Below are 57,671 nucleotides of genomic sequence, written 5' to 3'. Positions count from 1 at the left end.
GGATCGCTTCGAGCGGTGGCGGCACGATCATTTCCAACGACGGTGAAGTCACCATCAACAATCCGAAGGCCGTCGAGGCGCTGACGCGGGCGCGCGACTGGATCGGCACCATTTCGCCGCAGGGCGTGTTGAACTACGACGAGGAGGCGTCGCGTGCGATCTTTGAAAGTGGCAACGCCGTCTTCCACCGCAACTGGCCCTATGTCTGGGGAACCTCCCAGGCGGAAGGCGCCGGCCTCGTCGGCAAGGTCGGCGTGATGGCGCTGCCGGTGGGTGCAGCCGGCGAGGGCTCCAGCGGCGCGCTCGGCACGGCCTATCTCGGCGTCTCGAAGTACTCGAAGAAGCAGGACATCGCTGCGGACCTTCTGCGCTATATGGTTGGCCTTGAGGACCAGAAGATGCGGGCGATTGAAGGTGGCTATAATCCGACTGTCGCGGCCCTTTACGAGGACAAGGATGTGCTGGCGAAGATCCCGTTCCTTGCCATGGCAAAGTCTGCCTTCGAGGAGTCCGTGGCACGTCCCTCGGCCGTCACGGGCAAGAACTACAACCGTGTTTCGCGGACCTTCTACCGCGCCGTCCACGAGATCATTTCGGGCGCCGATGACGTTGCGGGAACGGTCGAGCAGATGGCCCGTCGCATCGAACGCGACGTGAAGGCGACCGACTGACATCGAAGGTCCCGGCGGGCATGGTCGTCTGCCGGGATCAATCTCCACAATGCAGGAATCTCGAGTGACCGTTCGCCTGTTCGAAACGCCCGAAGCAATCGGAAATCATGCCGCAAGCCATCTTCTGGCGGGCCTGGGCGCAGCCAGGGCCGCGGGCAGGCCTTATCTCCTCGGATGTCCGACAGGGCGCACGCCGCGACCCGTCTATGCGGCACTCGCCGAAGCACTGCGGAGAGAGCCCCTGGACCTCTCGCATCTCGTGCTTGTGATGATGGACGAATATGCGAGCGAAGATGGCGGCGGACGGCTTCGTCTTGCCGATCCGTCCGCGCATTTTTCCTGCCGCGGCTTCGCTGAGCGGGAGATCGTCGCGCCGATAAATGCGGTCCTGCCGCAAGTGTTCCGGATTCGGTCGGAGAACGTCTGGTTTCCCGACGTGGACGAACCGGCCTCCTATGACAAGCGAATAGCGGACGCCGGCGGCATCGATTGCTTTCTGGTCGCCTCCGGATCCGGCGACGGCCATGTCGCTTTTAATCCGCCGGGCAGCGGACTTAGCAGCCTCACGCGCATTGTGACGTTGGCCGAGCAGACGCGGATCGACAATCTGAAGACCTTCCCTGCCTTCGAAAACCTCGACGCCGTGCCGCGGCATGGCGTCAGCGTTGGGCTGCAGACGATCCGGTCGGCTCGCCATTGCATGCTTTTGCTCTGGGGGAGGGAAAAACGCGAAGCGTTTCGGCGGGTCACCAGTGCCGCCGGCTTCGATGCGGATTGGCCCGCAAGCATCGTGCTGGCCGCAGCAAGCCACGACATCCTCGCGGACCATGCCGCGGCCGACAATCGGAGATAGAGCATATGGCGTCCGTTACGTTGAAAAACGTCAGCAAGAGTTTCGGCGTCTATGACATCATCCGCAATGTCGACCTGGAGATCGGCGACGGTGAATTCGTGGTTTTCGTGGGCCCCTCGGGCTGCGGAAAATCCACCCTCCTGCGATTGATCGCGGGCCTCGTGCCGGTTTCGGACGGCGCCGTGCTGATCGGCGGCGATGAAGTGACGGATGTCCCGGCCTCGAAGCGCGGCATTTCCTTCGTCTTCCAGTCCTACGCGCTCTATCCGCACATGAATGTCTCGCGCAACATCAGCTTCGCCCTGGAGACGGCACGGATCGGCAAGGCGGAGATCATGCGCAGGGTCGAGGCGGTCGCCGGCATGCTGAAGATCGGTCATCTCCTGGAGCGCAAGCCGCGCCAGCTTTCCGGCGGCCAGCGCCAGCGCGTTGCGATCGGCCGCGCGCTCGTCGCCGATCCGGAAGTCTTCCTCTTCGACGAACCACTGTCCAACCTTGATGCGGACCTGCGCACCGAGATGCGTTTCGAAATCGCCAAGCTGCATGCCGAGGTCAAGGCGACGATGATCTACGTGACCCATGACCAGACCGAGGCAATGACACTCGCCGATCGGATCGTCGTCTTGAATCACGGCAAGGTCGAACAGGTAGGCACACCTCGCGAACTCTACGATCGCCCCGCGACCCGCTTCGTCGCCGGCTTTCTCGGGAGCCCGAAGATGAATTTCGCGCCGACTTTGCTGACCGATGGCCGGCTGGCGGGGCCAGGCGGGTTTTCCTACACGCCTGGCTTGGCCACGGGCACCACGGTGAGCGAGATCGGGCTGCGGCCGGAAGCGTTGACGCTGTCGGCCCAACCGGGCTCCGATACGATCGAGAGCACCTTCGAGAGAGCGGAAGACCTCGGCCATGAGTTCCTCTGCTATGTCCGCATCGGCGAGGGGCTGATCTGGACCGTTCGAGGCTCTGGCGCGCCACCTGCGTTCTTGCCGGGACAGACCGTCCATGTTGGCTGGCGCGCGGGCAATCTCTACCTCTTCGACAGGGATGGCCAGCGGCTCGACCACAGGCCAGCCGACCGGGTGGCGGAGGAGGTTGCATGACGCCGACGGACCGCGCCCGACGCGCCGAAACGCGCGTAGCATGGCTCTTCGTGGCCCCGCTTGTCGTCATCTTGCTGGCGGTCGCCATCTGGCCGCTGGGCCGCACGGTGTTCTTCGCCTTTACCGATGCCTATCTCGACAATCCCAGCAGCTATGAATTTGTCGGTTTCGCGAACTTCGTGACCGTCTGGGAGGACGCGACCTTCTGGCGGGCCGTCCGCAACACGCTCGTGTTCACCGTCGTCTCCGTGGGCATCGAGACGATGTTGGGGCTCGCGATCGCCCTGTTGCTGCATCGTGCGTTCTTCGGCCGCGGGTTGGTGCGGGCGGCGATCCTCATTCCCTGGGCCATGCCCATGGTCGTTTCGACGCGCATATGGGACTGGATGCTCAACGACCAGTTCGGCCTCATCAACAAGGTGCTCGTCGAACTCGGCATCATCGCCAAGGGCATTGCCTGGACGGCAGACCCGTCCCTGCTTCTCGGCGTGGTGATCTTCATCGACGTCTGGGTGACGACGCCTTTCATGGTGCTGCTCATTCTCGCCGGCCTCCAGCTCATACCCGAGGAACTCTACGAGGCGGCAGAGGTGTCGGGCGTGCCGCACTGGAAGCGTTTCTGGTCGATCACGCTGCCGCTCGTGGCGCCCGCCATAGGCGTTGCCATGCTCTTCCGCACGCTCGATGCACTGCGCATGTTCGACCTGAGTTATGTGCTGGCTGCCAACAATGCCAACACGATGACCATGTCGATCTATGCACGCGACCAACTCATCGGCTTTCAGGATCTCGGTGTCGGCTCGGCTGCCTCGACCTGGGTCTTCCTGATCATCGGCCTCATCGCCATCGTCATCGTCGGCTTGCTTCGGCTCGACCGGCCACATCACTAGGGGGCGATCATGGCCATGCGACATTCGAACGCAACCTATCGGCTGATCCGTCGCCTTAAATCCGTTGGTCTCTACATGGCCGTTGCCGTGGTTATGGTCTATGTTCTCTTTCCCTACTACTGGGCGATCGTGACCTCGACGAGATCCGCGCAGGAGATCTACAGCTTCAGCCTGCTGCCGTCCCTCAACCTGACCAACTATGTGCAGCTCTTCTCGAACGCCGTGTTCATCGGCGCGCTGGTGAACTCCATCGTTGTCGCGCTTGCCAGCACCATGATTGCGCTCGCCATCGGCATTCTCGCGGCCTACGGCTTCGGCCGGCTGCATTTCGCGGCCGGGCGCTATCTGCTGATTGCGGTTCTGATGATCTCCGTCTTTCCTCAGGTCGTGGTGCTTTCGGGCATGTTCGAGGTGATCGGCTGGCTGAGGCTCTACAACAGCCCGGGCGCGCTCGTCGTTTCCTATCTCATCCTGACCTTGCCCTTCACGACCTGGATCCTGACCAGCTTCATCCGGGATCTGCCGGTGGAACTCGAGGAAGCGGCGTTGATCGACGGTTGCTCGCGGCTGCGCATCCTGACCCATGTGCTGCTGCCGCTGATGTGGCCGGCCATCGCCAGCACCGGCCTGCTCGCCTTCATCTTGTCGTGGAACGAGTTCCTTTTCGCGCTGACCTTTATCCTGACCGACGAGAACCGGACCGTCCCGGTGGCGATCGGCCTGCTGACGGGCAGCAGCCGATACGAGGTGCCATACGGGCTGCTGATGGCTGCCTCGGTAACGGTGACATTGCCGCTGCTTGTTCTCGTTCTCATCTTCCAGAGGAAGATCGTGGCAGGCCTCACGACCGGGGCCGTCAAAGGGTAGGCGACGTGATCCATCTCTATGGTGCCTGCCGCATACATGCCTTCGACGGCGCTACGGATCGCTTTAAAGGCATCGGTCTCAAGCTCGCGCTTGGTCGCCATTGCAAATCTTCGATAGGCACCGGCGAGCCGCCGATGGTTTCGGAGCTGAAGGCGTAGACGTCCGATCGAGGAAGCGCGCTCGACTCTCTTGAGCTCATCAGACGCACGTAATGTCGCCGTCACGCTCGCGTCACGCGACACGGCGACGAGACCGCGATATGTTGCGCGGTCATTTCAAACCATAGCATTGCCGGTCATAGCGCGCGCTCGCTTTAATAGGTGTTGCCAGCGCCGACCGGCTTCACGCACGGAGTGGAATTTCATGCGCCGTTACCTATTCAATATCTATACAGCCGGCGTCGTCAGCCGCGACGAAGTTGGCCGGAAGTATCCGTCGGACGGACCTGCAGTTGCCTATGGCCAACGCATAGTGGACGAGCTGGCCAAGGACGACGACTATCGCGACGCGGTCCTCGATGTGGTCACGATGTCGGGGCGTTTGGTTGCGCGGCTGATTTCGCGCGAAGTGCCGTTGATGCATCAACTGCAGCAGCCCGCGCGCCAGATTTCATTGCATTGAGCCCTTCGCTCGCCATGTCTCAAAGGGCTGTTTCACCCGAATTGTCGAACGAGCGCAGGCGAGGGATATTCGAGCGTGCCGCCTCGTATCGGCACACCGAATATCCCAACGGCTGCCACCGTGCGCCAGGTTCTAAGTGCAGATCGGGACGATCGCCATACCCCAAACGAGTGATTTTGGACGATCACGGTGTGCCAAATCGTCCATGGTTCACATCGCGGGTAGACCTAGACGGCTGATCGGCCCGTCGTGCTCCTTTCGCTTGGCGGGCAAGCGTCAGCGCGGTCTACGCGGGGTCCCGTTTGAGACTATTGTCGATTGCCTGGGATCCGCAGGCGTCGTCGCCCGTCTCGGCAATTGGTATCGGTGGGGACGGGCAATTCGTCGTCGCAACAAATGCGCTTCTGCGATGTCGTCTGCAACTGGAGTAGTCCGCTCCTCTGCACGCGCATCCACCACAAACGCAGACATATCGCGGCAGTTATCCTTTGCGGCTTCGTCGCTCGATGTTGGCGGTCACCGCGGCCGCCTCTCTGCCGATTTCCCGAAGCAGGCCGGTGACCGGATTATGGAAGCCGACGAGATAGAGGCCGAGCTCGGCGGACTGCCGGGTGACGCCGCTCTTGCCGGGTCGCAAGTGCGCAGGCAGGAATTTTTCCAAACTCGGCCGGTAGCCTGTGGCGAGGATGACACTGTCGAACTCTGCCTCTCCGCCGGAAACAAAGATGGCGCCGCGCTCGGTGAAACGCTGGATGGCGGGTGCCACCCTGATGTTGCCGGACTTGATCGCCGCCACCGTGCCGACATCGATGACCGGGATGCGCCCGGCGGCGACCTGCTCGAGGATGCCCTGCTTTGGCCTGACGATGCCGTATTCTTCGGACCTGCCCAGGGCAAGGTCGAGGATGATCGGGAACAGCCTGTCGTTCACCGCTCGCGGCAGTAGCCGGGTGGCCATTGCAATCATCTGGATCGGTATGCCGAAGAGCTGGCGCGGCACGATGTGGACGCCGTTGCGTACCGACAGGGTTGGATGGGCACCACGCTCGGCAAGGTCGAGCGCGATTTCAGCGCCGGTGTTGCCCATGCCGACAACCAGCACTGATTGGCCGGTGAAGGGGAGGGCATCGGTATACTCAGCGCTGTGCAACCGCCTGCCGTTGAAGGTTTCGATCCCGGGCGGGTCGGCAACGAAGGGCTCAGCATTGTTGCCGCTGGCGATGACGACATGGCGCGCGGACACGGTCTTCGTTCCGGTCTCGACCAAGTAGTTGCCATTCTCGCGGCGGATGGAGGTGACCGTCTCGCCGAAGTGCGGTCGCAGCTCGAAACGTTCGGCGTAGGCGTCGAGATACTCGACCATCTTCTCGCGCGGCACGTAGCGCGGATAGTCCTTCGGGAATGGCATATGCGGCAACGAGGAGAACGCTTTGACCGTATGCAGATGCAGGCGTCGGTAATGGCGTCGCCAGGCCGGCGCGATCTCCCGCGCCTTCTCAAGGATGATGAACTCGAGCCCCGCCCGTGTCAGGCAGGCGCCGACCGCGAGGCCAGCCGGCCCGGCGCCGACGATCACGACATTGGTATCCACGCGACGATCGCTCCCGTCAACGGAGAATATTTCGGCAAAGGCTGGGGAGCAAGTGGCAGGCCGCCGCCTTCGGAGCCTTCCGCCCATGCACCCGGTCGTGAGCCGTCAGCAGACCCCAGAGAGCAGCGGCAAAGCTCCGACTGCGGACAGGCGCATGCCCTCGGTGAGGGATTGAGCTCACAAGGGATTGGCGCAAAAGCCAATACGGAAGATCGCAAAGACTGCCCATGCTGCCTCATTCAGCTCAGTTGCAGACAATATTCTTGTGAAAAATCGTTCCTTGGGGCACAATTTATAAACGCAACTGAAGTGCGGCGCTCCCTGAAATCCGGCCGTCACGCGCCGCGGAATGGTTCGCGCGGGAGAGGCTGCGTCAATGGGCCAGGGGTTCTTCCTACTGTTTGCTACGGGGGCGGTGGTTACTGCCCTGACAGTCGTCCTGGCACGGAACCCTGTTCATAGCGCGTTGGCGCTCATGGCGTGTTTCCTGCAAATTTCGGCAATCTTCGTCCTGCTTGAAGCACCGCTGCTCGCAGTGGTGCAGATCTTCGTTTATGTCGGCGCCATCATGGTCCTCTTCCTGTTCGTGATCATGATGATCGATGTGCGCGAAGCGGTATTGCAGCGGTTTGTGCCGGGGCGAAACCTGCCCGCCCTGACCCTGCTCTTCCTGCTTGGGATCGAGATGCTTGCACTGCTGCTCTGGAGCGGCCGCTTTTCCGCGGTTGCGCCGAGCGCGCAGCACGGCGGCGATCAAGTCAGGCAACTCAGCACGACACTTTTCGCCGACTATCTCCTGCCGTTCGAAGTCGCTTCGATCATTCTTCTGGCAGCACTCGTCGGTGCCATCGTCCTGGCTCGCAAGGAGACCAGGTGATGGTTCCGCTCTGGTGGTACTTATCGCTCGCCGTGGTCCTCTTCGGGATCGGATCCGCAGGTGTGCTGCTCAGGCGCAATATCCTGGTCGTGCTGATGTCGCTGGAGTTGATGCTCAACTCGGTCAACATCAATTTCATTGCCTTTGGGCGGTATTACGATGATTTTCGCGGGCAGATTTTCGCGATCTTCGTCATCGCCATCACCGCGGCGGAGGTTGCCGTCGCCCTCGGCATTCTGGTCGCCCTCGTGAGGAACAAGCCCACCCTCAAGATCGACGACGTGACGACGATGAAAGGATAGCGGCTTGGATCCGGTGCTATCAATCCGGCCGCTACTTGCCGTCGCCGTCGCAGGGCTGGCGGCAGTTGCAGTTCTCCTTTTGAACAAGCACGACAGAATTCGGGATGCCGTTTCGCCGCTCGCCGCGGTCGTCATGTTCGCGATCGTCATCTCGATGGCACCCACGGTGCTTTCGGGCGGTACTCTCGATCTGCGCCTGTTCGAGATCCTGCCGGGCATCGCCTTCGCTTTCCGTGTCGATGCGCTCGGCATGGTGTTTGCCACCGTGTCGTCGCTCCTGTGGATCGTCGCAGCGGTCTATTCCATCGGCTACATGCGGCACCTGAACGAGCACGCGCAGACCCGTTTCTTCGCCTGCTTCGCCACCAGTCTCGCCGCCGCGGTCGGCGGCGCCTTCGCAGCCAATCTGTTCACGCTGGTGATCTTCTACGAGGTGCTGAGCCTCGTGACCTATCCGCTCGTCTACCACCACGAGGACGAAGAGGCCTGGGCAGGCAGCCGAAAGTATCTTGTCTACCTGATGGGCGCATCGAAGAGCGTGCTTCTCGCCGCGTTGGCGCTGACCTACCAGATTGCCGGATCGCTCGATTTTGTACCGGGAGGGCTGCTGGCAAGGGTGGATGCCTCCGCGCCGCTGCTGACGATCATCTATTTCTGCTACCTTTTCGGCTTCGCCAAGGCCGCCGTGATGCCGATGCACGCCTGGCTACCTGCCGCAATGGTTGCGCCGACGCCGGTGAGCGCGCTCTTGCATGCCGTGGCGGTGGTCAAGATGGGCGTGTTTTGCGTGTTGCGGTTGGTGTTTGATGTCTTCGGCGTGGAGCTGGTCGCAAGGCTGGGGCTCGGCATCGCTACGGCTTATCTCGTCTCCTTCACCATCCTTATGGCGTCGATCTACGCTCTGACGCGGGACGACCTGAAGGCGCGGCTCGCCTATTCGACGGTGAGTCAGCTCTCCTACGTGGTGCTGGGCGCGGTGCTTCTGTCTCCCGTCGCGATGATCGGCGGCATCATTCATATTGCCGTGCACGCCTTTTCCAAGATCACGCTCTTCTTCTGCGCCGGGTCGATCTACTGCGCCTCGGGAAAACGCAACATCAGCGACATGGCCGGCATCGGCAGACGGCTGCCGTGGACGATGGGTGCATTTTTCGTTGCCTCGCTCAGCATGATCGGCGTGCCGCCAACCGCGGGTTTCGTCAGCAAATGGTACCTGACGCTTGGCTCGGTCGAAGCGGGCGAGATGGCCTTCCTGGTCGTCCTGCTGGCAAGCTCCGTCCTGAACGCCGCCTACTTCCTGCCGGTGAGCTATACCGCCTTCTTCGGAGCAGAGGCGCCGGGAGGGGTTAAGCCTGTCCGGGAAATTCCGCTGGTAACGATCCCGCTGGTCGCGACCGCTGCCCTGTCGGTGCTGATGGGCATCTTCCCCGGCTATTTCATCGCCTTGGCGGAAGGAGTTGTCAGATGATCAGGCACATCGTCGATTTCTTTGGCGACGAGGGCTACGCGCGGTCTCGCCGCCGGTTGCTCTATCTCGTGCTCGTTTTGATCGTCGCCGCAGATTTCCTGGTTCCGCGCGAACACGCCGAATATCTGTGGGACCGCTTGCCCGGCTGGTCGGCCGTCTACGGCTTCGGCTCCTGCGTGCTCATCATTTTCGTTTCCAAGTTCCTCGGCCACCAGGTCGGCCTCATGCGGCGCGAGGACTATTATGATTGACTTCGTCCATCCCGCCCTCCTGTTCATTCTCGGCGCCGCGCCGATCCCGTTCCTGAAGGGACCGATCCGCAAGACCTACGTGGTGCTGATCCCGGTTTTGGCGATCGTCGCGGTGCTCACATTGGAGCCCGGCAACTATGGTGCGGGGCACTTCATCGGGCAGGAAATCCTGTTCGCGAAGGTCGATAGGCTCAGCATCGTCTTTGCCACCGTTTTCACCATCATGGCGCTGATCGGTATGGTCTACGCCTTGCACCTGCCGCGAGCCGGCCAGCATGTGGCGGCCTTCGTGTATGTCGGCAGCGCGTTGGGGGTGGTGTTTGCCGGCGACTATCTGACCCTCTACCTCTTCTGGGAGGGCATGGCGTTTGCCTCGGCCTATCTGGTCTTCGCGCAAGGGGGCGAACGGGCGATCCGCGCGGCGTTCCGATATCTGATGGTGCATATCACGGGCGGCGTCGCTTTGCTCGGCGGCATCGTCCTCCACGGGCTCGCCGCAGGCTCGCTGCTCTTCGGGCCGATCGCGGGCGGCGTTGCCTCAGGAACAATGGATACGGGCGGCTATATGATCCTTGCGGGCTTTTTGCTGAATGCCGCGGTCCCGCCGCTGAACGCCTGGCTGACGGACGCCTACCCCGAGGCGACCGTCACCGGGGCGGTGTTCATGAGCGCCTTCACCACCAAGACGGCCGTGTACGTGCTGGCGCGCGCCTTCCCCGGGACCGAGCTTCTCGTCTGGCTCGGTGCTGTGATGGCGCTCTACGGCGTCATCTACGCGGTGCTTGAGAACGACTGTCGGCGACTGCTTGCCTATCACATCGTCAGCCAGGTGGGTTACATGGTGGCTGGCATCGGCATCGGCACGGAAATGGCGGTGAACGGAGCCACCAGCCACGCCTTCGCTCACATCCTCTACAAGGCGCTTCTCTTCATGGGGGCAGGGGCGGTGATCGAGGTCACCGGGCGGCGTAAACTCACCGAGCTCGGCGGACTTTACAAAACCATGCCGCTGACGGTTGCTCTCTACATGGTCGGCGCCTTCGCGATCTCGGCCTTTCCGTTCTTCTCGGGTTTTGTCACCAAGTCGATGGTGATAGCTGCCGCCGGACAGGACCATCGGGCGCTCGTGGTTCTGGTACTCACGATGGCGTCGGCAGGCACGTTCCTGCACACCGGCCTCAAGCTGCCGTACTACATGTTCTTTGGGGCCGATCGAAAGCTGGAGGCGCGGGAGCCGCCCCGCAACATGCTGGTCGCCATGGGTATGGCGGCACTGCTGTGCATCGCGATTGGCGTGTTCCCGGGACCGCTCTATGCGCTCCTTCCCTATCCGGTCGCCTTCGAACCCTATACAGGCGCGCATGTCACCGAGAGCCTTGGTTTGCTGATGTTTACTGCACTGGGCTTCGTTCTGTTCCTGAAAGCGCTCGATCCGGAAAATACAATCAGCATCGACACGGACTGGTTCTACCGCAAGGGCGCGCGGGCCTTCCTGTGGCTCGCCGAGAAACCGCTGGCGCGCTACGAAAAGGCGGTGAGCAATGTGTCCGACACAGTGGCGCTGCCGCTGCTGCACGGGACGGCGCGCGCAGGATTGCGGGTCGATCTCCATGGCATCGACGCCGCCGTCAATGGCTTCGCCCGCACCATCCTTGTTGCCGGCGGCGCGCTGCGTCGGCTGCAGACCGGCGTCATCACGCATTATGCGCTGGCGATGATCGCAGGCGTGATCGCGGCGATCGCCGTTTCTGCCGTCGTGTGGCAGTAGGGGGTGTGATGGCGTTCCCACTGCTCAGCCTGATCGTCTTCGTACCTGCCGCCGGGGCAGCGTTCCTGATGTTCCTGCGCAGCGACGATTGGGTGCGATGGGCAGCGTTCGGCTTCACCTTGCTCGACCTGGCGCTCGCCATTGCGATGCTTTCCGGTTTCGATGCCGGGACCTCGGAGATGCAGTTCGTCGAGAAGCAGCCGTGGGTGCCGACGCTTGGTATTACATTTGCGCTCGGCGTCGACGGGATCAGCGCACTTTTTGTGTTCCTGACCGCACTGCTGGGCTGGATCTCGGTACTCGCCTCATGGATCGCCATCGACCGCAAGGTGAAGCAGTTCATGGTCAGCCTGCTCGCCATGCAGACCCTGATGCTGGGTGTATTTACGGCGCTCGACCTGTTTCTGTTCTATGTCTGCTGGGAGGCGATGCTGATACCGATGTATCTGATCATCGGGGTCTGGGGCGGCGACGGCCGCGTCTATGCGGCGTTCAAGTTCTTCCTCTACACCCTAGCGGGCAGCCTCCTGTTCCTGATCGGCGTTATCGTTCTTTACTTCGAGGGTGGCAGGACCTTCGACATCCTCGCCTTGATGGCACTCGACCTGCCGTTCGACATTCAGTCCTGGCTGTTTTTTGCCTTCCTCGTCGCGTTCGCGGTCAAGGTGCCGATGGTCCCGCTCCATACCTGGTTGCCGGACGCTCATGTGCAGGCTCCGACGGCGGGCAGCATCATCCTTGCCGGTGTACTCCTTAAGATGGGGGCCTATGGCTTCCTGAGGTTCTCGCTGCCAATGCTGCCGGAGGCCTCGGTTTACTACTCGACCCTGATGATGGCGCTTTCCGCACTCGCGATCGTCTATGGCGGCCTGCTGGCACTGGCGCAGGACGACCTGAAGAAGCTGGTAGCCTATTCCAGTATCAGCCATATGGGTTTCGTGACGCTTGGGATTTTTGCCCTGAACCCGCTCGGGCTCCAGGGCAGCATTCTGCAGATGTTCAATCATGGCGTGACGACAGGCGCCCTGTTTCTGTTCGTTGGCCTGATCTACGAGCGCACCCACACCCGCAGCATCGCCGACTATGGCGGCTTGATGAAGGTCGCGCCGGTCTACACCGGGTTCCTGGCGCTGTTCGTGCTGTCGTCGATGGCGTTGCCGGGAACGAACGCGTTCGTCGGCGAGTTGCTGGTGTTGTCGGGTGGCTTTGCGGCCAACCTCGCCCTCGGCGCAGTCGCCGTGTTGGGCGCGTTGCTGAGCGCGGCCTATCTGCTTGGCATGTACCGGAAAGTGGCGCTTGGTCCGGCGACCGTCGGTGCGCGGTTCAAGGTTCGTGATGTCAACGGCCGCGAGATGGCCGCGATCCTGCCACTCGCCGTCTTCGTGTTCTGGGTCGGGCTCTACCCCAAGCCCTTTCTTGCCATCATCGACAGCTCGGTCACGCATCTTCTGCAGCAGGTCCACGATAGGGGTAACGGCCCATGACTGCAGCGGCGCTCCTTCCGTCGATCCTCGCAAGCCTGCCCGAGATCATCGTGATTGTAGGGGCCTGCATCCTTTTGATCGCCGGACAGTTCGCACCGAAGGGACAGGACGCCGTCCTCGTCTGGGCTTCGGTCGCTGTGGTGCTGCTTGCCGTTCTGGCAACATTCACAGTCTCAGATGGAACGCAGCCGGCCTATACGGGCATGTTCGTCGCCGACCCCTTCTCCATCTTCTTCAAGTCACTGTTCTACCTATCGATCCTGCTCACGTTCCTGCTCTCGCGGAACTATGCCGACATCGAAGGGATCGGCGGCAGCGAATACTACGTCCTGCTGCTCCTTGCGCTTGCCGGTATGATGATCATGGCGTCTGCGACCGATCTCCTGTCGATCTATGTCGGTCTCGAACTGATGGTGCTCTGTACCTACGTGCTGACCGGCTTCCTCAGGCGCGAACAGCGCTCAAACGAGGCGGCGCTAAAATACGTGATCCTCGGCGCGGTCTCGACCGGGATTTTCCTTTACGGCGTCTCGCTGGTCTACGGCCTTACCGGCACGACCCAACTGGATCGGATGGCGGCGGCAGTCACCGGTGATCCGCTCGATCCGGGCTTGCTGCTTGCGGTGGTCTTCATCGTTGCCGGACTGGTCTTCAAGATCGGCGCAGTGCCGTTCCACATGTGGGTGCCGGATGTCTACGAGGGTGCACCGACGACGATTACCGCCTTCATGTCCGTCGGCCCCAAGGCGGCGGGCTTCGCGGTGATCCTGCGCGTGTTCCTCAACCCGTTGGTCGCAAGCTCCAACGTCTGGATCATCTTGGCCGTTATCGCGGTGGTGACGATGGCGCTCGGCAGTTTCGTGGCGCTGGTGCAGGATAACTTCAAGCGCCTGCTCGCCTATTCCAGCATCGCCCATGCTGGCTTTGCCATTTTGGGCATCGTGGCCGGCGGTGCCGATGGGATCGCCAGCGTGATGCTCTACCTTCTGATCTACACCTTCATGAATCTCGGCATCTTCGGCGCCGTCATCATGATGCGAAACGGTAATTTCTCAGGCGAGATTATCGAGGACTATGCCGGTTTCGCCAAGCTGCATCCGGGGCTGGCGCTGTTGATGTTGCTCTATCTGTTTTCGCTGGCGGGCATACCGCCAACGGCCGGCTTTTTTGCCAAGTTCTACGTGCTGGTCGCGCTCGTCGAGCGCGGTTTCGTGCTCCTGGCCGTGATCGCAGTGCTCTTGAGCGCCGTCGCCGCCTATTTTTACATCCGCATCGTCATGGTGATGTTCATGCGCGAACCGGATCGGGCGTTCGAGCCGGCACTGACGCCCATGGTCGGCGCTGCTCTCGTCGTCACGGCCGCCGGAACGGTTGGCATCGGTCTGTTTCCCGCGTGGTTTCTCAAGCTCGCCCAACAGTCGGCCTTCGGCGGCTGAGCGATCGGATTTGCATTGGCCTATCCAACGGAATAAACTAGCGGTTTAGGAAAGGAATGCCCTTCGTCGCTTCCCGGGGCGACCGCGTTACCGGCCCGAAGGAGCCGATCGCGGCTTAGGCAACGTCCCCAATGGGTGACCGGGCTGCTCAATATGTCTGCAGCGGAATTCCTCCCGGTTCTTTTCATGATCGCCGGAATTACTCTGGTGGTCGGGGCGACGCTTTTTGTTTCCTCGCTGTTGCGACCGTCCAATCCTTATCGGGAAAAGAACATGCCCTATGAATGCGGCATGGACCCCGCGGGCGAGGCGGCCGGGGGGCGCTTCAGAGTGCAGTTCTTCATTCTCGCAATCCTCCTGGTCGTCTTCGATGTCGAGGCGATGTTTCTCTTTCCTTGGGCGGTCGTTCTCAAAGAGATCGGCTTCGTGGCCTATCTCGAAATGTTCGTCTTCATCGTGCTGCTTCTCGTGGGTTTCGCCTACGCCTGGCTGAAGGGAGCGTTGGAATGGGAGGAGTAGGAAACACGATCCAGGACAGCGTGCTGTTCACCACGGCCGAGAGCGTCATAAACTGGAGCCGACGGTCGGCCTTGTGGCCCGAAACCTTCGGTATCGCCTGCTGCGCCATTGAAATGATCTCGGCTGGCTGCGCGCGCTACGACCTCGACCGGTTCGGCGTGGTTTTCCGCCCTTCGCCGCGGCAGTCCGACGTGATGATCATTGCCGGCACCGTCACCCGGAAATTCGCGCCCGTCGTGCGCCGGCTTTACGACCAGATGCCAGAGCCGCGCTGGGTGATTGCCATGGGCACCTGCGCCATTTCGGGCGGGGTCTACAACACCTATGCGGTGGTGCAAGGGTCTGAAACCTTCGTGCCGGTCGACGTGCACGTGCCTGGCTGTCCGCCACGGCCCGAGGCACTGATGCATGGCTTCCTGCTGCTGCAAGAAAAGATAAAGAGGTCGCGCGCGCTGGCCGGGACACCGCTCGATCGGGCTGCGGCATCATGAGTATCGAGCCGTCTCTCAATCGCGCTCCGATCCTGGAGCGCTTCGGCAAAACGATCGAGGATCTCGGCACTGCGCATGGCATCGATGTCTTTGTCGCTCCGCCCGAGACGATCGTCGAGTTCTGCCGGTTCCTGAAAGACCATTCCGAACTCAGGTTCAGTTTTCTTTCGGACATTTGCGGCGTTGACCACTATCCCGAAACGCCGCGCTTCGAGGCGGTGTACCATCTCTATTCACTGCCCAACCGGTGGCGGATCCGCATCAAGTGCCGGCTTGGCGATCCGCCCGAGATATCCTCGGTCACCGGGGTCTGGCGCACCGCAAACTGGCACGAGCGCGAGGCCTGGGACATGTATGGCATCCGGTTTTTGGGGCATCCCGATTTACGGCGGATCTACATGTGGGAGGGCTTCGAGGGCTTTCCCCAGCGCAAGGATTTCCCGCTCAGGGGTTACAGGGACAAGCTGAACCCGTTTGGTGCCGAAGGTCCGCCGCCGACGCAGCCTGACCTTGCGACCCGCGACATACCATAGGGGAGGAGAAGGAAGGTGCACGGTGTTCCGTTGGGCCGATCTGCAATCCTCATGAGCCACGGAGGCCGATCGACGCCGGAGAGTTGAGATGACCGAAGTCACCGAGCTTACGAGGCCGGAAGGCGAAGCGCTCAATAGCAAGGAAGTGCTTCTCAATCTCGGGCCGCAGCATCCCAGCACCCATGGGGTCCTTCGGCTCGTCCTCCAATTGGACGGCGAATTTGTCGAGCGGGTGGATCCGCACATCGGCTACCTGCATCGCGGCACCGAAAAACTGGCGGAAAGCTTCACCTATACGCAGATCTTCCCGCTGACCGACCGGCTCGACTATCTCTGCCCGCCGTCGAACAACCTGGCCTTCGCGATCGCGGTGGAGAAGCTGCTTGGCATCGGGGCCCCGATCCGGGCGCAATATATCCGCGTGATGATGGCAGAACTTGCGCGCATCTCCGGTCATCTCCTGATCACCGGCGCGCTGCCGATGGATCTCGGCGCCATGACCGCGCTGCTCTACGTGATGCGCGAACGCGAAATGATCATGGATCTGCTGGAAATGATCACCGGCGCGCGCATGCACACCTCCTTCTGCCGGGTCGGTGGGGTGCGCGAAGACCTGCCTGACGGGTTCTTCCCGAAGATCAGGGAGTTCTGCGAGATCTTCCCGAACCGGATCCGAGACTACGAGCGGCTGCTCGAGAACAACCGGGTGTTCCTCAAACGCACCCAGGGGATTGGTGTGATCTCGGCCGAAGACGCCATTGATCTCGGCCTCAGCGGCCCGAACCTGCGGGCTTCCGCCGTCGACTGGGACATCCGCCGTGACGAGCCCTACGAGATTTACGACCGGCTCGATTTCAATGTCGTCACCCGCACCGAGGGCGATTGTTATGCCCGCTGGCGATGCCGCGTCGACGAGATGCGTGAAAGCATCCGGATCATCGAACAATGCATCGACCAGATGCCCGAAGGGCCGTTCCAGGTCGACATGCCGACGATCGCCTTCCCCGTCGACAAGGAGCGCGTGCATTGCTCGATGGAGGCGTTGATCCAGCATTTCGACCTGTCGGCCTATGGTTTCAGCGTGCCGAAGGGCGAGGTCTATTCGGCAATCGAGGCACCCAAGGGCGAACTGGGCTTCTACATCATCAGCGACGGATCGCCGAAACCGTTCCGCATGAAGGTCAGGGCACCCTCGTTCGTCAACCTCCAGGCGATCTTCGGGGTGACGAACGCCCGCTATCTGGCGGACATGATCGCCGTGCTCGGCAGCCTCGATCCCGTGATGGCGGAGGTGGACAAGTAACGGAGACAGTGACGTGGTGACGATGCGCGAAAAGATCGAACAGGCGGCGGCGCGATATCCCGACCAGCGCTCGGCAATCATGCCCGCGCTTCTGATTGCGCAGCGCGTGCATGGCCATCTGCCGGGGCCGGTACTGGAGGAGGTTGCCGAAATCCTTGGCGTCGAACGGATCTGGGTCTATGAACTGGCAACCTTCTACACGCTCTTCCATACCGAGCCTGTGGGCAGGTTCCATCTGCAGCTCTGCGACAATGTCTCGTGCATGCTGCGGCGATCCGAAGATCTGCTGATGCACCTGGAGAGCGCCCTTGGGATCAAGAAGGGCGGCACGACCGAGGACGGCCTGTTCACGCTCTCGACCGTCGAATGCCTCGGCGCCTGTGAGATGGCCCCAGTCATGCAAGTTGGCGATGACTATTACGGCAATCTCGACATCGGGCGTATCGATGCGCTCCTTGCCCGGCTGCACGCCCTGGCGCCGCACGGGACCGGCGCCGATCCCTTTGCCGCCGAACGACCCGGGGAAGAGCGCCATGTATGAACCGGTTCTTCTGAAGAACGTGAACATGCCGGATGGACATCTCCTCTCCACCTATGAGGCCGGTGGCGGTTACCGAGGGCTTGCCAAGGCTCTCAAGGAATTCACGCCCGACGAGATCGTCGAGCTCGTCAAGCGGTCGAACCTGCGCGGCCGCGGCGGCGCCGGGTTTCCGACCGGTATGAAGTGGAGTTTCGTGCCGAAACGGGCCGACAGGCCGAAATATCTCTGCTGCAACGCCGACGAAGGAGAGCCCGGCACCTTCAAGGACCGTATCGTCATGGAGCGTGATCCGCATCAACTGATCGAAGGCATGGCGATCAGTGCCTATGCAATCGGGGCCGAGGTCGCCTATGTCTACATTCGTGGAGAGTATGTGCTGGCGATCCGACGGCTGGAGCAGGCGATCGCCGAGGCCAAGGCCAAAGGGTATCTGGGAACGGGCATACTGGGCTCGGATTTCAATTTCGTGGTCCATGTCCATTGCGGTGCTGGCGCCTATATCTGTGGCGAAGAGACTGCGATGCTCGACTCGCTCGAAGGCAAGAGGGCGCAGCCGCGCCTGAAACCGCCATTCCCGGCGGTAGCGGGGCTTTACGCCAGTCCGACCGTCATCAACAATGTCGAGACGCTCGTCTGCGTCCCGCATATCGTGGCGCGAGGCGCCGATTGGTTTCGCGGTATCGGACCCGAAAAGAGTCCCGGCCCGAAGCTCTATTGCGTCAGCGGGCAGGTGCGCAAACCTGGGCTCTATGAGCTTCCAATGGGAATCCCGCTTCGAGAACTGGTCGAGGACCACGCCGGCGGGCCGCAGCCGGACCGAAAGATCAAGGCCGTCATCCCGGGGGGCGTTTCGGCGCCAGTGATCCCGGAGCAGGGGCTGGACGTCGGGATGGATTTCGACTCTCTGGCCGCAGTCGGCTCGATGCTCGGCTCGGCCGGGGTGATCGTCGTCGACGACACGACCTGCATGGTCAAGATCGCTACCCGTATCATCGAGTTCTTTCACCATGAGTCCTGCGGCAAGTGCACGCCCTGCCGGGAGGGCTTGAACTGGGTGGTGAAGGTGCTGCGCCGGATCGAGGCGGGCGCGGGCGCGCCTGGCGACATGGAGCAGCTGGACATGCTCTGCAAGGGCATATTCGGCAATACGTTTTGTGCTTTGGGTGATGGCGCGGCGATGGGCCTGCGGGCCTCTCTGGCGCATTTCCGCGAGGAATTCGTCGCCCATATCGAGGAGCGGAGGTGTCCGTTCCACTAGAGCGGGATGAGGAAAAGTGTATGCGGTTTTCCGCCTGTATCCCGCCCTAACTTATGAGAACCGGTCACGTTTACGCGGGCGAGTAAGTCATGGTTGGCGTTACGATCAATGGGCAATCAGTGGAAGTCGAGGCCGGTTCGACCGTGTTGCAGGTCGCCCAGCGGTTGGGCATCGAGATTCCGACCTTCTGCTACCTGAAGCGCCTGCCGCCGCTTGCGTCCTGTCGGATGTGCCTCGTCGAGATCGAGGGGCTGCGGCGGCTACAGCCGTCCTGCGCCACCGCGGTCACCGACGGCATGGTCGTGCGGACGGACACGCCGCTGATCGATGAAACGCGTTCGTCCATGCTCGACATGTTGCTTGCCAATCATCCGCTCGACTGTCCGATCTGCGACAAGGGCGGCGAATGCGAGCTTCAGGACATGGTGATGGCCTATGGTCCGGGGAAGAGCCATTTTCGGGATCCCAAACGCGTCTTTCATTCTCGCGACATTCGCCTGAGCCCGGTGGTGATCATGAACGTCAACCGCTGCATCCAGTGCCAGCGCTGCGTGCGAATGTGCGAGGAGGTTGTCGGCGCGGTCGCGCTCGGCACTGTCGAGAAAGGCATGGATACCGCCGTCACCGGCTTCGAGGGCAGTCTTGCCAGCTGTGACCAGTGCGGCAATTGCATCGAAGTGTGTCCGGTCGGAGCGCTGATGAGCTTTCCCTATCGCTACAAGGCCCGGCCCTGGGATCTCGCCGAAACCGATACTGTCTGCCCGCATTGCGGCACCGGATGTCAGCTGACCGTCGGGGCGCGCAAGGGCGAGTTCATGCGTGTCCGCTCCAAGGAAGAGCACGGCGTCAACCGCGAAACGCTGTGCGCGCGCGGTCGGTTCGGTCTCGACTTCATCGAGGGGAACGACCGGATCAAACGACCGATGATCCGCCGCGATGGCACTCTGGTACCGGTTTCCTGGGACGAAGCAGGAGACCATCTGCGCGGGCGGTTGGCTGCGGTCGAAAGCAAGGCGGCTGGCGGTGTCGTCTCGCCGCGCCTGCCCAATGAAGTCGTCTATCAGTTCCAGAAGCTCATGCGCACGGCCTTTCGGACCAACAACATCGACTGCTCGTCGCGCTGGTCGACGCCCTTCGACATGCTCGCCCCGCTGATGGCGAACTACACCCGCGCACCACTGAAAGAGGTGCTTGGCGTCGGTTGCGTGCTTGTCATCGGTGGCAACGTGACGGAGGAAAATCCGGTTACCGAATATCTGCTGCGCGATGCCGCCAGGCGGCGCGGCACTGGATTGCTCATGCTCTCGACGCGACCGTCCCGTCTCGACGCCGATGCCAAGGCTGTGGTCCGTGTACCGCCCGGCGGAGAGCCCGCGAGCCTTGCGGCCGTGGTTGCCGGGCTTGTGGCGGCAGCCGGCGAGAAACTGTCGGATAATGCCCTGGCCGAGATCGCAGTGGCAATCGGCGGTGCGGCGGCCCGCAATGGCAGCGGCGGACCAGATCGTCTGGCCGCCATGCTCATCGAAGGCGACACTGTCACCGTCCTTGTCGGTGTCGACCTCCTGAGATCGTCCGAAGCGCGGATGGCGCTGCAGCAGCTCGACACCCTCTTGCAACTGCTCCGCCTCCTCGGCAAGTCCCCAGCATTGCAGGTCCTCTTCGATCGCGCCAACCAGATGGGCGCCTGGGATATGGGGGCTCTGGCAGGCGCCTTACCGGGGCCGCAGCCGGTCGCCGACGACGCGGTGCGCAGCGCTCTTGCCCGGAACTGGGGCGCTGAAATCCCCCATGAGCCGGGTGCCGATCTCGAGGCGATGCTGGATCTGTGCGTCGCTGGGAAAATGGGCGCGCTCTACCTTGTCGGAATCGACCCCGTGACCTCCTATCCGGACAGGGAGTTCGTGACGGGGGCCCTTGGCGCCACTGATCTGCTGATCGTCCAGGACAGTTTCCTTACCGAGACGGCCGCATTCGCCGAGGTCGTCTTGCCTGCGGCGGGCTACGGTGAAGAGGCCGGCAGCTTTACCAACAACGAGGGACGCATCCAGCAGGTCCGCAAGTTCCGGGAACCCGTCTTCGAGGCCCGGAGCAATCTCGCCATCTTCGATTTTGTCGCAGCACAGCGCGGCCGAACCTTGCAGCCTTCGACGCAAGTGGAGATCTTCGATGAGATCGCCCGGCTGCTTCCGGCCTACCAGGCGTTGACCTGGCCCGGACTTGGCGTCGATGGTGCCTTCACCAGGGCGAGCTCGACGCCACCCTTGGGCCCGTTCTTTGCGCAGCCTGCTTTTTTCCAGGCGCGCGACGGGCTCATGCTCGTCACTGGCAACTGCCTGTTCCACAATGGCTATCTTTCGGAACGCTCGGAGATCCTGAACACGATCGCCAACGGTCCCTATGTGGCGATGAACGCCGAGGATGCGGCCCAGCTTGGCCTTAAGGACGGCGATCAGGTGGTCGTTCAATCAACCCGCGGTGAGCTGCAGGCGCAGCTCAAGGTCGAAAGGCCGTTTCCCAAGGGTCTTGTCTTTGTTCCAGAAAACTATCGGTCCCTTCGCCTCAACAGCTTGATGAGGCGAGGCGAATACCCGTGTCCGGTCGAGGTTCACCAGGCAGAAACAGCGTACGAAATCGCGAGCGCGAACCGGGTCTGGCGAGGACCATGAGGTCGCGAGGCGTCTGCAAGGTAGAGTGTCCTCACCCGTGGGCGCGAAGCCTCAGTGGTAGCCGGCCCCGGCAATGTACTCGTGCAGGTGACGTTCCGTGCGCTGCGCCTCGTCGAGCCGGTGCTTGACCACGTCGCCGATGCTGACGACGCCGACAATGGCCTCCTCCTCGATGACCAGCACATGACGTGTCCGTCTCTGGGTCATGATCGACATCACCAGGGGCAGCCCATCGACAGCCGAACAGATCGCCACGTTGCGGTTCATAATTTCGGCAACCGGCATCAGCGCCGCCTCGGGGCCGTACTCCGCAAGCGCATTGCAGCAGTCCCGTTCCGAGAGCGTGCCCAGATACGTTCCGGGCGCGTGGCTGACGACCACGAAGCCGATGTTGTTGTCACGAAAGAGCCGCAGGATCTCCACCATCGTCTGGTCGGGAGCGACTGCGATCACTCCGGCACCCTTGTCCTTCACGATTTCACCGACGAGCATCTGAGCCTCCTATCTGCGCGCGCCGGTTTCTTCGCTGCTCCTCACGTTCGCCGGATATTGCGCCACCAGTTGTATCCGTGCGGTTCGCTCGTTTCGACCAGCACGTCCTCTTCCGTATTCAGGCGTGCGGTGACGACGCCACCGCCGGTCATTGCTTTTCCAGGTTTGCCAAGCAGATCGTCGCGTCCAATCACCAGGTCGCGTGACGAAAAACTCGAGAATTCATACTGCTGGCCAAGGGCGATGGCGTCCGCCGGGCAGGCGTCCTCACACAGGCCGCAAAACAGGCACCGTGCCGTGTCGATCTCGAATTTTGCCGGGTGACGCTTGCCGTTTTCGTCCTCATAGGGAACGACTTCGATGCAATCGCAGGGGCAGATGCGAGCGCAAAGCTCGCACGCGACACACTTGATTTCGCCCTCTTCGTCGCGTTTGAGGAAATGATGCCCGCGATAGCGCGAGTAGGGGAGCCATTTCTCCTTGTCCGGATACTGCATGGTCACGGGCCTGGAGAACATGTAGCCAAAGGTCAGCGTAAAGGCGCTCGCCAGATCGGCAAAAAGCGCCCAGCCGATCCATGTTCCAAGCCTGTCCTGCACGCGTGACATCACCGCGCCGCTCTACAGTGCCCTTGTGCTGGTTCGGGCGCACCGAGGCGCTGTAGCCCTTTCATTCGCGGCCTATTTCCCGGGGCCGAACCCAGGAGGCCTGCAGTGGAGCCGCTGTGGCTCCTAGGAAAAAACAATACCGGTAACGATTATGTTCGCCATGGAAAGAGGAAGCAAGACCTTCCATCCAATCGCCATCAGTTGGTCATAACGGTAGCGCGGCAGGGTGAAGCGAAACCACATGAAGACATAGATAAAAAATGCCACCTTGAGAGCGAACCAAAGCAGCGGTGGCAGCGGAATGAGCACGCCGTTCCATCCGCCGAAGAAGAGGATCACCGACAGGACCGATACGAGCAGCACGATGACATACTCGCTGACCATGAAAAACGCGAAACGGATGCCGCTGTATTCCGTGTGGAAGCCGGCGCCGAGATCCCCTTCAGCCTCCGCCAGGTCGAAGGGAATGCGCTGCGCTTCGGCCAATCCGGCAACGAAGAATACCAGGAACCCGACCGGCTGATAGACGATGTTCCAGACGTCGCTTTGGGCGCGCACGATATCCACCAGGCTCATCGACTGCGCCAGCATGACAACACCGACGACAGCGAACCCCATGGGGATTTCGTAGCTGATCATCTGCGCACACGTCCTGAGGCTACCCAGAACCGCGTATTTGCTGTTGGCGGCCCAGCCTCCGAAGATGACCCCGTAGACCTCCAGGCCAATCACCGCGAAGACAAACAGCAGGGCCACGTTCAGATTTGAAACGTAGAGGGTGATTTCGGCATTGAGCACGGAGACTGTTTCGCCGAAGGGGATGGCGACGAACACGACGAAGGGCGGAGCGAGCGCGAGGATTGGCGCCAGCTTGAACAGGAAGCGGTCGGCCTCTGCGGGGATGTGGTCCTCTTTCGTCAGGAGTTTGATACCGTCCGCCACGGGCTGCAGCAGCCCGTGCCACCCCACGCGCATGGGGCCCATCCGCTGCTGCATGTGGCCCGCAAGCTTACGCTCGAGCCAGGTCAACGGCAAAGGCAGCAGAAGCAGCATTGCGATCAGCAATGCGATCTTGATGGCGATGAGACCAAGAGCAAAGAGAAGTTCCATGTTCCGCGCCCACCTGGTCAGCAGACTGATACGCGACTGGAGTTAGTCCAACTTACCCTTCGAGGGCGTCGGCCACTTCTGGCTTTCTCCATCTTCTCACGAAAGGGCGGCCGTGGACAAGCTACCGCTTCCGGTTCTGGGCTACGGCGATCCGCCCGCGCCCGTTCTCAAGCGCGGGTCAATCCTCAGGCAACCCGGCAGCGATCATCAGGGCGACGAGGCGTTCGGTGGCGTCGAGATAAAGCGGACTGGTATTTTCGGTGGGCGGCGGCAGATTGCGCGCTGTCGAACCCGGCCTCAGCTTCATGGCTTGCGCCAGGGCCGCCTTGGCTTCGTCGGGTCGGCCCAACTGCTGATAGGCCGCCGCCAGCAGGAAATGCGTTCGTCCGCTGGCCGGTGTGATCGCGATCGATCGCTTAAGCCAGGGCAATGCTTCTTCGGCCCGGCCCATCAACAAGTGGACCCAACCTGCGCCGATCGCCCATGTCCAGCGGGCGACCTGGGGCGTATCGAAGCGGTCGGCTTGCTCGAACGTTGCAAGGGCCTCGTCGAAACGCCCCAGGAAGACCTGGGAAAGCCCGGCGAGATAGAGCACCGTTCCGTTCCATGGATCGAGGGTGAGCACCTTGCCACAGGCCACCAGGCTTTCGACGAAGCGGTTGGTCGCCGACAGGTACCGGCAGTGCATTTCGAGCACCGGGATGTAATTCGGTTGCGCGCGCAAGGCGCGCTCCAGAATCTCGCCGACGCGGCGCTCGACCGTTTCGCGCTCCGCAGCCGGAAACCAGGTCATCTGAATCCCGCGCAGCTGAAATGCCGCGAGCGCTACTTGCAGGTCGACATTTTCCGGGTCGGCGGCGAGCGCTTGTTCGAGCATCGCCTGCGCGGCGCGAAAGCGCTCTGGCGTCGTCTGGTTGATCGAGGCCGTTGCTTGCTCGATGGCCGCCTTGGTGCTGCCCGCCGGCAAGCCGTCGGCCGAGCGCTCCCCAGCGTTCAAAAGCACGTTGATGCGCAGCGCCAGTGCATGGCCCATGCCGGCGGTCAGGCGCGTCTGCTGGAGTTGCTCGTCGGCGCCGGTCAGCGCGATCGACACCGCGCTGGTCCACTTGACCGCGCCGGTCGCCGGTTCGGTCATGCGCGCCCGTAAATTCCACGCTGTTTCGGTTCTCTCCAGTTCGCTGCTCACGACAAGATCGGCCGACCCCGTTGCGCCGCCAGGCGGGATGACGACCCGGATCGTCTCGATTTTCGCCAGGCCGTCGGTCAGGTCGCGGTTGACGCCTGCCGCCATCCGCAAAGCCGGAGGATCGTTGCCTGCAGCGGTCATGGGGATCACGGCGACCGTTGGAAGCGAACCCGTCACGACACGGGGAAGCCGCGTCGCAGCGGCCGCCAAGGCCGACAGGGCGAGCCCGGCCACAGCCACAAGTGCGGCGCGGCGGCGCATCTTGACGTCGAGCCAGTGCCCAGCCGGTCCACTTCGCGCTTCAGGATCTATTGGCGAGGGAGGCTGTTGCGGAACGGGCGCGTCCGGCGCTGTCGACACCTCGGCCTCGAACAGGTAACCGCGCCCCGAGACCGCTCGGATCAATTGCCGACTGTCGTCGCCAAGGGCCGCGCGAACTTCCCGAACGCACTGGAACAGGCTGTCTTCGCCGACATGGACGTTGGGCCAGATCGCCGCCATCAGCTCGTGCTTGCCGATGACCCTGCCCGGGTTGGCGGCAAGCAGCTGCAGCAAATCGAAAGCCTTGGGCCTGAGCTTGATTGTTTCGCCGCCGGGCCCGCGCAGTTCGGACCGCTGCGGATCGAGTTCATATCCAACAAATCTGAGCACCGGGCCTCCGCCTCCCGCGATGATATCCCCGGAACCCCGGCGTTCTGCCAAGAACAAGAAGATTGGTAATTAAGCCATTCGTTTTCCTGCGGGAAAGGCGGAATTCAACAAAATTTCAGAATTTCCCCGACGCCCTTTCAGGACTTCCCCCGGCCCGCACTGACATACGGCGCAAGAACACAACGAACACGGTCGCGGGGGGACACGATTCCCGGCAAGCGCGGAAAGGGCAGGGGCCCGGATGCGCTGCGGGAATGTGACCCCTGGTCCAGGCGGAGGAAACCGATGTCTTCACGAGTGCCTTTGGCTGCGGCGCAGAATGCGCGTTGGCGAGCCTCGCCCGGTAGCGGCGATTTTAACACCGGTGCCGAAGCATGCGGAGCATTCTCGTGAACACTGACAAGAACGACCACGCGCGCGTCAACCGGTCCGCGCTGCGTGCGCCCGCATCGGGTGTCATCCTCGCCTCTTTGGCAGCGAGCCTTGCGAATTCCGTTGCACCACTGGCGCTGATCGTCGCGTCCGGGCCCGCGCTGGCGGACAGCATCGGCCTGAACGGTGGCGGCGGCGGAAATGCAGGGAACTACATGACACCGGGCGGTGGGGGCGGTGCGGGTGCAGCCGGCGACGGCTCGGCGACCGGCTCGGGCGGAGGTGGAGGCGATACAGGCGGCTCGGGCAATCGCGGCGGGCCGGGGGGCGCGTCGGACAGTGGCGGCGGCGGCGGTGGCGGTTACGGACTTGGCGCCGGCGGCGGCGGCGGCGGCGCGGGTGGCAGAGGCCTCACGCTGTCCACCGACCTGGTCAACAATGCGACAATCAAGGGCGGCAATGGGGGCAGTGGCGGCCATGGGTCGGCCAATGGGACACCCACCTACAGCTATGCGGGTGGCGGAGGTGGCGGCGGCGGCGGGTCAGGCATTATCGTCACGACAGGAGCCAACCTTGCCAATTCAGGCGTGATATCGGGCGGCAATGGCGGTGGCGGGGGATCTGCCGCGGCGGCGGTCAGCGCCCCCAACACCGCCAACGGTGTGGGCGGCAATGGCGGCAACGGCATCACCGCCACCGCCTCCAGCGGACTGACAATCACCAATTCCGGTACGATCCAGGGCGGCGGCGGCGGAACGGACTTCCAGAACTTCCAGCCTTTTCGCCCGCAAGCGGGCGGCTACGGCATCATCGGCCAAAACCTGACCATCACGAACAGTGGAACGATTGCCGGCGGTGCCCGCGGCGGTGCGGGCGGCCTGTCCGGTAGTCGCTCATCCGCCATCGTCATCACCGGCGGGACGAACAACATCACGGCTCTCGCCAGCAGCAACATCGGCGTGATTGAGCTCAATGGCGGCGCAACGACGCTTGCCGGGACGTTCAACGACGCAGTCCAGGTGAACGGCGGCGCCACGCTCGCCCTGGGCGCGGCCGGCGACGTGACCGGTATCACGAATCTGAACAACGCCGGTGGCACGATCACTGTCGGCGACGGCAACACGCTTTCGGCCGGGACAATCGCCAACTACTGGGGAGGAAGGATCTCCCTGGGCGTGGGTTCGGTCCTCTTTGGCACGGGCAACACGTTGAACAACGATGCCATTATCGATGTCGGCACCGGCGGTGTCGTCATGGACAACGGCGACATCAACAACAACGCCGCCGGCATCATCAATTTCAATGGCCCGGGCGGTACGGCGCAACTTTCGCCTGGAACCAATAACGTCAACAACAGCGGCCAGATCAACGTTGTCGGCGGCGACGTCGATGTGCGGATGAGCAACATCACCAACCAAGGCAGTGGCCGGGTGTCGCTCACCGGAGGCGACATGTTCGGCGTGTCTACGCTCACGAACTCCGGAACGGCGACGCTGAACATTGCTGCGGGCCGGAAGCTCAGCCTGCAGGCCCTTGCCTTCAATGGCGGCACAATCTCGGGCGCCGGCACGATCGAGGCTACGAATGCATTTAACCTCTGGGGCAATGGTACTGTCGGCGCGACACTCGCCGGTGCGGCAAATCTGACGAGAGGCGGTCCGGGGACGACAATCCTCACGGGCAACCACACCTATACCGGCGGCACCACGGTCCATGCCGGCGAACTGCAACTCGGCACTGCGGGCACTGCGGGCTCGATCCGGGGCCAGGTCAACGTGAACGGCGCTGGTACGTTCACGCTCACCAATGCCGACACCACCGGTGTTACCGGTATCACGAACGCCGGAAAAACATATCTTTACAACGCCTCAAGCGCAGCCGGTGCCACAATCGCCAACACCGGCGAACTCTATTTCTACAACACCAGCAGTGCTGGCAGCGCTGTCGTGACCAACAGCAATTTCCTCGAATTCCACGACACGAGCACGGCTGGCAACAGCAGTATCACCAACAACAGCGACTTTCTTTTCTACGACAACAGCCGCGCTGGAACGGCCACCATCGCCAACAACAACGGCGGTTTTCTGAATTTCCACAACGCGAGTTCCGCAGACAGCGCCCGCATCACCAACGATGCCATGCTATCCTTCTACGACAGCAGCACGGCCGGCAGCGCGGAGATAACCAACAATCGCGATCTTACCTTTTATGATGCAAGCGGGGCCGGAAGCGCCAGGATCACGAACAACGACACGCTGACGTTCCGCTCGACTGCCACGGCCGGCAGCGCCAGGATCATCAACAACGCCAACCTGGCATTCCTCCACAACAGCAATGCCGGCAATGCCGAGATCGCCAATGGCGCCGCGGGCATCGTCGATTTCTCGGGCTCGACGGGCTCCGCGGGCAACAAAAAACTCACCGCCGGCTCGATCGCCGGCGGTGGCTCCTATCTGCTTGGTGACAACGAGTTGACTGTCGGTTCGAACGACCTCTCGACCGAAGTCAGCGGGACAATCGGCGGCAACGGCGGCTCGCTGGTCAAGGCTGGCACCGGTACGCTGACCCTCACTGGAGAAAACACCTATAGCGGCGGAACCACGGTTTCGGGCGGGACGCTCCGGATTGGCAATGGCGGCGCGACTGGTTCGATCCTCGGCAATGTCGTCAACGACGGCGCGCTCGCCTTCAACCGCAGCGACGCGGTTACCTTCTCCGGCGCCATCTCGGGCGGCGGCGCGGTCAGGCAGATCGGTTCAGGCACCACCATTCTGACGGGCGCCAACAGCTATAGCGGCGGCACGACGATTTCGGGCGGGGTCTTGCAACTCGGCAATGGCGGTGCGAGCGGCTCGATCCTGGGCGACGTCGTCAACGACGGCGCACTCGCCTTCAACCGCTCTGATGCAGTCACCTTCGCCGGCGCCATCTCGGGCAGCGGCGCGGTCAGGCAGATCGGTTCGGGCACCACGATCCTGACGGGCAGCAACAGCTACACCGGCGGCACGACGATTTCAGGCGGCACGCTGCAACTCGGTAACGGCGGCGCGAGCGGCTCGATCCTGGGCGATGTCGTCAACGACGGCGTGCTCGCCTTCAACCGCTCCGACGCGCTCACTTTCTCTGGCGCTGTCTCGGGCAGCGGCTCTGTCCGGCAGATCGGTTCAGGCACCACGATCCTGACGGGCAGCAACACCCATACCGGCGGCACGACGATTTCGGGCGGCACGCTGCAACTCGGCAATGGCGGCGCGAGCGGCTCGATGCTGGGCGATGTCGTCAACGACGGCGTACTCGCCTTCAACCGCTCTGACGCCGTGACCTTCTCCGGCGCCATCTCGGGCAACGGCGCGGTCAGGCAGGTCGGTTCGGGCACCACCATTCTCACCGGCAGCAATAGCTATACCGGCGACACCACGGTCTCCGGCGGCCAGTTGCGGTTCGGCGGCGGTAGCAACACCCTCAGTGGCAAGCTGATCGTGACCGGCGGCACGCTGGCGATCCAGACGCCGGCGACCCTGAACGTCGCTCAGGCCGCGACCTTTGCCGACAACACTGCGCTCTCCATCGTCGCAGGAACGAGCAGCCCCGCGCTGTCGGCCGATAGTCTCACGATCGGCAACGGCGTCGGCTTCAACATCGGCGGCATCAATGATGCGAGCCAGCTCGACAAGGTTCTGATCGACACCCGATCCGGCATCACGGGCGACTTCGCCAGCGTCAGTGTGGGCGGCTTCAGCGGCGCGGTGGACTATCTCACCATGTCCACGCGCAAATCGACCGACAACCTGCAATATCTTGCCAGCTATGGCCTGAGCTGGACTGCCGGCAACAATCTCGCCCATGGCACTTTCACGCTGAGCAATACCACCGACAGCTTCACGGTGGGCGCAGCACTCGCTGACCAGACGGCGAACCCAGCGACAGGCTGGAACGGCACGTCGCTGACCAAGGCCGGCATGGGCACGCTGACACTGACCGGCGACAATACCTATAGTGGCGGGACGACGATTTCGGGCGGCGTCTTGCAGCTCGGTAGCGGCGGTACGAGCGGCTCGATTCTGGGCGATGTCGTCAACGACGGCGTACTCGCGTTCAACCGCTCTGACGCGGTCACTTTCTCCGGCGCGATCTCAGGCAGCGGCGCGGTCCGGCAGATCGGTTCAGGCACCACGATCCTGACGGGCAGCAACACCCATGCCGGTGGCACGACGGTCGCCGACGGCACGCTCCAGATCGGCAATGGCGGCGCGTCGGGCTCGATCAGCGGCAATGTCGCCAACGACGGCGTGCTCGCCTTCAACCGCGCCGACACGCTCACCTTCTCCGGCGCCGTCTCGGGTAGCGGCGCGGTGCGGCAGATCGGTACGGGCACCACGATCCTGACGGGCAGCAACAGCTTTACCGGCGGAACGACGGTCGCGGCCGGCACCCTCCAGATCGGCAATGGCGGCGCGTCGGGCTCGATCAGCGGCAATGTCGCCAACGACGGCGTACTCGCCTTCAACCGCAGCGATGCGCTCACTTTCTCCGGCGCGATCTCGGGCGGCGGGTCTGTCAGGCAGATCGGTACCGGTACGACGATCCTCACGGGCAGCAACAGCTATACCGGCGGTACGACGGTCACGGACGGCACCTTGCAGCTCGGCAATGGCGGTGCGTCGGGCTCGATCACCGGCAACGTCGTCAACAACGGCGCGCTTGCCTTCAACCGCTCCGACACGTTCACTTTCGCCGGCGCGATCTCGGGCAGCGGCGCGGTACGGCAGATCGGATCCGGTACGACGATCCTGACCGGCAGCAATGCCTATATGGGCGATACCAGCGTGTCCGGCGGGCGCTTGCAGTTCGGCGACGGCAGCGCAGGCGTTGGCAACAGCCTGGGCGGAAACCTGACCGTGACTGGCGGCACGCTGGCTATCCAGACGCCAGCGACCCTGACCGTCGAACGGGCTGTCACCCTCGGCGACAACACAGCGCTCTCCGTCGTCGCCGGCCCGACCAGCCCCACGTTGACCGCCAACCGCGTCACGATCGGCAATGGCGTCGCCCTCAGCATCGGCGGCATCAACGATGCGAGCCAGCTCGACAAGGTGCTGATCGACACGCGCTCTGGAATTGTCGGCGACTTCGCCAGCGTTACCGTAGGCGGCTTCAGCGGCACGGTCGACTATCTGACCGTGTCGGCCCGCAAGTCGGCCGACAGCCTGCAGTACCTCGCAAGCTATGGCCTGAGCTGGACCGCGGGCAACAATCTCGCTCATGGCAGCTTCACCCTGACCGATGCCACCGACAGCTTCACGGTGGGTGCCGCACTTGCCGACCAGGTGGCGAACTCTGCGACCGGCTGGAACGGCACGTCACTGACCAAGACCGGCGCGGGCACGCTCACCCTCACTGGCGACAACACCTACAGTGGCGGCACCACGATCGTCGGTGGCGTGCTGTCGGTGTCACGTGACGCCAATCTCGGCGCAGCGACGGGCGGTCTGACCTTGAACGGCGGCACGCTTGCGAGCACCGCGAGCTTCGACACCGCCCGGTCGATCACGCTGATGCAAGCCGGGCGCTTCGACATCGCTGCCGCAACCGAAGTCGGCCTGACGGGCGCAACGTCGGGCAGCGGCGATCTGATCAAGCAGGGGGCCGGCACGCTGCGGCTCGACAACGGCGCCAACGCCTACGGCAACACGCTGGTTGCCGCCGGCACGCTGATCGGCAATGCCAGCTCGATCTCGGGCAATATCGGCAATGCCGGCACGGTCGTCTTCGATCAGGCGGCCGACGCCGCTTTTGCCGGTGATGCAACGGCGCTCAACGGCTCGGGCGGCCGGATGATCAAGCGCGGTGCAGGCACCCTCAGCCTGAACGGCCTGTCGGCGCTCAATTGGACGGTCGAGGCCGGAAGGCTCGTCACTGCAGCCGAGCGCTTCGGCGGCAATACACACCTCGCCTCCGGCGGCTCCCTGAAGTTCGATCAAGCGCGCAACGCCAGCTATGCCGGCGTGATTTCGGGCAGCGGCAGCTTCGCCAAGGCTGGCGCTGGACGTCTCACTCTGACCGGCAATTCCTCCGCCTTCTCCGGAACGACCACGGTCGAAAGCGGCACGCTCGCCGTCAACGGTTCACTTGGCGGCACCGTCGATGTGCTGGCCGGCGGTCGCCTGCAAGGCGCCGGATCGGTGCGCAGCGTGAAGGTTTCGGGCACGGTCGCGCCGGGCAACTCGATCGGCACACTGAACGTCGCCGGAAACGTCGCCCTGGCGGCAGGCTCCATCTACGAGGTCGAGGTGAACGCGGCCGGCCAGTCGGACAAGATCGTGGCCAGCGGCACAGCGACCATCGCCGGCAGCTCGGTCAATGTGCTGGCCGAAACGGGCAGCTATGCACCGCAAACACAGTACACGATCCTGACCGCGAATGGCGGGCGCAGCGGCACCTTCAGCGGCGTGACCTCGAACTTCGCCTTCCTCGATCCCTCGCTCAGCTACGACGCCAACAACGCCTATCTGAAGCTGACCCGCAACAACATCGACTTCTCCAGCATCGGTCTGACGCCGAACCAGATCGCCACCGGCGACGGGGTCGAGAGCCTTGGGAGAGGCAATTCGGTCTACAACGCCGTCGTGAACCTGTCGGCACCGCAGGCACAAAACGCCTTCGACCAGCTCTCGGGCGAGATCCACGCTTCGGTGAAATCGACGCTGATCGAGGATAGCCGCTTTACCCGCAATGCCATAAACGACCGCCTTCGCGCCGCTTTCGAAAGCACCGGCGCTTCGAAAGGCCCGGTCACGACCTATGTCGACGGCGCGCCGGTCGCGGCTGCCGCGACAACGGATCGTCTGGCGTTCTGGAGCCAGGGCTTCGGCTCCTGGGGGCACACCGATGGCGACGGCAACGCCGCGCGCTTCAACCGCTCGACGGGTGGCTTCTTTGCTGGCGTGGACGTCCCGGCGTTCGACAACTGGCGCTTCGGCGCGATCGCCGGCTACAGCCACACCAGTTTTGACGTGAAGGACCGCTACTCCTCCGGTTCGAGCGAAAACTATCACGCCGGGCTCTATGGCGGCACGCGTTGGGGCGATCTTACCTTCCGGGCCGGTGCCGCCTACAGCTGGCATGACGTCTCGGCCTCGCGGAACGTCAATATCCCCGGGCTCCGCAACTCTCTGAAGAGCGACTACGACGCAGGCACGGCGCAGGTCTTCGGCGAACTCGGTTACGGCTTCGCCATGGGCGCGGCCCAGTTCGAGCCCTTCGCCAACCTCGCTCACGTGAGCGTTCATACGGGTGACTTCACAGAGAATGGCGGGGCGGCCGCGCTCAGCAGCGAGGGCGACACGACGGATACCACCTTGACGACGCTGGGTCTGCGCGCCTCGACCACCTTCGACCTCGACGGTACGGCCGTGACGGTCAAGGGCATGGCAGGCTGGCGTCACGCCTTCGGCGATGTGCTGCCGCTCTCGGCGATGCGTTTTGCCGGCGGCGACACCTTCTCGATCGCCGGGGTTCCGATCGCGCGCAATGTGGCGGTGGTTGAAGCCGGCCTCGACTACGTCCTCTCGCCAAACGCGACGCTCGGCGTGACCTATGCGGGCCAGTTCGGCTCAGACGTCTCCGATCAGTCCGCGCGCATCAATCTCAACGTCAAGTTCTGAAGGCCTTGCATGACAAGCAGCACTATCCGGTTCCTTGGGCTCTCTTCCGCAGTGCTCGCGATTGCGGTGGGCATGGCGCTATATCTTGTCCCTGAGTTCGCGTCTTCGACCCCGACCCGGGCCACACAGATCCGTGACAGCCACGACGATCCTCGGCCGCAGCGTTTCCAGGTGGCCGAGATGCAGGCGGGTGGCCAAACAACCGGTGCAGAAACGGGGTCGTCCTTGCCGGGCGGCGCATCGTCGCTGAACGAAACCTATAAGGACTGGCGCGTCGCCTGCGCGCAGGATGGAAGCGTCAAGCGCTGCGCGCTGTCTCAGGTCCAGGCGCAGCAGAACGGACAGCGCGTGCTCGCAATCGAGCTGGAGGCACCATCCGGAGATACTGTGTCGGGCACGCTGGTTCTGCCGTTTGGTCTGGCGCTCGAACCCGGCGTCACCTTCCAGATCGACGACAGGCCGGCGATGGAGCCGGTGCGCTTCCGCACTTGCGTCCCGGTTGGGTGCCTCGTTCCCGTGATCTTCGACGCGCCAATTCTGGCCGCGCTGCGCGCCGGCGCAGCGCTCAAGGTCAAGGCCGTCGCTGATGGCGGGGCAGCGGCTCCGTTCTCAATCTCCTTGCTAGGATTCGGCACAGCGCTTGATCGAGTGGCGATGCTCGCACGTTAGGATTGGCCGAACCTGCAACGCGTGATTTCTCGGAGACGAAAATCGGCGGTCTCGGGCCGATCCGCATCAAGGCGACCTGTTGATTGCGGTACAAAACCGCTCGGTGATCCTGCGGGTATGGGCGGCTGACGGCGAGCGCTGGCGAACGCAACACTGCGTATTGGTCCCGCACCGACGGTCAGCTCCGGCTCCTGGCAAGGATACCGGCGAGCACCGTGATTTCGTGTTCAAGCGCTTCGGTCGTTATTCCGATGAACCGGCCCTCGAGGCTGAGAGAGAGCACGCCATGAATAGCTGCAAAGAACGTCCGGGCACGGATAGCCACCTCGTCGCAAGAAGCGTCCGGCATTTGGCGCGACAGCGGCGTCGCAATGAGGCCGATCAGGAAGGCATGCTCGGCGAGATGCCACTCCGGAACGGACACGCCCTCCGGCATCCTATGTTCGAAAAGGGCGGACCACAGGTTGCGCTCCGCCAGTGCAAAGCGCAGGTATGCCAGAGACAGGCTGAGGAAAGTCTCCTCGATGTTCGTTGACGGCGAAATCGCCGCGTTGAGCGCGGTCTCCAACCGTTTCAGCGTGCCGGAATTGACGTGCAGTATCAGCCCGTCGAGGTCGTCGAAGACGGTGTAGAGCCCGCCAAGGGCCGAGCCGGCGCGCTCGGCGATATCGCGCGCGCGCAAGTTCTTCAGCCCCTGTTCCCGAATGAGTTCGGTGCCGGCGACGATCAGTCTGGCCTTCAGGTCTTCCTTCTTCGTTTGACGCTTTGCTGCCACGGTGACCTCATTTGTGAACGGCGTTCATTTTTATATTGAACATCGTTCATCTTTGTGCGAAAAGATTATTGAACATTGTTCATACATGGAGGTGAGGAAATGTTCAAACAAATCGTGACGCTGCTCAGGGGCCGTGCCCACACGGCGGAGGAGGCCTTCGGCGACCGCCACGCGCTCCCCATTCTTGCCCAGCAGATCCGTGATGCCGCACGCGGCGTCGAGGCTGCCCGCAGATCGGTTGCTCTGGCGATCGCGCAAAATCGCCTGGAAAAGGAAAATGCCGAAAGGCTTTCCGCCCGCATCGGCGATCTCGAGGAACGTGCCATCGCAGCCCTTGAAAAGGGCAGGGAGGATCTGGCAGCCGAGGCCGCCGCCTCGATCGCCCGGCTGGAGACGGAATTGCAGAATGCACGTCAGGTCCAGGCGGAGTTTACACAAGGAATAGAGCGGCTGAGGCAAGCCGTCCGCGAGAGCGAAACCCGCCTGGCCGCGCTTCGCCGCGGCGAACGCCTGGCTGAGGCACGCGACCGGACGCGGCGCCTTTCACGGGACGTGCCCGGGAACGATCTCGCAACACTTGGCGATGCCGAGGCAACGCTCGCCCGGCTCGAGACACGCCAGCGGGAGGCCGAGCTGACAGCCGAGGCGCTGATCGAGCTCGAGCATCGGCCCGATCCGTCGGCGCTGGCGCAGAAGCTGGCCGCAGCCGGTTGTGGCCGGCCTCTCGTGACAAGTGCCGATGACGTGCTCGCGCGTCTGCGCACCAAGGCAAACCCTGCATCCTGAAACCTCTGTTTCTCGAAGGAAACGACGATGAATGACAGCTTGATGAAACACTCCTCCGCCTGGACCTCATTTTCCTATGTCAGCTTCGGCGTGGCCGCCTTCATGGTGGTGATCGGCCTCTACATGATGCCCATCGACCTTTGGGGAAAGGGCTATCTCGCCATGGGGATCCTGATGCTCCTGCAGACGGCGGTAAATGTCACCAAGACGCTTCGCGACAATCTGGAAGCCGAAAAGCTCATCCGCCGGATCGACGATGCCAAGACGGAAAAGCTGCTGCTCGGCATGAAGGGCGACGAAGCTTGATCATCGGCAGCCCTGCAGCCACGAAGCACGGCCTGTGCACGAGCGTGGAACGGTTTTCATCCAGAGCGCTCAAAAAGGAGACGTTCCGTGAAAAACAATCTCATGACGTCGCGGCGCTTTGCGCCGCTCTTCTGGACGCAGTTTCTGTCGGCGTTCAACGACAATTTCCTCAAGAACACGCTCGTCTTCCTCATCCTCGCCACCATGGCGGCCGAGGATGCGGGCTCGCTGGTCACCCTGGCCGGCGCCGTCTTCATGGCGCCGTTCCTCTTCTTTTCCGCCCTTGGCGGTGAGCTTGCCGACAAGTTCGACAAGGCGATCGTTGCCGAGAGACTGAAGCGCTGGGAGCTTGCTGCCGCGGGCGTTGCGGTTTTCGGTATCGTATTCTCCTCCATCGCTGTGCTGCTGGTTGCACTCTTCCTGTTCGGTGCCATCTCTGCGCTCTTCGGGCCCGTCAAATACGGCATCCTGCCCGACCACCTGGAGCGCAAGGAACTGCCGCGCGCCAACGCCTGGATCGAGGGGGCGACGTTTATCGCCATCCTCAGCGGCACTGTCATCGCAGGTCTTGCCGCAGCCGATGGCGTCAATCCCTGGCTGTTTGGTCCCATGATGCTCGGCCTAGCGCTCGCCTGCTGGCTTTCGAGCCGCTACATTCCGCGTCTTGGCGCCAAGGCGCCGGACTTGGTCGTCGATCGCAACGTCCTGCGTTCCACCGCCCGCCTCGTTGCTTCGCTTCACGGCGACAGGCGGCTTTGGCGCACGGCGCTGATGGCCGCGTGGTTCTGGCTGGCGGGCGCCATCGTGCTGTCGCTGCTGCCGCCCATGGTGAAGAACGATCTCGGCGGCGACGAGACTGCGATCACTGCCTATCTCGCCGTCTTTGCGGTCGCGGTCGGCCTCGGCTCGGCGATCGCCGCCTGGATGTTGGCTGGACGTATCGTGCTCTTGCCGGCACCCGTCGGAGCCCTGATCATGGCGCTGTTCGGCCTCGATCTCGCCTGGTGCGTCTGGCATGCCGGCGCGGTTGTACCGACTGAAACGCTCTCCGCCTTCTTTGCCGGTTCCTATAGGGTGCGGATCGCCATCGATCTTGCCGGCATGGCGATTGCTGGCGCCTTCCTGGCCGTCCCCACGCTCGCTGCCCTTCAGGCCTGGGCGCAAGAGGACCAGCGTTCGCGCGTCATCGGTGCATCGAACGTGCTGTCCGCGGCCTTCATCACCGCCGGCGGTGGCCTTGTCGCCGTGCTGCAGACCTCCGGTGTATCGACACCGGCGCTTTTCGCCGGCCTCGCATTCGCCAATGCCGTGGCGGCCTTTGTCATGCTGCGCACGCTGCCGACCAACGCATTCCGTGATTTCGTCTCGATCCTCTTCCGTGCCTTCCTGCGGCTGGAGGTGGAAGGCCTCGACAACCTGAAAAAGGCGGGTCGCGCACCGATCATTGCGCTCAACCATGTGTCCTTCCTCGATGGTGCTCTGGCGCTGGCGCTGACCGAAGAGGAGCCGACCTTCGCGGTCGACTACACGATCGCGAAGGCCTGGTGGGTCAAGCCGTTCCTGAAGATGTGCAACTTCCTGCCTCTGGATCCCTCGAAGCCGATGGCGACGCGCACGCTCATCAAGACGGTCAACAATGGTGAGCCGTTGGTGATCTTCCCCGAGGGCCGCATCACGGTGACCGGCGCGCTGATGAAGGTCTATGACGGCGCCGCGATGGTGGCCGACAAGACCGGCTCCATGGTCGTGCCCGTGCGCATCGACGGGTTGGAGAAGAGCTACTTTTCCCGTCTCAGCTCCCTGCATGTTCGCCGCCGCCTGTTTCCGAAGGTGAAGGTCACCATTCTGGAGCCGGTGCGCCTCTGCGTACCGCAGGAGTTGAAGGGCCGAAAGCGCCGGATGGCTGCGGGCGCAGCACTTTATCAGGTCATGTCGATGCTGATGTTCCGCACCACGGATACCGACACCACCGTGCTCGAAAGGGTGATCAAGACGGCCAGGGAGCGTGGCTTCAACCGGCTCGCGGTGCAGGACCCGGTCACCGGTTCCCTGTCCTATGGAAAGCTTTTGACGGGTGCGGCCGTGCTGGGCGCAAAGTTCAAGTTGTTTTTCCCGAACGAACAGGCGCTTGGCGTTCTCCTGCCCAATGCCAATGGTGCAGTTGCAACCATCCTCGGCGTGATGTCCGCCGGCAAGGTGCCGGCCATGCTCAACTTCACCGCGGGCGCGGCCAACATCCTTTCGGCTTGTAAGGCCGCGGAGGTCCGTCACGTACTGACGTCACGCGCCTTCGTTGCCCAGGCGAAACTCGGCCCGGTCGTCGAGGAACTGTCGAAGACGGTGGAGATCGTCTGGCTCGATGATCTGCGCCAGACGATCGGCCTTGCCGACAAGCTGCGCGGCCTTCTGCACAAGGGGCGGCCGCTTGTCCGGCGCACGGCCGAGGAGCCGGCGGTTATCCTCTACACTTCGGGATCCGAGGGAACGCCGAAGGGCGTGGTGCTGACCCACCGCAACATCCTCGCCAACGCAGCCCAGGCCGCGTCTCGCATCGATTTTCACTCTGGCGACAAGGTGTTCAACATCCTGCCCGTGTTCCATTCCTTCGGGCTCACGGCCGGAACGGTCCTGCCGCTCATCTCCGGCGTGCCGGTCTACTTTTATCCGTCGCCGCTGCACTACCGGATTATCCCCGAATTGATCTACGCCTCGAACGCGACGATCATCTTCGGGACCGACACCTTCCTGAACGGCTATGCACGAACTGCCCATCCCTATGACTTCCGCTCGATCCGCTACTGCTTCGCCGGCGCCGAGCCGGTCAGGGCCGCCACGCGCGCGCTCTACATGGAAAAATTCGGCGTCCGCATCCTCGAAGGCTACGGCGTGACCGAGGCGGCACCGGTGATCGCGCTCAACACGCCCATGTTCAACAAGGCGGGCAGCGTCGGCAAGATCATGCCGGGCATGGAATACAGGCTCGATGCCGTGCCGGGTGTCACCGAGGGCGGACGGCTCTTCATCCGCGGCGCCAACGTGATGGCCGGATATCTTCGCGTCGAAGCGCCCGGGGTGATCGAACCGACGCCCGACGGCTGGCACGACACCGGCGACATCGTCACCGTCGACGAAGAGGGGTTCATCGTCATCCGCGGCCGGGCCAAACGTTTCGCCAAGATCGGCGGCGAGATGGTTTCGCTTGGCGCCGTGGAGGCGCTGGCGGGCGAGATGTGGCCGGGTCAATTGACTGTTGTGGTGTCGCTGCCCGATGCCAAGAAGGGTGAACGCCTGGTCATGCTCACCGACGCTCCGGGTGCGACACGCGCCGCCTTCCTCCGCTTCGCCAAAGACAAGGGCGCCATGGACATGATGGTTCCCTCGGAGGTGAGGGTAGGTGCCGTACCGGTGCTCGGGACCGGCAAGGTGGATTTCGTCAGCGCCCAGAGGCTTCTCGCCGAGGTCGCAGGGACTGAAGCTGCTGCCTGAGACCCGAAAGGAGAGCCGGCCTCAGGCCGGCTCTTCGGCGAGCACGAGATCATCTGCCGGCAGGCGAAATTTCGGAACGACAGAGGGCGCCGGCCCGACGCGCAGAACATTGATCAACCGGTGGCCGGGCGGCAATGGGAAACGCTGCTGCAATGCGTCCGCGGCGGCTGGCACGTCGGCAAGGACTGCCATCGGCCAGCCGGCGAAACCGAAGCGCGTGAAGCCCAGCCAGAAACGATAGAAGGCCCGCCCCGAAACGATCGGGCTCTCACTCTCAGGCCGATGGAACAGGAGGCAGGCTGCCGCAGTCGTCGTCTTTCCAGCTTCCGCCACGAGCGCTTTGCCGAGGCCCAGCCGGTCGGCAAAGTCGAAAAGCGGTGAGGCGAGCAAATGTCCGGCCAACGCTCCTTCGACCCTCCCCATCCGCAGGGCAGCAAGGTTGAGCCCGTCAAAGGCATAGTCCGGGTGGCTGCGCGAAAGCCGCATCCACGCGACGAGTTCATCGCGGAAGGCGCGTGCGCGCAAGACGGTCAGACTTGCGCCGTCGTTCAGTGCGGCGATAAAGGCCAGATCCGCATGGCTGCGGGCGCAGGTTGCATCGTCCGTCTCGGCCACCCAGTGCTCAAGCCGCGCAATCTCGTCGGGCGCTGCTGGCAAGAACGGAGCACGCCAGGTGAAGCGCCCGGTGGTCCAAAGGGCAAGCTCGGACGGCTCTGCATCGCCGACAGGGGTCAGCCGCGCGGCCAATCGGTAGCCGGGCCGCCAATCGCGTGCATCGTCCGCCCAGAGATCATCGATCGCCACACCGATCCGGCGGGCGGCAAGCGCCATCACCATGCCCTCGAGCGCTGCTCCGCAGGAAAGCCCCATGTCGCGACCGGTCGGATCGCCGATGCTAAGGTGCCGTGAGAGGTCGGCGGCAAGGAGAATGCATCCGTCCTTGTCCAGCATCCAGCGTGCCGGCTGGGTATTGTGGACGGAGGGGGCGAGATTGGCCTCCGCCGCCAGATCGGTGAGCGTGGCGGCGTCGATGCGGCTCATAATGTCTTTCCGAAGAGATGCAGGCGATGGAGCGGCTTGGCGCCCGCCTTCTCCGCCTGCCTCAGGCTTGCCGCGTTGACGTCGGCGATCCAGGTGCCGCCGGCAGTCTCGTAGCCCGCGCGGCGCATCTCGCCGAGCACATGGGCAAGGAGCAGTGGATTGAGACCGCGTCCCTGGTGTTCCGGTTTGACGCCCTGGAATATGATGACGGCGCGTCGCCGCTGCAGGCGGTGCTTGAGCAGATGCCAGGGTGCACTCAACCCGAGCCGCGAGCCCATCGCCTTCAGCATCGGATTGACGTCGGGTATGGCGATCACGGTGCCGGCTGGCCTGCCACCCCGTTCCGCCACCGCCGAAATGCGGGGATCCATGATCCACTTCATCTCCTTGGCTTGAAAATCAAACTCCGCACGGCTGACGGGCACGAACATCGGATTGTCCGCAAAGCTCTCATTGAGGATCAGCCGGGAATCCTCCAGCCTCCGTTCGAGCGTCGATCGCCGGATCGGTGAAAAACGAAAGCCGTCGTCGAAAAGCGCGCGCATCTGCGCACTGGCGAGCAGGCCATCGATAGCCACGGTACGGACGTCGATTTCGAACGTTGTCATCGGGAAAGAGGCCGCGTAACCCCGGCTTTCCAGGAGGCGGGGCAGGTAGGGCGGTCCCCAGATCTGATCGGTATAGGGCGCATGCTCGAAGCCTCCGGTCATCACGCCGACTTGCTGCATGGCCGTCAGGTTGAAGTTTCCAAGGATCTCCCGCAAGCCTTTCGCGCGCACCCAAGCTTCGGCCCGCTCCAAAAGGGCGGCTGCGACACGCTCGTCGTCGGCGCAGTCGAAATAGCCGAAGTAACCGCGATCGAGACCAAACTGCGCGTTTGATGCGCGGTGCAGGTGGGCCGTTATGCGCCCGCACACAGCCCCGCCCCGATGGGCGGTAAAGGTGGCGAAGTCCTCCGCCGTATCGAAGAGAGGGTTCTTGCCAGCGGACAGGAAGCGCTTGAGATCGCTGAACATCGGCGAAACGTAGGGCGAGCGCGGACCATAGATCTGAAAGGGCGCGGCGAAGAAGGCGTCGATATTCCCTTCACGGATCTCAATCATGGCGTGGGGTCCTCTCGGAGATCAGCACGGCCATGCGCTGCACCACCTTAAGCTCGATCTCGGCGCCCGGTGTGGCGGAGACCGAGGGCATGTTGAGGGCGGTCAGCCGAAACGGGTGGTTCGACACCAGCATGACATGGGTCGCCTCGTATTTTTCGAGCAGCCAGGCGAGTTGCTCGGCGTCCGCTTGCGAAAGGCTATCGACTTCGGAAGCCCGCAGCAGCGGGCGGGCGGCAAAGAGCGCCTTGATCACCGGCAGGTCGAGCTCGGAAAGCTCATCTTCGCCAATCAGAAGTGCGCCGTCCACCAGTGGATGTTTCTGCAATTCCTTGAGGAAGCCGAGCGTGTCGTCGATGCTGTCCTCGGCCAGATGCCTAATCAGGCTCTGTCGCCGCTGCTCCATGCGCAGGCTGATGCTGTCCTTCCAGATCACGCCGAGCAGGGCGGCACTGAGGATGACGCTTCCCGCGCGGACCAGCGCGGCTGGTTCGAGCCTGTTTTCGACGCCGATAACGATGGCCGCGAGGAGGGCAACGGAGAGCAGGATGACGAAGGAGACCACGGTGTCACGATGTCCGACGGCCCGTTGGCCAAGACTGATCAGCAGCCAGCACAGGAACAGGATCGCGACTCCGCCGAGCCGCACCGGCTGGTCGATGTAAACCGAGCGGAAGTCGGTGACGAGCAAAGGCAGGATCAGCAGCAGCGAAAGGGCAATGCGGTCGATCGCCTGGTTCTCCGCCTTCGACAGGCTCGCCCGGTCGCGCGTGACCGTCATGTGACCGGCGAGAGCGAAGGTGACCAGCTGATAGACGAACAGCAGCGCGACACGCCAGGGCTCGGCGATCGCTGCAGGAAGGAAGGCGAGAGCAAAGAAGGTGATGGCGCCACCGGCCGCAATCCACTTCGTTGTCCTTGGCGCGTGGCGGCGCAACAGGCCCTCGGCGAGCAGGACGGTCGCAAGCGGCACAAGCCCCGCTGTTATGATTGTTGCGGCCTTGAAGATGTAGAGGTCCGTCCACCAGGCAAGCACCCGGCTTGCCATCAACGCCGCCAGGACCTGCAATCCGAACAGGAAGCGGCGGTTCAACGGACTTGTGGCATTCAAACTGCGGATGACGCCGATCAGCACGATCAGGCCGCCAAGTGCCGCCAGCGAAACGAAACTATCGGCAACGATGGGCGTATTCATGGTGCTGCCGGCGCTGCAAGGCGCATCAGGTAGCGCCGCACCAATGGACGCAACAATGTTGCGACGAGGGCGTTGCGTGGGCGTTCGACGCGTCCGGCATGCGGGTTGAAGAACCAACCGCGGCAATCGGCCGACTGTGGCCGGCCCAGCACGGCGTGGATCGCCTCATAGGCCATCAATGTGCCGGTCGAGATCACCATCGGCGCGAAGGACATGCGACTGCGGGTGCCGGCAATCACTTCGCCGGCGAGCGAAAGATCGACATGGTGACGCGACGACGAGTGGACCATCACATACTCCGCTTCGCGCAGGAAGGCATCCGTCCGCTGCTCGGCTGTCAGCGCGTTCCAGGCGGTTCCGACAGTTGGGTACCCAAGCCGTTCTTCCGGCATCGGATCCTGCGGACGAGTGACATAGACCGAGGGCAGGGGCGACGCATAGGCATCGACCACCGTCCGGCCGATGTCTCGCGAGACGCGGTAGAGCAGGAGGCTGGCGCCGAGATCATCGGTTCCGTTGACGACGACGCTCGCCTCGCCAACGAGCGCCTCGACATGGTCGGTCCAATCCCGGCCGAAGACGGTCACGTTGAGGTCGGGATTGATCTTCAGGCAGAGGTCGCGGGTCGCTTCTGCCTTGGGCATGCCGATCGTATCTGCAAAGCAGAAAACCTGGCGATTGAGGTTCGACAGTTCGAAACTGTCGATATCGGCGAGGATGAGACGACCGATGCCGACCCGCGCCAGCGCCTGGATACAGGCGCCACCCATGCCCCCGGTTCCGCAGACAAAGACGGTCGCCTCGTGCAGGCGCCGTTGCTCCGCCTCGGTGACGAAACCGATGTTGCGTGTGGTGAAGGCCTGATAGGAGAAAGCGCTGCTCATTGCTTCGAAGGTCTCAAGATGCCCCACTGCCGACGGCTGTCGGCCCAATGCAGGAGCGGCAGAGCCAGCCTTTGGACGAGGATGGCGAAACTTGCGACGGCAAGACGGCCAAGCGCATTGCGCGGCACGCTTTCCAGAAGGTAACGTTGCGCCGCGTTGAGGTCGAGTTGGCCGATCTGAAGCAGGTCGTCACCGCGATCATAGTCGAGTTCGGTGGCGCAGAAGTCGTTGTACTCCGCTTTGCGATGCTTCGGTGCCGCCTCGAAGGTCTTTTTCAGGTTGTCGGAACCACCCGTATAGGCGTTGGTGATGACGAAACGGTCGGCGTCGAATTCGGCATCGGCCCCGACACCGAAGACGTGGCGATGGGAACACATGATGGCCGTGGCAATCAATTGCTGGTGGAGCGACCGGCGTGCGCCACGCGTGGGCGCCGGGAACACCTTGCTGAACGTTTCGGCCACCATGCCGGCGACGGCCGGCACCTGCGTGACATTGGAAATCCAGAGCGGGCGAAGCTGATTGCGCAGGAAGAGAAGGAAGCAGGTGAGGCCGTAGAGCACCCAAGAGAGGCCCTGATTGCGAACCTCGGGATCGATCATAACCAGTCCCAGGTGAAGAACCTCGATCGGCTTACCTGCGAGCGATAGCGGGATGACGGGCAGAGCGTTGAAGGCGACCGGTTCCCCGTCGGAAACCCGGTAGACGAGCGTCACGATCGTCCGGGCAAGCGCATCGTCCTTCTCGGAAAAGACGCCATAGTCCAGTTCCCCGCCGGGAACCGACCGCTCCGCGACCTTGCGCAGATCGTGCCGCAGCCTGGCGACGTCCCGCTCGCTCATCCAAAGCCCGGGAGCCTCCACGATCCTTGCGCGGAAAGTTGACGACGTCTTGAACGAAAGGTCGAGACGCTTCTTCAGAACGACCGATATCAGATTGTACAATGGCCTGGTCCGGCGGCATGAACTCGAGAGTGGAGCTTTGTGCAAGCTTGGGGCGCATTTTCGGGGAAGAGAGCAAACATTTGGTTTAATTCTCGATCGATACCACGAACGCCCCCCTCAGCTCTTCTGCGCGGCATGCAGGGCGGCGGTCGGATAGTGCCGATCGGTCACACCGGTGCGCCTGACCCGGAACATCACTCGTGACCTCGACTACGGAGATTCAGCCCTGGCAGAGCTCTTCGGTCCTGTGGCCCAGGAGGCGCGCCAAGGATTACCACCGAAGCTATACCTTGAGCGGTCGTCACCTTTGGCCGGTGCTTCAAGGATCGCGCTGGTTCTCTGTGCCGGTATCGTCGTCCTTGAAAACAGAACGTCTTTGAACGACAGCCGGCGGCATTAAGGTCGAAGCGGTTCTTCCGATCAGGACAGTGGCTTGTTGCCATGAGGTCCCGAACGCGCATGGTAGTGGGCAGCAACGGCTGATGTCGCCATGCCAGCCTCCAGGCACGCGCCGATGAAGGCCTCGCGTGCGACTGCAGATGGAACCGAAGAGTTCAGCGCAGCCCGGCACGCCGCGACGGCTCGTTCATAGGCTTGTCCGTGCCGTATCGGCCATTCATGTTCCAGAAAATCCAGCGCGTCGTAGACCGATGCGAAGATGCGGTTCGTTCCTGACTGTAGGCGAACAGACAATGGAACCGCCCAAAGTATCTCAGGAAGGCGCATGGTGTCCCCCCTCCGTATGCTAACGGTTTGAAAAAATTAAAATAAACTATGATGGAAACTATACAGCGAGAAGCTCCGCCCTTCAACGTCGATGCAGTAGTCATCTCGGGCGGCAGGGCTAGTACATTCGTCGTACGGATCGCGAGAACGCGGTGAGGGGGGCTTAATACCGCCTCCGGCCATGGGCTATCGCAAGGTGTCTGCGGCGGACTTCGCAAGGAGGCTGGAACCTGTCTGCTCGCTGCCGAGTAAAACGGCACCAGGCGTGCTGCGACAGGAGAGTTTCGTGTGGCAGGTACCGAGCGTCAAGCGTTCGGGGTGTCATTTGAGCTGGTTGACATATTAGCGGAGCCGTACCGGAATTGCTCGAAAGGGACGTTCCTTGAGGCGAGCCTTGCCCGCCGTTCCCGGCGGGGCCCTCTTTCAGAATCTTCACCCCTCGCCCAGAGCCGACAATCCCTAGCTCACAGCGACCGCTCTCGGGACTCGACGATCGCCGGCTCGATTTTTCCTCGGTCACGAACGCGACCCGTTTCGGTGTCCAAAGCATCTTGACAGGGGCGCAACGTCTGGCTCATCATTCTTGTGGAATATATTCCATAATAAAGTAATTCGGGAGGATGAGGAATCATGAAGTTGGGAACGATGTGTGCGCTGACCATGCTATCGGCCGCAACCGCCGCTTACGCGCAGGAAAAGGGAGGTGTTATCGACATCGCGACGGTCGGTGAGCCGCCTACCCTCGACGCGATGGTGACCTCCACCGATCTTGTCGGCATGATCAGTCAGCATATCTTTGAGACGCTCTATACGTTTGATGAAAGCTGGAACGTAGCGCCGCTCCTTGCGCAGGATCTGCCCGAAATCAGCGGTGACGGTACCGTCTACACGATCAAATTGCGTGAGGGCGTGGCATTTCATGATGCAACCGCTTTCGACGCTGCCGACGTCGTTGCCTCATTGAACCGCTGGCTAAAACTTGCCGGACGCGGAAAGCAGATCGCCCCCAACGTCAAACAGATCGAAGCGATCGACGCGCTGACCGTGCGCATCACGCTGGCCGAGCCCTATGCCGCGCTTCCGGCGCTCCTTGCTTTTAACAATTCCGCTGCAATTATGCTTCCGAGCGAAAAGCAGGCGGATCCGATGGCCGATGTGGTCGGAACCGGTCCCTATCAGCTCAAGGAGCGCAGGCCGGATCAGTACATCCAGCTCGTGCGCTACGACAATTACAAACCCCGCACCGAGAAGGCTTCCGGTTATGCCGGTGCGCGCAATGCCTACCTCGACGAAATTCGCTTCGTGCCTGCCCCGGACGCCTCGACAAGGTTGGAAGGCGCTGTGGCCGGTCAGTTCGCCTACACGGATTCTCTGCCTGTCGAACAGATGGATCGCCTCTCCGGCTCCAAGTCCGACGCCGTTCTCCTCCAGAACTTCGGCTGGCTGATGATGCGCATGAATGCCAAGCAGGGCGTCTTGGCTGATATGAGAGTGCGCAAAGCGGTCCAGAAAGCGCTCAGCGAAACCGATATGCTTGCGGCGGCCTTCGGCGACCAGAAGTTCTATGCCGTCGACGGCAATATGTATCCGGACGGGTATCCGTGGCGCACGGACGCAAATGTCAAGGGCAACTACGACCTGGCCGACACGGAAGCGTCCAAGACAATGCTCTCCGAGGCTGGCCTGGAAACTCCGGTACCACTGCGCATCCTCACCAGCCGGCAATACGAGTTCCACTACAAGATTGCGCTTGTTGCTGCCGAGTATCTCAAACTTGCCGGCTTCGACGTGAAGATGGAAGTGGTGGATTGGGCGACGCTCACCCAGCGCATCCAGAACCCCGAGCTCTGGGACATCTTCATTACCCATAGTCCATTCCTCCCCGAGCCGGCACTGATAAACATCCTGTCTCCGAATACGGTCGGCTGGTGGAACACGCCGGAAATCTCGAGCGCCATGTCCGCGCTGACCGGAACGACGGATCAGGCCAAGCGCATTGCCGCATTCGGCAACGTGCAGTCGCTGATCATGGAGCAGGCGCCGATGATCAAGGTCGGAAATTTCAGCGCCCTTTCGGCCAAGTCACCGCTGATGAAGGGTTTCTGGCCATCGCCGTGGCCATCCTTCTGGAACGTTTCGCTCGACGATTGAGGGCTTGCTGCTGGTTCCTGCAAACGCGGGGACCAGCAGGTTGCAGGGGTATCCGATGTCCACTTTTTTCAATGGCACTATTTCGCGCGGCGCTGCCGATCGTCTCGATGCGCTCGTCGCGACCGCGGCAGTTCCTACAGGACCCGGCCTCGCGGTCGCCGTACTCCACCAGGGCGAACTGATCTACAAGCGCGCAGTGGGGCTTGCAAACCTTGCGTACGAGATCCCCCTGACCGACCGTTCCGTCATGCGCATCGCGTCACAGAGCAAGCAGTTCACGGTGATGATGATCCTCATGTTGGAAGCGGAGGGCAGGCTGTCGCTCGACGATGACATTCGCAGCTATTTTCCCTGGCTTCCGGATTGGGGGCACCGGGTGACGGTCGGTCATCTGGCGTCGAACACGAGCGGCATCCGCGACATCCTGGATGCGATGATCATGGCCGGGATGCCGATTACGGCGCCGTCGTCGCGAGCGGCGGCAAGGGCGATCGTGGCCCGGCAAAGGAAACTCAACTTTGCTCCGTCAACCGACGTTCTCTACAGCAACTCGAACTTCCTGCTCCTGTCCGAACTCATCGAGGAAGTGACTGGCAAGAGCTTCGGCGAAGCGCTGAAACACTACATCACCGAGCCGCTCGGCATGAACGACACGAGGCTCATGGCGCGCGACGACGAGATTTATCCGCGTCTTGCGGATCATCACCGCCGGGGAGCCAAAGGCGAGTGGCTGAAGTCCGCCTGGGGGATTGCGATCGGTGGAGAAGGCGGGCTCGTCTCGACCCTGTCCGATATGATTGCTTGGCAGCGCAACCTTCGAGCACCGAAAGTCGGGACGGTGGAGATGGTCGAGCGCATGGGCCGTCCCTTCGTGACAATCGATGGTATCGCCTCGCCCTATGGCCTTGGCCTCGTGAGAACGATGCACAGAGACCTTCAACTCATCGGCCATGGCGGTTGGATCGCCGGCTCGCGATCGGAAGCCTTCCGCGTCCCGTCCGAGGATCTGGCATTCATCGTCCTGTCCAATCACGACGATTTTTCGTCCTTCGCCATCGCGCGCGACATGCTTGACATCGTTCTCGAAAAGGAGCGAGCCGACCTGCTCTCGCCGGAAGGTGTGGATGCGCTCAAGACCTGCTACGGGTTCTGGCGCTCGCATGAGGAAGGCCTCGTCTTCCGCCTGGAGGATGCAGGGGGACTACCCGCTCTCGCCGGCAGCATGGGGGTTTCGCCACTCGAGGAAGTCGGGCGGGGTGAATTTCGCGCGCGTGGGGCACTTCCGCCGTTCAGCTTCACGATCGCGTCGAACGGTGAAATCGTCACGAAAAAATTCGATCGACACCGACGCTACAGCAGGATCGACGCGGCGGCGTCCGTCGATGTTGACGTTACGGGCGTTTATGAAAGCGACGAGGCCGGCCTTTCGGCAATCGTCGAGCGACAGGCAGGGACCTTGCGGATGCGGGTCTCTTCGCAATTCGGCGCTGCCGCTGTCGAACTGGAAGCCTGCGACAGGGATCTGTTTCTGGCGCATCCCGCGGATCGCGACCTGCATGATGCGTGGCGCCTCGCGCCTTGGGTCTTGCCCTGGCTCTACACCGTGCTTTTCACAACCGAAGGCTTGGTTCTAAACAGCGACCGCGGTCGGGAAGTGAAGCTCGCCAGACGGAGTTGATAACACGGCCAGATCGCAGATCGGAGGTTCTTTGGAGGTTCTTTTCGCCCAGTCGCTGCAGGCGGGAACAGCGGTAGCCAGCGCCTGCTACGTCTATGGCTATGGTGGCTCTGGGATCCTTGCTGGAGAAACACAACGTTGCCTTGCCGCGCTCGCAATCGCGAACGTCGCCTATTGCGATCCGCCCCTGGCAGATGGTCCCGGTTCGTCGCCTGACGGCAGAGGACGTGCTTCTCGTGCTCTCCTTCTCAGGTCGAACGAGCTACCTTGTTTCGAATATCGAGATTGCCAAGAAGGCGCGCGCGCGTATAGTTGCGATCTCTCCCGGCGGTTCCGTCGTCGCCTCACGCGCCGATGAAAACACCAACCTCAACGACTACCGCGCCTCGACCCATCCGCTCATCGTGCCGACCGGCCGCGCCCCGATGTACGTGATGCTCGACATATTTTCTGCACCGCTTGCACGTAAGTGCGAGGCAGGGGCCCAATGGACCGGATGCAAGGACAATGGAAATGGAAACGACTTTTTCTCCAGTGTTGACCGTTTGCGGGATCGACGAACTGCCGGGCCAAAGCAGCCGGAACGTGACCCATGTCCTGTCGATCGTCGACCCGGAGCTACCGGAACTGGAGGCCTTCGGCACCTACGCCGAGCATCGCCGCACGACCTTGCGCTTCCATGACATCATTGCGATGGCCCCGAACCGGGTGATGCCTCGGCCCGACCATGTCGAGGCGATCCTGCGCTTCGGAACCGACTTCCTGGCGCGAGCGGACAAGCAGGCGTCGAGCCACGTTCTGGTACATTGCCATATGGGCGTGTCACGCTCGACCGCCGCGATGCTGACCTTGATGGCGCAGGCCAACCCTGACGAGTCGGGCGAGAGCCTGTTTACCCGTCTTGCGGCCATCCGTCCGCAGGCTTGGCCGAACTCCCAGATGATCGGTTTTGCCGACGAACAGCTCGGCCGCGGCGGCGACCTTACCGTCGCACTCCGCCGCCACTATGGTCGCCAGATCAAGAGCCGCCCGGAGTTCACCGAATGGATGACCTCCCTCGGCCGCCAAGCAGAGCTTGACATGGCGGTGCTGGACTGACGCCGTCGGCGGCAGCTCCGGAGGCTGGGTCGGTTGGCGGTGTGCGGAGCCAATGAAGCCGCGCTCGCCCATGCCGACGATCGCGAAATTCGCACGATCGCAGATCGATCGAGGATAGCCGTCACGGGCGTCGGCAAGGCAAAGGCCCTTTAACCCACGGCTTTGCTTTCCCGGCGTCGTGCGCGGCCCTGGACATTGTTGTCGCTGCGGTATGGCAAGAACTGGATGCCACACCGGCTATTCGCGCGATGGGATCTCTTCCAGCGTATCGAAGGCCAGTCCACTCGAGCCTTCGCCTCGGCCCGTCATCGTGCGCCGTCCGAGCCAAAGGACCACTCGGCCGTCAAGCCAACGGGTTCGTTGGAAGCTCCTTGTCACTATTTTGCCGGCGCGAGGCACTTCCTCCTCATTGATGAAGTAGGGCGACGCCGGCGCTCCGATAATTTCGCCGAGCGCTTGCGGCAGCGAAAGCGGTAGCCGCGCCCGCTGCAGCTGAATGCTGCGCTGGCTACCTGGCATACGCACCGGAAGGAAAGGCCGCCAGTTTGGCGGCGCGTCCGTTCCGAGACGGTAGCGCGCCGTGGCGCCCGGCGAAATTATCGGAGCGCCAGCGGCAGGTCGGGCGGAGGTTGCTGCACAAGGCTCATCGCATAGGGCTCGCCCTCGATCCCCATGCCTGCCGCGGACGGCACGATGCGTTGCACCGCCCAGCACAGGTTCGCCATCTCGTCGCGGGCAGGCGATCAGCACGGCCCGCGGGGCCTCAGCATTTAAAGGTCATGCCGACCGTTTCCTTGGCCGTGGGAACAAGTTCGGTCCATTCGTCGACAAGCAGGCCTTCCAGACGGCCCGCGACGGAGGCAGGGCAATCGACCGTCATCACGCTCATGGGCAATTGGCGCCGCAGGCACGAATGCAAGCGCACGCCTTGACAAAGGCGCGCCGTCTCCGTACCATTCACAATATAGCACATGTTCAATATATTGAACAAGGGGAAATCTGAATGAGCGGCCGCGGCGCGGAAAGAATCCTTGATCTGATCGAGTGGCTTGCGTCGCGCGGCGAGGCCTCCACCCTTGCGGAGGTCGTTCAGGCGCTTGAGCTGCCGAAAAGCAGCACGCTGCTTCTGCTGAGAACGCTGGTCGATGGTGGCTATGTCACCCGGCGGGCCGATGGCCGCTATCTGCTGATCCGCCTGCCGGGCGAGCCGTCGGCGGACAACAATGGCTGGGGCACGATCCTGCGGGTGGCCGAGCCCATCCTTCGTGAGACGGTCGCGGCGATCGAGGAGACCGGCTTCATCGCCGTTCTCACCGACGACCACCAGGTCCGCTACCTCAACAAGATCCTGCCGATGCGGGAGATCCGCTATGACCGCGACATCGCCGCGCCGCGTGTGGCGCACTATGTCGCAAGCGGTCTCATGCTGCTTTCGGGACTGAACGACGGCGACATCGAAGCCTATCTGCGCAGCGACGTCGCCAGGGAAGACGATCCGGACGCGATCGCCGAGCGCGTCAGCGCCGCTCGCAGCGACGGCCACGTCGCCAACCTCTACGGACGCGTCGAGGGTGCTGCCGGTGTGGCCGCGCCGATCGTCGATCCGGATGGCCGCATCCTTGCCGTCGTCAACATTTCAGGCCCGCGCGAGCGGATCGCCAACAATCTCGAACGCGTCACCAAGGCAACGGTCGAGGCCGCGCGCCGCGCAAGTGAGGAGCTTTCGCGGCGTGTGATGAAGAACGGGAAAACCCACGGGAGGAAGTAATGACCTATCTGAAAAGAGAACTCGCCGGCTGGCTCGTCGCGGCATCGGCAGCGTTCTCGACCGGCGCCTATGCCGAGGAGCCGAAGTTGCCGGACTATTATCCGGCCGACTACACGCAGCTCGTCGAAGCATCGCGCAAGGAAGCCGGCCTCGTCGTCTACTCCAACATGGCCGACAACAACTGGCAGCCGGTCATCAAGGGCTTCAACGCGCTCTATCCATGGATCAAGGTCGAGACGCTCGACCTCGGGTCCGGCACGGTGCACACGCGCTGGGAAGCGGAGGCCGGCAGCGGCGCGCGCACGGCCGATGTCCTGGTGTCCGGCGCCAATGACCGCTGGGCACGCTACGGCACCGAGGGTCGCATGCTCGACTATCCGAGCCCGGAAATCGAGCGCCTGCCGGGCTTCGCCAATCCCTATCCCGGCATCTTCGTGATGTCGGCCGATCCGCTCGTCATCACCTACAATGCCGCGTTGCTTGCCGAGGGCCAGCGCCCGACGGGCTTCTCGTCGCTGGTCAAGGCGGCGGCGGCAGACAAGGCAAGCTTCGACGGCAAGATCACCACCTATGACGCCGCGCGCAATTCGTTCGGCCTTGCGGCCTGGTGGAAGACCCTTCAGGTCAAGGGTGACGAAGGCTGGAAGGAACTGCGTCAGATTGGACCGATGATCCGTGGCGAAGTGTCGGGCGGTCCGATGAACGAGAAGATTGCCACGGGTGAATATCTCGTCGGCATCGCGGTTTCAGGCATCACGATTTTTCCGCGCCTGGAACAGCCCGGCGGCGAGATCCTCGGCTTTGCCTTCCCGGACGACGGTACCCCCGTCATGCTGCGCGGCCTCGGCATTCCGAGCGAAGCCGCCAATCCGAATTCGGCAAAACTGTTCGTCGACTACCTGCTCAGCCGCAGCGGCCAGACACAGATCGGCAAGGGCGGATTGACCCCCTATCGCGAGGATGTCGATGAAGCCGAGGTCCGCTACACCTACCAGGCGATCGCCGAAAAGGTCGGCATGGAAAACCTCATCGCCGTCGGTTTCGACCGGGCGCTGATCGACGACGCAGCGGGCTTCGCCACGAAGTGGACGGCTGCGATGGCCGGAAACTAGCGGCCCCGGGGCAGCGCCGTCCCGAACCGACACCGGTCGGCGGCCTGTCCCCTTTTCGCAACAATACGAAGCCTGACGCCCGTCTTTCGCGCATGCGGACGGCCTTCGAGGACTATTGCCATGACCGAACTCGCAGCAGGGTCGCCAGCGCACGCCGGGCGTGACCGATCGACCGCAATCTTCTGGACCGTGAGCATCCTGACCACGATCCTTGTGATCGGGCCGATTGCGCCGATCATCCTCCAGGCCTTTCTGGACCAGCCGCTCTACAAGCCCGAAGCCGCGCTGACCGCCGGCAACTTCGTTCGCCTCTTCACCGAGGCGGGCATGGGCAGGATCGTGCTCAACACGCTCTTCTTCGCCGTCGTCACGATGGTGGTGGCGCAGCTGTTCGGTTCGGTCATGGCGGTCATCGTCGGCCGCACCAATCTGCCCGGTCGCAAGTGGATCGGCGAGATCCTGATCTGGCCACTTTTCGTCAGCAACCTCGTCATGGCCTTCGGCTGGTTCACGATGTACGGCCCGTCCGGATACATCACCCTTGCGGTCAAGGCGGGAACCGGGCTCAGCCCATGGAACCTCTATAGCCTCACCGGCATGAGCATCGTCGCAGGCCTCAGCCAGGCGCCGCTTGCCTATCTCATGTGCATCGGCGCCGTTACCAAGGCCGATGCGCAGCTCGAGGACGCCGCCCGTTCGGCGGGCGCCAGTCCGATGAAGGCGCTGCTCAGCATCACCGTTCCGATGATGCGGCCGGCCATGGTCTATTCCGCGGTCCTGAACTTCGTGATCGGCATCGAGATGCTGGCGATCCCGCTCGTCTTCGGCGGTCCGAGCGGCATCCATACGGTGACGACCTTCCTCTACGACCAGGGCATCAACGCCGCCGTGCAATCCGACTACGGAATCGTCGGCGCGGGTGCGGTGATGCTGCTCGTCATCGTCGGCCTGCTGGTCTGGTTGCAGGGCCGCCTGATGAAGGACAGCGGCCGCTTCGTGACCGTGCGCGGCAAGGCCTCGCGTCCGTCGCTCGTCGATCTCGGAAAATGGCGCTGGGTCGCATTTGCGGCGGTCGCGGCCTATGTGCTCTTTACCATCGTTGCCGTCTTCGCCGGCATCTTCATGCGGGCGAGCGTCAGTTTCCTAACGCCCCTGGTCCCGTTCTGGAAGCTCTTGACCCTCGCCAACTTCGAGCTGATCTTCAGCCAGCCCGGCTATATCAGGGCCATCCTCAATTCGGTGGTCATTTCCTTCCTCGGCGGCATCATCGGCACGGCCTGCGTGGTTCTGATCGCGCTCGTGGCCAAGCGCTCCGAGTTCCGCTTCCGTCGCGCCCTGGAATATGTGGCCCTGTTTCCGCGCTCGCTGCCGGGCATCATCGCCGGCCTCGGGTTCTTCTATGCGGTGATCTGGGTTCCCGGCCTCGACATGATCCGCGGCACGATCTGGATCCTCATCGCCGCCTTCGTCGTGCGCTACATTCCCATCGGTTTCGGCGCCATCGCTCCGGCACTGTCGCAGATCGGGGAGGAGCTCGACCGGGCGTCGCGCATCTCCGGCGGGGACTGGTGGACGACCGTCACACGCATCGTCCTGCCGCTTCTCAAGCCGGCGCTGTTTTCGAGTTTCGCGCTGCTCTTCATCCACTTCTTCAAGGAGTATGTGACCGCGGTTTTCCTCTACCAGCCGGGATCCGAGATCATCGGCTCGACCATGCTCCAGCTCTACGCCCAGGGCGATAACGGACCCGTGTCCGCGCTGGCCACCATCCAAGTCATCATCACGGCCTTGTTCGTCTTCATGGCGCGCCGTCTACTGGGAGCCAAGATCTATGGCTGATCTCATCCTCGACGACCTTTCCATCAGCTACGGTTCCTACAAGGCCGTCAGCAACGTCTCGTTGACGATCCCGAAGGGGGAATTCCTGACGCTGCTCGGACCGTCCGGCTGCGGAAAGTCGACCACGCTGTTTGCGATCTCCGGGCTCAACCACGCGACCTCCGGTGCAATCCGGATGGGCGAGCGCGTGCTTTTCGACGGCAGAAGCGGAACCGTCGTGCCGCCCGAGCAGCGCAACATCGGCCTCGTTTTCCAGAGCTATGCGTTGTGGCCGCACATGTCGGTCGCCCAGAACCTCGCCTATCCGCTGAAGTTGAGAAAGATCGGGCGCGCCGAGCAGGACGAGCGGATCAGGGAGGCGCTCGAACTGGTCGAGATGGGGCGCTTTGCGGAGCGTTACCCGTTTGAGCTTTCCGGCGGACAGCAGCAGCGCGTCGCCCTTGCGCGTGCGCTGGTCTATCGCCCGGGCCTCCTGCTTCTCGATGAACCTCTCTCCAATCTGGATGCCAAGCTGCGTGAACGGGCGCGCGTCTGGCTGCGCGAACTGCAGGAACGGCTTGGCGTAACGACCGTCTACGTCACGCACGATCAGGCCGAGGCGCTTGCGGTGTCCGACCGCATCGCGGTCATGGACACTGGCCGCATCCGGCAGCTCGGCACCCCGAAGGAGATCTACGAGACCCCGGCCGATGCCTTCGTTGCCGACTTCATCGGTTCGTCGAACTTCCTTACCGGGACCGTGGTCGGCGGCAGCGATGGAGCCGCAAGCGTCCGCCTGGACGATCGAACGGTCATCCGCGCCAAGGTCGGCGCGGGCGGCACTGGTGAAAACGTGGTCGTTGCGGTTCGTCCGGAACGCCTGCAGATCGTCGGTGGCGCCGGCGACAACGTGGTGCAGGCGACGGTGCAGGGCGGGGCCTATCTCGGGTCCGTCTACCAGTATGAGCTTGTCGGCGCCGGCAGCACCTTCCGCGTACAGACAAGCCGGGAGATCGCCGACAGCCAGGTCTTCGTCTACGTGCCGCCGGAAGCGTCGACCCTGTTTTCCGCGCAGTCCCGCCCGCAGGCCTGACGCATGAGGACGGATCATTCAATGACCAGGGAACCGAAACGCTTCGACGCGAGCGCAAAAGGGCCGCTCGACGGCATCCGTGTCGTCGACCTGTCCCGGCTCGTTGCCGGCAACATGCTGTCGCTTCAGCTCGGCGATTTCGGTGCCGACGTGATCAAGGTCGAGCCGCCGGCCGGCGACCCCTTGCGCGACTGGCGCGACGGGGGAAGTTCGCTCTACTGGAAGACCTATGGCCGCAACAAGCGTTCGGTCATGCTCAACCTTCGCGAACCGGCGGCGATGGACGCGCTGTTCAAGCTGCTCGACACGGTTGACGTCTTCATCGAGAACTTTCGCCCGGGCACGCTCGAAGAGATGGGACTGGCGCCGGAAAAGCTTCTGGCGCGCAATCCCGACCTGATCATCGTGCGTATTTCCGGCTTCGGGCAGACCGGTCCCTATGCGGAGCTTCCCGGCTTCGGCACCCTCGTCGAAGCGATGAGCGGCTTTGCCGCGCGTACCGGATTTCCCGATCGCGAGCCGGTGCTGCCGCCGCTGGCGCTTGCCGACATGATCGCCGGCATCTACGGCGCCTCCGCAGTCAGTACGGCGCTTCTGGCCCGCGAGCGGGGTATTGCCCGCGGTCAGGTCATCGACCTTTCCCTTCTCGAGCCGATGTTCTCCGTGCTCGGGCCGGAGGCCGCGATCTACAAGACGACCGGCAAGATCAAGGAGCGCGTCGGCAGCGGTTCGAACACGACGTCGCCGCGGAACGTCTATCGCTGCGCGGATGGCAAGTTCGTCGCCTTGTCGGGCTCGACCCAGGCCGTGGCGAAGCGGATCTTCGAGATCATCGGCCGGGCCGACATGATCGACGACCCACGCTTTGCGACCAATACCGACCGGGTTTTCAACCGGCCGCTGGTCGACGAGGCGGTTGGGGCCTGGTTCGCGACGCGCGACCGTGACGACGCGCTCGAGGTGATGCGGGAGGCGGGGGCGACAGTCGGCCCCGTCTACAACATCGCCGATGCCTTTTCCGATCCGCACTTCGTCGAGCGCGAGGTTTTCACAGAGGTCGAGGATCGTGATTTTGGTACCTTGCCGATGCACAACATCCTGCCTCGAATGTCGGAAACGCCGGGTGTCTGGCGCAAACCGGCGCCGTCGCTCGGCGAAAACACGCGGGACGTGCTCGCAGAAGCGGGGCTGTCGGCCGACGAGATCGATCTGATCATGGGAGGACGCACCGAATGAGGCTGCGCTCGCTCCTCTATGTCCCCGGCAGTTCGCCGCGGTTCCTCGAAAAGGCGCATGAGCGTGGCGCCGACGCGATCATCGTCGATCTCGAAGATGCGGTCGCGCCCAGCGAGAAGGAATCCGCAAGGGCAGCCCTCGGGCAGAACCTGCCGATGGTCGGCCAGAGTGGCGCGATGGTCATCGTCAGGATCAACACGCATGACGAGGCGGCGATGCTTGCGGATGC

The 57,671-nt window shown here is 62.8% G+C and carries 47 protein-coding genes (2 of these 47 only partly in view); 34 read left to right on the top strand and 13 right to left on the bottom strand.

Annotated elements, in window-relative coordinates; all coding sequences use genetic code 11:
• The 6 genes from C1A35_RS24275 to C1A35_RS24245 all read left to right on the top strand — a co-directional run.
• A protein-coding gene (locus tag C1A35_RS24275; protein WP_104666829.1) for an ABC transporter substrate-binding protein crosses the window boundary here: on the top strand, positions 1–671 show its 3' portion. Its footprint begins 601 nt before the window's first position; only the last 671 of its 1,272 coding nucleotides appear in the window; the start codon falls outside the window, past its left edge; the stop codon is at positions 669–671.
• Between the two features lie 64 nt (positions 672–735).
• Positions 736–1,524, top strand: a complete 789-nt coding sequence (locus tag C1A35_RS24270) for a 6-phosphogluconolactonase (RefSeq protein WP_158665146.1) — start codon at positions 736–738, stop codon at positions 1,522–1,524.
• A gap of 5 nt (positions 1,525–1,529) precedes the next feature.
• A complete protein-coding gene (locus tag C1A35_RS24265) occupies positions 1,530–2,627 on the top strand; it encodes an ABC transporter ATP-binding protein (protein WP_104666827.1) in 1,098 nt (365 codons plus the stop codon).
• Positions 2,624–3,517, top strand: coding sequence for a carbohydrate ABC transporter permease (locus tag C1A35_RS24260; protein ID WP_104666826.1), 894 nt, complete (start codon positions 2,624–2,626; stop codon positions 3,515–3,517). Before C1A35_RS24265 ends, C1A35_RS24260 begins: the two co-directional genes overlap by 4 nt.
• A gap of 15 nt (positions 3,518–3,532) precedes the next feature.
• Positions 3,533–4,384 (top strand): carbohydrate ABC transporter permease, encoded by an 852-nt coding sequence (locus C1A35_RS24255; protein ID WP_234822984.1) that lies wholly within the window; start codon positions 3,533–3,535, stop codon positions 4,382–4,384.
• Between the two features lie 363 nt (positions 4,385–4,747).
• A complete protein-coding gene (locus C1A35_RS24245) occupies positions 4,748–5,005 on the top strand; it encodes a DUF6894 family protein (RefSeq protein WP_104666824.1) in 258 nt (85 codons plus the stop codon).
• Between the two features lie 481 nt (positions 5,006–5,486).
• Here the strand turns inward: C1A35_RS24245 and C1A35_RS24240 are convergent, their stop codons facing one another.
• Positions 5,487–6,596, bottom strand: coding sequence for a flavin-containing monooxygenase (locus C1A35_RS24240; RefSeq protein ID WP_104666823.1), 1,110 nt, complete (start codon positions 6,594–6,596; stop codon positions 5,487–5,489).
• 376 nt (positions 6,597–6,972) lie between these two features.
• On the opposite strand from C1A35_RS24240, the gene C1A35_RS24235 reads away from it, so the two are divergent.
• The 14 genes from C1A35_RS24235 to nuoG all read left to right on the top strand — a co-directional run bounded on the left by C1A35_RS24235 (position 6,973) and on the right by nuoG (position 21,493).
• Positions 6,973–7,473 (top strand): NADH-quinone oxidoreductase subunit J family protein, encoded by a 501-nt coding sequence (locus tag C1A35_RS24235; RefSeq protein WP_104666822.1) that lies wholly within the window; start codon positions 6,973–6,975, stop codon positions 7,471–7,473.
• Positions 7,473–7,775 (top strand): NADH-quinone oxidoreductase subunit NuoK, encoded by a 303-nt coding sequence (gene nuoK / locus C1A35_RS24230; RefSeq protein ID WP_104666821.1) that lies wholly within the window; start codon positions 7,473–7,475, stop codon positions 7,773–7,775. Before C1A35_RS24235 ends, nuoK begins: the two co-directional genes overlap by 1 nt.
• A gap of 4 nt (positions 7,776–7,779) precedes the next feature.
• Positions 7,780–9,243 carry a monovalent cation/H+ antiporter subunit D family protein gene (locus tag C1A35_RS24225; RefSeq protein WP_104666820.1) on the top strand — a complete coding sequence of 488 codons (1,464 nt, stop codon included), beginning with the start codon at positions 7,780–7,782 and terminating at the stop codon, positions 9,241–9,243.
• Positions 9,240–9,494 (top strand): hypothetical protein, encoded by a 255-nt coding sequence (locus C1A35_RS24220; RefSeq protein WP_104666819.1) that lies wholly within the window; start codon positions 9,240–9,242, stop codon positions 9,492–9,494. The genes C1A35_RS24225 and C1A35_RS24220 overlap by 4 nt, the downstream gene beginning before the upstream one ends.
• Positions 9,487–11,262 carry a Na(+)/H(+) antiporter subunit D gene (locus C1A35_RS24215; RefSeq protein ID WP_104666818.1) on the top strand — a complete coding sequence of 592 codons (1,776 nt, stop codon included), beginning with the start codon at positions 9,487–9,489 and terminating at the stop codon, positions 11,260–11,262. Before C1A35_RS24220 ends, C1A35_RS24215 begins: the two co-directional genes overlap by 8 nt.
• Before the next feature lie 8 nt (positions 11,263–11,270).
• Entirely contained in the window at positions 11,271–12,746 is a 1,476-nt protein-coding gene (locus C1A35_RS24210) for a complex I subunit 4 family protein (protein WP_104666817.1), read from the top strand.
• Positions 12,743–14,182 carry an NADH-quinone oxidoreductase subunit N gene (locus C1A35_RS24205; protein ID WP_104666816.1) on the top strand — a complete coding sequence of 480 codons (1,440 nt, stop codon included), beginning with the start codon at positions 12,743–12,745 and terminating at the stop codon, positions 14,180–14,182. Before C1A35_RS24210 ends, C1A35_RS24205 begins: the two co-directional genes overlap by 4 nt.
• A 153-nt stretch (positions 14,183–14,335) precedes the next feature.
• Entirely contained in the window at positions 14,336–14,701 is a 366-nt protein-coding gene (locus tag C1A35_RS24200) for an NADH-quinone oxidoreductase subunit A (protein WP_104666901.1), read from the top strand.
• Positions 14,689–15,192, top strand: a complete 504-nt coding sequence (locus tag C1A35_RS24195; RefSeq protein WP_065376026.1) for a NuoB/complex I 20 kDa subunit family protein — start codon at positions 14,689–14,691, stop codon at positions 15,190–15,192. Before C1A35_RS24200 ends, C1A35_RS24195 begins: the two co-directional genes overlap by 13 nt.
• Positions 15,189–15,725, top strand: a complete 537-nt coding sequence (locus C1A35_RS24190; RefSeq protein WP_104666815.1) for an NADH-quinone oxidoreductase subunit C — start codon at positions 15,189–15,191, stop codon at positions 15,723–15,725. The genes C1A35_RS24195 and C1A35_RS24190 overlap by 4 nt, the downstream gene beginning before the upstream one ends.
• 88 nt (positions 15,726–15,813) lie before the next feature.
• A complete protein-coding gene (gene nuoD, locus C1A35_RS24185) occupies positions 15,814–17,028 on the top strand; it encodes an NADH dehydrogenase (quinone) subunit D (protein ID WP_104666814.1) in 1,215 nt (404 codons plus the stop codon).
• A 16-nt stretch (positions 17,029–17,044) separates the two neighbouring features.
• On the top strand, positions 17,045–17,569 hold the full coding sequence (gene nuoE, locus C1A35_RS24180; RefSeq protein ID WP_104666900.1) for an NADH-quinone oxidoreductase subunit NuoE: 525 nt from the start codon (positions 17,045–17,047) through the stop codon (positions 17,567–17,569).
• Positions 17,562–18,827: an NADH-quinone oxidoreductase subunit NuoF gene (gene nuoF / locus C1A35_RS24175; RefSeq protein ID WP_104666813.1), complete on the top strand. Its 1,266-nt coding sequence runs from the start codon at positions 17,562–17,564 to the stop codon at positions 18,825–18,827. The genes nuoE and nuoF overlap by 8 nt, the downstream gene beginning before the upstream one ends.
• A gap of 89 nt (positions 18,828–18,916) precedes the next feature.
• Positions 18,917–21,493, top strand: coding sequence for an NADH-quinone oxidoreductase subunit NuoG (gene nuoG / locus C1A35_RS24170; RefSeq protein WP_104666812.1), 2,577 nt, complete (start codon positions 18,917–18,919; stop codon positions 21,491–21,493).
• Between the two features lie 51 nt (positions 21,494–21,544).
• Here nuoG and C1A35_RS24165 read toward each other — a convergent pair whose 3' ends face one another.
• The 4 genes from C1A35_RS24165 to C1A35_RS24150 form a co-directional block, all read right to left on the bottom strand.
• Positions 21,545–21,985, bottom strand: a complete 441-nt coding sequence (locus C1A35_RS24165) for a CBS domain-containing protein (protein WP_104666811.1) — start codon at positions 21,983–21,985, stop codon at positions 21,545–21,547.
• Positions 21,986–22,026: 41 nt separating this feature from the next.
• Entirely contained in the window at positions 22,027–22,593 is a 567-nt protein-coding gene (locus C1A35_RS24160; protein ID WP_104666810.1) for an NADH-quinone oxidoreductase subunit I, read from the bottom strand.
• A gap of 123 nt (positions 22,594–22,716) precedes the next feature.
• Positions 22,717–23,703 carry an NADH-quinone oxidoreductase subunit NuoH gene (nuoH, locus tag C1A35_RS24155; protein WP_104666809.1) on the bottom strand — a complete coding sequence of 329 codons (987 nt, stop codon included), beginning with the start codon at positions 23,701–23,703 and terminating at the stop codon, positions 22,717–22,719.
• A gap of 178 nt (positions 23,704–23,881) precedes the next feature.
• A complete protein-coding gene (locus C1A35_RS24150) occupies positions 23,882–25,444 on the bottom strand; it encodes a tetratricopeptide repeat protein (RefSeq protein WP_234822975.1) in 1,563 nt (520 codons plus the stop codon).
• A gap of 485 nt (positions 25,445–25,929) precedes the next feature.
• Between C1A35_RS24150 and C1A35_RS24140 the strand changes: the two genes are divergently transcribed.
• Positions 25,930–33,576: an autotransporter-associated beta strand repeat-containing protein gene (locus C1A35_RS24140; protein WP_158665145.1), complete on the top strand. Its 7,647-nt coding sequence runs from the start codon at positions 25,930–25,932 to the stop codon at positions 33,574–33,576.
• Between the two features lie 9 nt (positions 33,577–33,585).
• The gene (locus C1A35_RS24135; protein WP_234822974.1) at positions 33,586–34,245 is read left to right on the top strand and encodes an invasion associated locus B family protein; all 660 of its coding nucleotides are present in this window, start codon (positions 33,586–33,588) and stop codon (positions 34,243–34,245) included.
• Between the two features lie 178 nt (positions 34,246–34,423).
• Here C1A35_RS24135 and C1A35_RS24130 read toward each other — a convergent pair whose 3' ends face one another.
• The gene (locus C1A35_RS24130) at positions 34,424–35,020 is read right to left on the bottom strand and encodes a TetR/AcrR family transcriptional regulator (protein ID WP_234822973.1); all 597 of its coding nucleotides are present in this window, start codon (positions 35,018–35,020) and stop codon (positions 34,424–34,426) included.
• A gap of 99 nt (positions 35,021–35,119) precedes the next feature.
• Here C1A35_RS24130 and C1A35_RS24125 point away from each other — a divergent pair, with 99 nt between their 5' ends.
• From C1A35_RS24125 to C1A35_RS24115, 3 genes are all read left to right on the top strand, one after another.
• Positions 35,120–35,806, top strand: coding sequence for a PspA/IM30 family protein (locus C1A35_RS24125; RefSeq protein WP_104666807.1), 687 nt, complete (start codon positions 35,120–35,122; stop codon positions 35,804–35,806).
• 27 nt (positions 35,807–35,833) lie between these two features.
• Positions 35,834–36,112, top strand: coding sequence for a YiaA/YiaB family inner membrane protein (locus tag C1A35_RS24120; RefSeq protein ID WP_104666806.1), 279 nt, complete (start codon positions 35,834–35,836; stop codon positions 36,110–36,112).
• Between the two features lie 87 nt (positions 36,113–36,199).
• Positions 36,200–39,598 (top strand): acyl-[ACP]--phospholipid O-acyltransferase, encoded by a 3,399-nt coding sequence (locus C1A35_RS24115; RefSeq protein ID WP_104666805.1) that lies wholly within the window; start codon positions 36,200–36,202, stop codon positions 39,596–39,598.
• Positions 39,599–39,619: 21 nt separating this feature from the next.
• On the opposite strand, the gene C1A35_RS24110 is transcribed toward C1A35_RS24115, so the two are convergent.
• The 6 genes from C1A35_RS24110 to C1A35_RS24085 form a co-directional block, all read right to left on the bottom strand.
• A complete protein-coding gene (locus C1A35_RS24110; RefSeq protein ID WP_104666804.1) occupies positions 39,620–40,639 on the bottom strand; it encodes a hypothetical protein in 1,020 nt (339 codons plus the stop codon).
• Complete coding sequence (locus C1A35_RS24105) at positions 40,636–41,742, bottom strand: GNAT family N-acetyltransferase (protein ID WP_104666803.1); 1,107 nt, start codon at positions 41,740–41,742, stop codon at positions 40,636–40,638. The genes C1A35_RS24110 and C1A35_RS24105 overlap by 4 nt, the downstream gene beginning before the upstream one ends.
• Positions 41,735–42,934, bottom strand: coding sequence for a hypothetical protein (locus tag C1A35_RS24100; protein WP_104666802.1), 1,200 nt, complete (start codon positions 42,932–42,934; stop codon positions 41,735–41,737). The genes C1A35_RS24105 and C1A35_RS24100 overlap by 8 nt, the downstream gene beginning before the upstream one ends.
• Positions 42,931–43,818: a HesA/MoeB/ThiF family protein gene (locus C1A35_RS24095; RefSeq protein ID WP_104666801.1), complete on the bottom strand. Its 888-nt coding sequence runs from the start codon at positions 43,816–43,818 to the stop codon at positions 42,931–42,933. Before C1A35_RS24095 ends, C1A35_RS24100 begins: the two co-directional genes overlap by 4 nt.
• Entirely contained in the window at positions 43,815–44,762 is a 948-nt protein-coding gene (locus tag C1A35_RS24090) for a hypothetical protein (protein ID WP_104666800.1), read from the bottom strand. Before C1A35_RS24090 ends, C1A35_RS24095 begins: the two co-directional genes overlap by 4 nt.
• Before the next feature lie 420 nt (positions 44,763–45,182).
• Positions 45,183–45,488 carry a DUF982 domain-containing protein gene (locus tag C1A35_RS24085; RefSeq protein ID WP_104666799.1) on the bottom strand — a complete coding sequence of 102 codons (306 nt, stop codon included), beginning with the start codon at positions 45,486–45,488 and terminating at the stop codon, positions 45,183–45,185.
• Positions 45,489–46,118: 630 nt separating this feature from the next.
• On the opposite strand from C1A35_RS24085, the gene C1A35_RS24080 reads away from it, so the two are divergent.
• The 3 genes from C1A35_RS24080 (at position 46,119) to C1A35_RS24070 (ending at position 50,415) form a co-directional block, all read left to right on the top strand.
• Positions 46,119–47,639 (top strand): ABC transporter substrate-binding protein, encoded by a 1,521-nt coding sequence (locus C1A35_RS24080; RefSeq protein ID WP_104666798.1) that lies wholly within the window; start codon positions 46,119–46,121, stop codon positions 47,637–47,639.
• 55 nt (positions 47,640–47,694) lie between these two features.
• A complete protein-coding gene (locus tag C1A35_RS24075) occupies positions 47,695–49,317 on the top strand; it encodes a serine hydrolase domain-containing protein (protein WP_104666797.1) in 1,623 nt (540 codons plus the stop codon).
• A 513-nt stretch (positions 49,318–49,830) separates the two neighbouring features.
• On the top strand, positions 49,831–50,415 hold the full coding sequence (locus C1A35_RS24070) for a tyrosine phosphatase family protein (protein WP_104666796.1): 585 nt from the start codon (positions 49,831–49,833) through the stop codon (positions 50,413–50,415).
• A gap of 763 nt (positions 50,416–51,178) precedes the next feature.
• Here C1A35_RS24070 and C1A35_RS37115 read toward each other — a convergent pair.
• Positions 51,179–51,304, bottom strand: a complete 126-nt coding sequence (locus C1A35_RS37115; RefSeq protein ID WP_272939267.1) for a hypothetical protein — start codon at positions 51,302–51,304, stop codon at positions 51,179–51,181.
• A gap of 114 nt (positions 51,305–51,418) precedes the next feature.
• Here C1A35_RS37115 and C1A35_RS24065 point away from each other — a divergent pair, with 114 nt between their 5' ends.
• The 6 genes from C1A35_RS24065 to C1A35_RS24040 all read left to right on the top strand — a co-directional run.
• On the top strand, positions 51,419–52,183 hold the full coding sequence (locus C1A35_RS24065; protein WP_104666795.1) for an IclR family transcriptional regulator: 765 nt from the start codon (positions 51,419–51,421) through the stop codon (positions 52,181–52,183).
• The gene (locus C1A35_RS24060; RefSeq protein ID WP_104666794.1) at positions 52,183–53,295 is read left to right on the top strand and encodes an ABC transporter substrate-binding protein; all 1,113 of its coding nucleotides are present in this window, start codon (positions 52,183–52,185) and stop codon (positions 53,293–53,295) included. The genes C1A35_RS24065 and C1A35_RS24060 overlap by 1 nt, the downstream gene beginning before the upstream one ends.
• A gap of 120 nt (positions 53,296–53,415) precedes the next feature.
• Complete coding sequence (locus tag C1A35_RS24055; RefSeq protein WP_104666793.1) at positions 53,416–55,134, top strand: ABC transporter permease; 1,719 nt, start codon at positions 53,416–53,418, stop codon at positions 55,132–55,134.
• Positions 55,127–56,206 carry an ABC transporter ATP-binding protein gene (locus tag C1A35_RS24050; RefSeq protein WP_104666792.1) on the top strand — a complete coding sequence of 360 codons (1,080 nt, stop codon included), beginning with the start codon at positions 55,127–55,129 and terminating at the stop codon, positions 56,204–56,206. Before C1A35_RS24055 ends, C1A35_RS24050 begins: the two co-directional genes overlap by 8 nt.
• 21 nt (positions 56,207–56,227) lie before the next feature.
• Entirely contained in the window at positions 56,228–57,442 is a 1,215-nt protein-coding gene (locus tag C1A35_RS24045; protein WP_104666791.1) for a CaiB/BaiF CoA transferase family protein, read from the top strand.
• Positions 57,439–57,671: the 5' portion of an HpcH/HpaI aldolase/citrate lyase family protein gene (locus C1A35_RS24040; protein WP_104666790.1), read on the top strand. The gene runs 616 nt beyond the window's last position; 233 of the gene's 849 nt are visible here — the first part of the coding sequence; it begins with the start codon at positions 57,439–57,441; its stop codon lies beyond the right edge, outside the window. Before C1A35_RS24045 ends, C1A35_RS24040 begins: the two co-directional genes overlap by 4 nt.

Source organism: Ensifer adhaerens, from assembly GCF_002940685.1.
Taxonomy (GTDB): Bacteria; Pseudomonadota; Alphaproteobacteria; order Rhizobiales; family Rhizobiaceae; genus Ensifer; species Ensifer adhaerens_E.
Note: the sequence above shows the minus strand (reverse complement) of the source record. Positions and strands in the feature narration are given on the sequence as shown.

Bases quoted from the DNA above. Each gene is read 5' to 3' on its own strand.
- C1A35_RS24265 (WP_104666827.1), top strand. From the start codon at position 1,530: ATGGCGTCCGTTACGTTGAAAAACGTCAGCAAGAGTTTCGGCGTCTAT.
- C1A35_RS24260 (WP_104666826.1), top strand. From the start codon at position 2,624: ATGACGCCGACGGACCGCGCCCGACGCGCCGAAACGCGCGTAGCATGG.
- C1A35_RS24255 (WP_234822984.1), top strand. From the start codon at position 3,533: ATGCGACATTCGAACGCAACCTATCGGCTGATCCGTCGCCTTAAATCC.
- C1A35_RS24245 (WP_104666824.1), top strand. From the start codon at position 4,748: ATGCGCCGTTACCTATTCAATATCTATACAGCCGGCGTCGTCAGCCGC.
- C1A35_RS24235 (WP_104666822.1), top strand. From the start codon at position 6,973: ATGGGCCAGGGGTTCTTCCTACTGTTTGCTACGGGGGCGGTGGTTACT.
- nuoK (WP_104666821.1), top strand. From the start codon at position 7,473: ATGGTTCCGCTCTGGTGGTACTTATCGCTCGCCGTGGTCCTCTTCGGG.
- C1A35_RS24220 (WP_104666819.1), top strand. From the start codon at position 9,240: ATGATCAGGCACATCGTCGATTTCTTTGGCGACGAGGGCTACGCGCGG.
- C1A35_RS24215 (WP_104666818.1), top strand. From the start codon at position 9,487: ATGATTGACTTCGTCCATCCCGCCCTCCTGTTCATTCTCGGCGCCGCG.
- C1A35_RS24210 (WP_104666817.1), top strand. From the start codon at position 11,271: ATGGCGTTCCCACTGCTCAGCCTGATCGTCTTCGTACCTGCCGCCGGG.
- C1A35_RS24205 (WP_104666816.1), top strand. From the start codon at position 12,743: ATGACTGCAGCGGCGCTCCTTCCGTCGATCCTCGCAAGCCTGCCCGAG.
- C1A35_RS24200 (WP_104666901.1), top strand. From the start codon at position 14,336: ATGTCTGCAGCGGAATTCCTCCCGGTTCTTTTCATGATCGCCGGAATT.
- C1A35_RS24195 (WP_065376026.1), top strand. From the start codon at position 14,689: ATGGGAGGAGTAGGAAACACGATCCAGGACAGCGTGCTGTTCACCACG.
- C1A35_RS24190 (WP_104666815.1), top strand. From the start codon at position 15,189: ATGAGTATCGAGCCGTCTCTCAATCGCGCTCCGATCCTGGAGCGCTTC.
- nuoD (WP_104666814.1), top strand. From the start codon at position 15,814: ATGACCGAAGTCACCGAGCTTACGAGGCCGGAAGGCGAAGCGCTCAAT.
- nuoF (WP_104666813.1), top strand. From the start codon at position 17,562: ATGTATGAACCGGTTCTTCTGAAGAACGTGAACATGCCGGATGGACAT.
- nuoG (WP_104666812.1), top strand. From the start codon at position 18,917: ATGGTTGGCGTTACGATCAATGGGCAATCAGTGGAAGTCGAGGCCGGT.
- C1A35_RS24165 (WP_104666811.1), bottom strand. From the start codon at position 21,985: ATGCTCGTCGGTGAAATCGTGAAGGACAAGGGTGCCGGAGTGATCGCA.
- C1A35_RS24160 (WP_104666810.1), bottom strand. From the start codon at position 22,593: ATGTCACGCGTGCAGGACAGGCTTGGAACATGGATCGGCTGGGCGCTT.
- nuoH (WP_104666809.1), bottom strand. From the start codon at position 23,703: ATGGAACTTCTCTTTGCTCTTGGTCTCATCGCCATCAAGATCGCATTG.
- C1A35_RS24135 (WP_234822974.1), top strand. From the start codon at position 33,586: ATGACAAGCAGCACTATCCGGTTCCTTGGGCTCTCTTCCGCAGTGCTC.
- C1A35_RS24125 (WP_104666807.1), top strand. From the start codon at position 35,120: ATGTTCAAACAAATCGTGACGCTGCTCAGGGGCCGTGCCCACACGGCG.
- C1A35_RS24120 (WP_104666806.1), top strand. From the start codon at position 35,834: ATGAATGACAGCTTGATGAAACACTCCTCCGCCTGGACCTCATTTTCC.
- C1A35_RS24110 (WP_104666804.1), bottom strand. From the start codon at position 40,639: ATGAGCCGCATCGACGCCGCCACGCTCACCGATCTGGCGGCGGAGGCC.
- C1A35_RS24105 (WP_104666803.1), bottom strand. From the start codon at position 41,742: ATGATTGAGATCCGTGAAGGGAATATCGACGCCTTCTTCGCCGCGCCC.
- C1A35_RS24100 (WP_104666802.1), bottom strand. From the start codon at position 42,934: ATGAATACGCCCATCGTTGCCGATAGTTTCGTTTCGCTGGCGGCACTT.
- C1A35_RS24095 (WP_104666801.1), bottom strand. From the start codon at position 43,818: ATGAGCAGCGCTTTCTCCTATCAGGCCTTCACCACACGCAACATCGGT.
- C1A35_RS24085 (WP_104666799.1), bottom strand. From the start codon at position 45,488: ATGCGCCTTCCTGAGATACTTTGGGCGGTTCCATTGTCTGTTCGCCTA.
- C1A35_RS24080 (WP_104666798.1), top strand. From the start codon at position 46,119: ATGAAGTTGGGAACGATGTGTGCGCTGACCATGCTATCGGCCGCAACC.
- C1A35_RS24075 (WP_104666797.1), top strand. From the start codon at position 47,695: ATGTCCACTTTTTTCAATGGCACTATTTCGCGCGGCGCTGCCGATCGT.
- C1A35_RS24070 (WP_104666796.1), top strand. From the start codon at position 49,831: ATGGAAACGACTTTTTCTCCAGTGTTGACCGTTTGCGGGATCGACGAA.
- C1A35_RS37115 (WP_272939267.1), bottom strand. From the start codon at position 51,304: ATGAGCGTGATGACGGTCGATTGCCCTGCCTCCGTCGCGGGCCGTCTG.
- C1A35_RS24065 (WP_104666795.1), top strand. From the start codon at position 51,419: ATGAGCGGCCGCGGCGCGGAAAGAATCCTTGATCTGATCGAGTGGCTT.
- C1A35_RS24060 (WP_104666794.1), top strand. From the start codon at position 52,183: ATGACCTATCTGAAAAGAGAACTCGCCGGCTGGCTCGTCGCGGCATCG.
- C1A35_RS24055 (WP_104666793.1), top strand. From the start codon at position 53,416: ATGACCGAACTCGCAGCAGGGTCGCCAGCGCACGCCGGGCGTGACCGA.
- C1A35_RS24050 (WP_104666792.1), top strand. From the start codon at position 55,127: ATGGCTGATCTCATCCTCGACGACCTTTCCATCAGCTACGGTTCCTAC.
- C1A35_RS24045 (WP_104666791.1), top strand. From the start codon at position 56,228: ATGACCAGGGAACCGAAACGCTTCGACGCGAGCGCAAAAGGGCCGCTC.